The sequence below is a fragment of the Janibacter anophelis NBRC 107843 genome (assembly GCF_001570945.1).
GTDB lineage: Bacteria > Actinomycetota > Actinomycetes > Actinomycetales > Dermatophilaceae > Janibacter > Janibacter anophelis.
Genome location: NZ_BCSQ01000029.1, coordinates 1 through 43,265, shown reverse-complemented (window position 1 = coordinate 43,265; position 43,265 = coordinate 1). Strand labels below are relative to the sequence as shown.

42 protein-coding genes, 1 tRNA gene and 1 pseudogene are annotated in these 43,265 nt (G+C 69.8%); 10 read left to right on the top strand and 34 right to left on the bottom strand.

Annotated elements, in window-relative coordinates; translation table 11 throughout:
* Positions 1-146: 146 nt before the first annotated feature.
* Positions 147-1,826 (bottom strand): HNH endonuclease signature motif containing protein, encoded by a 1,680-nt coding sequence (locus JAN01S_RS09430; protein WP_068317103.1) that lies wholly within the window; start codon positions 1,824-1,826, stop codon positions 147-149.
* Positions 1,827-1,941: 115 nt separating this feature from the next.
* On the opposite strand from JAN01S_RS09430, the gene JAN01S_RS09425 reads away from it, so the two are divergent.
* Genes JAN01S_RS09425 through JAN01S_RS09410 form a run of 4 tightly spaced genes read left to right on the top strand, consistent with a single transcriptional unit; the run spans position 1,942 to position 5,617 of the window.
* The gene (locus JAN01S_RS09425; protein ID WP_068317098.1) at positions 1,942-2,169 is read left to right on the top strand and encodes a hypothetical protein; all 228 of its coding nucleotides are present in this window, start codon (positions 1,942-1,944) and stop codon (positions 2,167-2,169) included.
* Positions 2,162-4,045: a hypothetical protein gene (locus JAN01S_RS09420; protein ID WP_068317095.1), complete on the top strand. Its 1,884-nt coding sequence runs from the start codon at positions 2,162-2,164 to the stop codon at positions 4,043-4,045. The genes JAN01S_RS09425 and JAN01S_RS09420 overlap by 8 nt, the downstream gene beginning before the upstream one ends.
* 29 nt (positions 4,046-4,074) lie before the next feature.
* Complete coding sequence (locus tag JAN01S_RS09415; RefSeq protein ID WP_068317092.1) at positions 4,075-4,890, top strand: hypothetical protein; 816 nt, start codon at positions 4,075-4,077, stop codon at positions 4,888-4,890.
* Positions 4,883-5,617, top strand: a complete 735-nt coding sequence (locus JAN01S_RS09410) for a DUF6339 family protein (RefSeq protein WP_068317089.1) — start codon at positions 4,883-4,885, stop codon at positions 5,615-5,617. The genes JAN01S_RS09415 and JAN01S_RS09410 overlap by 8 nt, the downstream gene beginning before the upstream one ends.
* Here the strand turns inward: JAN01S_RS09410 and JAN01S_RS09405 are convergent.
* The 6 genes from JAN01S_RS09405 to JAN01S_RS09380 all read right to left on the bottom strand — a co-directional run bounded on the left by JAN01S_RS09405 (position 5,598) and on the right by JAN01S_RS09380 (position 12,666).
* Positions 5,598-6,053 carry a very short patch repair endonuclease gene (locus tag JAN01S_RS09405; protein WP_068317085.1) on the bottom strand — a complete coding sequence of 152 codons (456 nt, stop codon included), beginning with the start codon at positions 6,051-6,053 and terminating at the stop codon, positions 5,598-5,600. The two genes, JAN01S_RS09410 and JAN01S_RS09405, sit on opposite strands and share 20 nt — an antisense overlap.
* Positions 6,046-7,215 carry a type II restriction endonuclease gene (locus JAN01S_RS09400; protein ID WP_068317082.1) on the bottom strand — a complete coding sequence of 390 codons (1,170 nt, stop codon included), beginning with the start codon at positions 7,213-7,215 and terminating at the stop codon, positions 6,046-6,048. The genes JAN01S_RS09405 and JAN01S_RS09400 overlap by 8 nt, the downstream gene beginning before the upstream one ends.
* Positions 7,196-8,251, bottom strand: coding sequence for a DNA (cytosine-5-)-methyltransferase (gene dcm / locus JAN01S_RS09395; protein WP_068317079.1), 1,056 nt, complete (start codon positions 8,249-8,251; stop codon positions 7,196-7,198). The genes JAN01S_RS09400 and dcm overlap by 20 nt, the downstream gene beginning before the upstream one ends.
* Positions 8,252-8,454: 203 nt before the next feature.
* Positions 8,455-11,361, bottom strand: a complete 2,907-nt coding sequence (locus JAN01S_RS09390) for a vitamin B12-dependent ribonucleotide reductase (RefSeq protein ID WP_068317076.1) — start codon at positions 11,359-11,361, stop codon at positions 8,455-8,457.
* A 138-nt stretch (positions 11,362-11,499) separates the two neighbouring features.
* A complete protein-coding gene (gene nrdR / locus JAN01S_RS09385; protein WP_068317073.1) occupies positions 11,500-11,961 on the bottom strand; it encodes a transcriptional regulator NrdR in 462 nt (153 codons plus the stop codon).
* A gap of 330 nt (positions 11,962-12,291) precedes the next feature.
* Positions 12,292-12,666 (bottom strand): LysM peptidoglycan-binding domain-containing protein, encoded by a 375-nt coding sequence (locus tag JAN01S_RS09380; protein ID WP_068317070.1) that lies wholly within the window; start codon positions 12,664-12,666, stop codon positions 12,292-12,294.
* A 208-nt stretch (positions 12,667-12,874) separates the two neighbouring features.
* On the opposite strand from JAN01S_RS09380, the gene lexA reads away from it, so the two are divergent.
* Positions 12,875-13,648, top strand: a complete 774-nt coding sequence (gene lexA, locus JAN01S_RS09375) for a transcriptional repressor LexA (RefSeq protein WP_068317067.1) — start codon at positions 12,875-12,877, stop codon at positions 13,646-13,648.
* A 44-nt stretch (positions 13,649-13,692) separates the two neighbouring features.
* Positions 13,693-14,112 carry a glutaredoxin family protein gene (locus tag JAN01S_RS16645; protein ID WP_084360139.1) on the top strand — a complete coding sequence of 140 codons (420 nt, stop codon included), beginning with the start codon at positions 13,693-13,695 and terminating at the stop codon, positions 14,110-14,112.
* Here JAN01S_RS16645 and JAN01S_RS09365 read toward each other — a convergent pair.
* Positions 14,093-14,929 carry an NAD-dependent protein deacetylase gene (locus JAN01S_RS09365; protein WP_068317064.1) on the bottom strand — a complete coding sequence of 279 codons (837 nt, stop codon included), beginning with the start codon at positions 14,927-14,929 and terminating at the stop codon, positions 14,093-14,095. The two genes, JAN01S_RS16645 and JAN01S_RS09365, sit on opposite strands and share 20 nt — an antisense overlap.
* A gap of 47 nt (positions 14,930-14,976) precedes the next feature.
* Between JAN01S_RS09365 and JAN01S_RS09360 the strand changes: the two genes are divergently transcribed.
* Positions 14,977-15,900, top strand: a complete 924-nt coding sequence (locus JAN01S_RS09360; protein WP_068317120.1) for a LysR family transcriptional regulator — start codon at positions 14,977-14,979, stop codon at positions 15,898-15,900.
* Here the strand turns inward: JAN01S_RS09360 and JAN01S_RS09355 are convergent.
* The 5 genes from JAN01S_RS09355 to JAN01S_RS09335 all read right to left on the bottom strand — a co-directional run bounded on the left by JAN01S_RS09355 (position 15,893) and on the right by JAN01S_RS09335 (position 23,140).
* A complete protein-coding gene (locus JAN01S_RS09355; RefSeq protein ID WP_068317061.1) occupies positions 15,893-17,572 on the bottom strand; it encodes an ABC transporter transmembrane domain-containing protein in 1,680 nt (559 codons plus the stop codon). The genes JAN01S_RS09360 and JAN01S_RS09355 overlap by 8 nt on opposite strands.
* Positions 17,569-18,804 (bottom strand): P-loop NTPase family protein, encoded by a 1,236-nt coding sequence (locus JAN01S_RS09350; RefSeq protein ID WP_244884798.1) that lies wholly within the window; start codon positions 18,802-18,804, stop codon positions 17,569-17,571. The genes JAN01S_RS09355 and JAN01S_RS09350 overlap by 4 nt, the downstream gene beginning before the upstream one ends.
* Before the next feature lie 94 nt (positions 18,805-18,898).
* Complete coding sequence (locus JAN01S_RS09345) at positions 18,899-21,301, bottom strand: ComEC/Rec2 family competence protein (RefSeq protein WP_068317059.1); 2,403 nt, start codon at positions 21,299-21,301, stop codon at positions 18,899-18,901.
* Entirely contained in the window at positions 21,298-22,167 is an 870-nt protein-coding gene (locus tag JAN01S_RS17685; RefSeq protein WP_280513183.1) for a ComEA family DNA-binding protein, read from the bottom strand. The genes JAN01S_RS09345 and JAN01S_RS17685 overlap by 4 nt, the downstream gene beginning before the upstream one ends.
* Positions 22,168-22,285: 118 nt before the next feature.
* On the bottom strand, positions 22,286-23,140 hold the full coding sequence (locus JAN01S_RS09335) for a DegV family protein (protein ID WP_068317057.1): 855 nt from the start codon (positions 23,138-23,140) through the stop codon (positions 22,286-22,288).
* Positions 23,141-23,190: 50 nt separating this feature from the next.
* Between JAN01S_RS09335 and JAN01S_RS09330 the strand changes: the two genes are divergently transcribed.
* Positions 23,191-23,658, top strand: a complete 468-nt coding sequence (locus JAN01S_RS09330; protein WP_068317054.1) for a carboxymuconolactone decarboxylase family protein — start codon at positions 23,191-23,193, stop codon at positions 23,656-23,658.
* Positions 23,659-23,676: 18 nt separating this feature from the next.
* On the opposite strand, the gene leuS is transcribed toward JAN01S_RS09330, so the two are convergent.
* A complete protein-coding gene (leuS, locus tag JAN01S_RS09325; protein WP_068317050.1) occupies positions 23,677-26,580 on the bottom strand; it encodes a leucine--tRNA ligase in 2,904 nt (967 codons plus the stop codon).
* Positions 26,581-26,653: 73 nt separating this feature from the next.
* On the opposite strand from leuS, the gene JAN01S_RS09320 reads away from it, so the two are divergent.
* Positions 26,654-27,514 (top strand): amidohydrolase family protein, encoded by an 861-nt coding sequence (locus JAN01S_RS09320; protein WP_068317047.1) that lies wholly within the window; start codon positions 26,654-26,656, stop codon positions 27,512-27,514.
* Here the strand turns inward: JAN01S_RS09320 and JAN01S_RS09315 are convergent.
* From JAN01S_RS09315 to JAN01S_RS09275, 9 genes are all read right to left on the bottom strand, one after another.
* Entirely contained in the window at positions 27,489-27,941 is a 453-nt protein-coding gene (locus tag JAN01S_RS09315; protein WP_068317043.1) for a hypothetical protein, read from the bottom strand. The two genes, JAN01S_RS09320 and JAN01S_RS09315, sit on opposite strands and share 26 nt — an antisense overlap.
* Position 27,942: 1 nt before the next feature.
* Complete coding sequence (locus tag JAN01S_RS09310) at positions 27,943-28,275, bottom strand: cupin domain-containing protein (RefSeq protein WP_068317040.1); 333 nt, start codon at positions 28,273-28,275, stop codon at positions 27,943-27,945.
* A gap of 63 nt (positions 28,276-28,338) precedes the next feature.
* On the bottom strand, positions 28,339-28,878 hold the full coding sequence (locus JAN01S_RS09305) for a DUF488 domain-containing protein (protein WP_068317035.1): 540 nt from the start codon (positions 28,876-28,878) through the stop codon (positions 28,339-28,341).
* A 68-nt stretch (positions 28,879-28,946) separates the two neighbouring features.
* Positions 28,947-29,022, bottom strand: a tRNA-Ala gene (locus JAN01S_RS09300).
* A gap of 80 nt (positions 29,023-29,102) precedes the next feature.
* Positions 29,103-29,792: a histidine phosphatase family protein gene (locus tag JAN01S_RS09295; RefSeq protein WP_068317031.1), complete on the bottom strand. Its 690-nt coding sequence runs from the start codon at positions 29,790-29,792 to the stop codon at positions 29,103-29,105.
* A complete protein-coding gene (rsfS, locus tag JAN01S_RS09290) occupies positions 29,789-30,190 on the bottom strand; it encodes a ribosome silencing factor (protein WP_244884797.1) in 402 nt (133 codons plus the stop codon). The genes JAN01S_RS09295 and rsfS overlap by 4 nt, the downstream gene beginning before the upstream one ends.
* The gene (gene nadD, locus JAN01S_RS09285; protein ID WP_280513182.1) at positions 30,187-30,762 is read right to left on the bottom strand and encodes a nicotinate-nucleotide adenylyltransferase; all 576 of its coding nucleotides are present in this window, start codon (positions 30,760-30,762) and stop codon (positions 30,187-30,189) included. The genes rsfS and nadD overlap by 4 nt, the downstream gene beginning before the upstream one ends.
* Positions 30,763-30,776: 14 nt before the next feature.
* Positions 30,777-30,989, bottom strand: a complete 213-nt coding sequence (locus tag JAN01S_RS09280; protein ID WP_068317024.1) for a hypothetical protein — start codon at positions 30,987-30,989, stop codon at positions 30,777-30,779.
* A 613-nt stretch (positions 30,990-31,602) separates the two neighbouring features.
* Positions 31,603-32,880, bottom strand: a complete 1,278-nt coding sequence (locus JAN01S_RS09275) for a glutamate-5-semialdehyde dehydrogenase (protein WP_068317111.1) — start codon at positions 32,878-32,880, stop codon at positions 31,603-31,605.
* Between the two features lie 37 nt (positions 32,881-32,917).
* Between JAN01S_RS09275 and pdxY the strand changes: the two genes are divergently transcribed.
* Positions 32,918-33,772, top strand: coding sequence for a pyridoxal kinase PdxY (pdxY, locus tag JAN01S_RS09270; RefSeq protein ID WP_068317021.1), 855 nt, complete (start codon positions 32,918-32,920; stop codon positions 33,770-33,772).
* A gap of 78 nt (positions 33,773-33,850) precedes the next feature.
* On the opposite strand, the gene JAN01S_RS17140 is transcribed toward pdxY, so the two are convergent.
* The 11 genes and pseudogenes from JAN01S_RS17140 to JAN01S_RS17130 form a co-directional block, all read right to left on the bottom strand.
* Positions 33,851-34,684: a CHAP domain-containing protein gene (locus JAN01S_RS17140; protein ID WP_169797201.1), complete on the bottom strand. Its 834-nt coding sequence runs from the start codon at positions 34,682-34,684 to the stop codon at positions 33,851-33,853.
* A 113-nt stretch (positions 34,685-34,797) separates the two neighbouring features.
* Positions 34,798-35,979: a glutamate 5-kinase gene (gene proB, locus JAN01S_RS09260; RefSeq protein ID WP_084360137.1), complete on the bottom strand. Its 1,182-nt coding sequence runs from the start codon at positions 35,977-35,979 to the stop codon at positions 34,798-34,800.
* A complete protein-coding gene (gene obgE, locus JAN01S_RS09255) occupies positions 35,979-37,487 on the bottom strand; it encodes a GTPase ObgE (RefSeq protein WP_068317018.1) in 1,509 nt (502 codons plus the stop codon). Before obgE ends, proB begins: the two co-directional genes overlap by 1 nt.
* A 90-nt stretch (positions 37,488-37,577) precedes the next feature.
* Positions 37,578-37,841 (bottom strand): 50S ribosomal protein L27, encoded by a 264-nt coding sequence (gene rpmA / locus JAN01S_RS09250; protein ID WP_068317015.1) that lies wholly within the window; start codon positions 37,839-37,841, stop codon positions 37,578-37,580.
* A 34-nt stretch (positions 37,842-37,875) separates the two neighbouring features.
* A complete protein-coding gene (rplU, locus tag JAN01S_RS09245) occupies positions 37,876-38,184 on the bottom strand; it encodes a 50S ribosomal protein L21 (protein ID WP_068317011.1) in 309 nt (102 codons plus the stop codon).
* A 153-nt stretch (positions 38,185-38,337) separates the two neighbouring features.
* A complete protein-coding gene (locus JAN01S_RS09240; RefSeq protein ID WP_068317008.1) occupies positions 38,338-39,507 on the bottom strand; it encodes an ABC transporter permease in 1,170 nt (389 codons plus the stop codon).
* Positions 39,504-40,178 (bottom strand): ABC transporter ATP-binding protein, encoded by a 675-nt coding sequence (locus JAN01S_RS09235; protein ID WP_068317006.1) that lies wholly within the window; start codon positions 40,176-40,178, stop codon positions 39,504-39,506. The genes JAN01S_RS09240 and JAN01S_RS09235 overlap by 4 nt, the downstream gene beginning before the upstream one ends.
* Positions 40,175-41,344, bottom strand: a complete 1,170-nt coding sequence (locus tag JAN01S_RS09230) for an efflux RND transporter periplasmic adaptor subunit (RefSeq protein ID WP_068317004.1) — start codon at positions 41,342-41,344, stop codon at positions 40,175-40,177. The genes JAN01S_RS09235 and JAN01S_RS09230 overlap by 4 nt, the downstream gene beginning before the upstream one ends.
* A complete protein-coding gene (locus tag JAN01S_RS09225) occupies positions 41,341-42,135 on the bottom strand; it encodes a hypothetical protein (protein ID WP_157075682.1) in 795 nt (264 codons plus the stop codon). Before JAN01S_RS09225 ends, JAN01S_RS09230 begins: the two co-directional genes overlap by 4 nt.
* 92 nt (positions 42,136-42,227) lie before the next feature.
* Positions 42,228-42,611, bottom strand: a complete 384-nt coding sequence (locus tag JAN01S_RS17135; RefSeq protein ID WP_169797200.1) for a peptidase inhibitor family I36 protein — start codon at positions 42,609-42,611, stop codon at positions 42,228-42,230.
* A 387-nt stretch (positions 42,612-42,998) separates the two neighbouring features.
* A pseudogene (locus JAN01S_RS17130) lies at positions 42,999-43,265 on the bottom strand (hypothetical protein); the annotation flags it as partial.

Below are 43,265 nucleotides of genomic sequence, written 5' to 3'. Positions count from 1 at the left end.
GGCTTGTCGAGCAGCTCGACGAGCCGGTCGTGGATCGTGCGGTTGCGGACACCGGCGGAGGTCAGGAGCAGGCGCACGGCAGTCTCCCTCCGTCGCGCATTTGGTGATTTGAAGTGAGCCTAGGACCGGCTGAGGACAGCCATGGGTCAGAAGGGCGGCGCAAACAACTCCACCTCCTGCTCCTCCACCCCCTCTTCGACCTCCCGCTCCTCGACCTCTGCCGTTAGGTCGCTTGCCCCCTCCACGGGGGGCGAGGCGGGAGCGGTCTCGGGCGTCTCCTGATCTTCGTCGTCCGTGTGGACCCACTGCTCGGGGTAGCTGGTCTTGATGATCCCGTCCGGGCTGGTCCATTCGCTGACGCCCTCTGGGGTCAGGGTGTGCTTCCAGCCAGGGGTCTGCTTCATCCGGTGGTGGTGACGACACAGCCCCGACAGGTTGCCCGGCGTGGTCTCCCCCGCGGGCCACGCGGTGGCGTGGTCGATGTCGATGTTGGTCTCACTGGGACCCGCGCGCATCGTCCTGCGGGTACAGCCCCACATCCGGCACGTCCCGTCCCGGGTGGCGATGAACTCCCGCATCGAGTCAGGCACCACGTACCGCGGGTTGCTCGTCTCGACCAGCACCCCGGTGCGCGCGTCCAACAGGGCGCGAGAGACACGGGTGTTGACGTTCGAGACCAGCGCCGAGACCACGTCTGCGGGGATGAACCCGACTCCGGGGACCTCGCACCCGCTGGTCCACGTCGCCTGACCACCCGGCCCGCAGGTAGCCGGGACCTGGGAGGTGATCGCGCCCCCGGCCCACTCCTCCGGGATCACGTCCACCGCGTCGGCGCCCTCGCCCGTGACGAACCGGCCCTCCCGCGACGTCGGTCCGTGCAGATCCTCGCCCAGGGTCGAGTCGCCCGGGCTTCGGGCGGGGTGCGATGCGGGACCGCCTGACTTGCCCCCTTCGAAGGGGGCAAAGGTCAACCGGGAGGCGGCGGAGACGATGATCGGCACACCGAGGCGCACGCTGGCGCTGACCTCCACCCCCCGCAGCGCCAGATCCGCGAGAGCGTGCGCGCGAGAGACGCCCGTGGTCATCTCCGGATCGTCCTGACGCAGCAGCAGCGCGGCAGCCTCGATCGCTTCCTTCAGTGCGGCCGCGGCTTCGCTCGGCAACGTCGCGTACATGTCGCTACACCCGACCGGACCGGACGCGAAGCGCACATCCAGCTGTTCCTCACGGTTGCGAGCGGCTTTGTCCGCCAACAACTCCGGCTCCACGCGCTCGATGATCCGTCGGGTGGCCTTGCGCAGCTCCCGGTCCTCGAAGTCAGCGATCCGGATGCTGCCCGGCTTGCCACGCACCTGCGCGAGCAGGTGCTCCAGCACTGCCGCGACCGCCGCTGGACTGGCCTTGCGGGTCTCCTTCGCGATCAGCTTCACCGTGCGCACCGGGATGCGGCCCTCCGCAACCAGATCAGCCAACGGCTTCAGGTCCGTGACCGCGCGAGCAGCCAACTCGCACCGGTCCCCCGCCGCCCACGTGCCCATGTGCGTCGCCGCGGCCACCGCCTCCGGCGCGAACTCCGCCACCTGCCCCCTCGGCAGCTGCACCGGCCGGTAGAGCCCATCCGGACCGCGCTCCTCACCCCACCTCGAGGCTTCACCGACCACGGCCAACTCGAGCGCATCAGCCACCCGCCGCAGGCGCTCGGTCGCCAGCAGGACCTCGGTCACTTCCTCGCTGTCAGCGCGGCCCCCACGCACACTCACCCCTTCCCGTGCCCGCCCCAGTCCCCGGAAGGACTCCTCCACCACGGCCAGCTCTTCTTCGAACATGCGTCCATGATTGCAGTCGGGTGCGACAAGCGAGCCCGACGCTCCTTCGGCCACAATGCTGCTTGACGCGGCCAAGATATCCGCTATATTTCGGATATCTAGCCATGGAGGCGTCGTGAACGAGTCCAAGCATCAGCGATTTCGCCGACTGGCGCAGGCGCGCGGCGATCGACTCATCAAGGAGATCAACCTTCTCGGCAACCTCTCGAACCGCAAGAACTACGACTTCGAATCAGAAGACGTGGAGCGCCTCTTCGCACCAATCGAGGATGAACTGCGAGAGTGTCGTGCCAAGTTCGACCCTGACACGCAGTCGCGACGAAAGGTCTCGTTCGATGAGTGACTTCGGCTTTCACTTCGAGCTCGCAGGTCGAGCCGGATATCAAGGCCCCCACAACGCATCCGAGGAGTTCTTCACTGGGCGCGACTACAGCGACGCGGTTGCTCGGGAGTGCATCCAGAACTCGCTCGACGCCAAGCACAGAGACGCAGATTCGGTCCATGTCACGTTTCAACTCACCCATGTGGAGACAAAAGAGATCCCTGACCTTGAGGGGCTGCGTTCTTCCCTGAAAGCCTCGGTTGAGGCCGCAGGAGACCTCCAGGGGTCGTCACGTCTGAAGGAATCTCTGGAAGCCACACATGAACCTCGGCAGTGGGTTCTGTCCATCAGCGACTTCGGCACTGTTGGGTTGGGCGGTACCGAGAAGATCGAGGACCAGCAGTCACCGCTCAGCATCCTCACGCGCGGCTCCGGTGCATCGTCGAGCGAGAGCGGCCGCGGAGGCTCCTTCGGCATCGGCTCTGCCGTCGGCCCAATGGCATCGAATCTGTCCACCGTCTTCTACCGAACTCGAAGGGTGGATGATCCCGACGTCATCCTTGCCGGCCTCGCGCGGCTTGCCTCTCACAAGGACGGCGACGACAAGTGGAGAGTGGGCTCGGGCTACTTCACCGATCGTTCCATCGCGGACGACTTCAGTTATCCAAGGAATCACCCAGCGCTACCCAGCCTGCCGGCGCGAACCGAGCCCGGCACCGACGTGCTCATCATGGGGTACAGCGACGCCACCAACGACCCGATGCTCAATCGCATCAAGGAAGCCGTCGCGGCGAACTTCTTTGCAGCGATCGCGGCCGGCCGCCTCACCGTCAGCGGTGAGACCCCTACCTCCTCGTGGACTCTCAACGCGGAGACTCTGCGCGACGTCTTGGTGTCCTCCCCCGAACTGCGGGACAAGACGCTGCCCTTCTTCCGGGCAATGGAATCTGAACCGGTCGAGACGACCTTTCCGGATCTCGGGCTGGTGCGGTTGTACATCTACGAGGACGACACCTTGGACCATGCGCTCGGAACCGTGACGATGCGCAAGCCCCTGATGACGATCGATCACTTTCGCCACCAGATCCCCGCGCCTTACGCTGCCGTTCTGGTCGTCCCCGATGAACCGGGCAACTCCAGACTCAGGGACATCGAGCCCCCCGAGCACAACAAGTGGAACTCCCATGGTCGCCGATCCGACGCAGGGCTGGTCAACAAGCTCAAGGGCTTCGTTCGCGACGAACTGCGAAAGCGATTTGCCAACGACATGGCCTCGGCCACAAAGGTCAAGGGGCTCGAGAGATTCCTACCCGCCAACGGCGCGCCCATGAGCGACGTGCGAGCGGATGGACGAAGCAGGCCGAGTGGTGACCCCACTGAAGTCGAGTCGGCCAGCCGTGTTGGCAGTCCGTCCGCGGAGTACGGCGTCCAGGTGAGCGACCAAGGGCCTCGACGATTGACCGTCAGTCGCCCAGCCGTCTCGGGCGGACCTGACGATGCCACGAAGGGACGCGACTCCGGAGGGGATGCGGAGCGCAAGTCAGCCGGCGGCGACCTCGAGGGTCAGGGCAAGCCGGGTGACGGGACCGGCAAGATTCGCGCCGGCGACGTTGAATTCAGGAGCTTTGCGCCCGCAGGTTCAAAGGTCTCGAAGCTGATCTTGGTACCGAAGGAGAACACCGCTGGTTCCGTGACCTTGGCTCCGCTGGGCGCCGGGGGAAGTCCGGAGACACATGACCTGACCATCGTGGCGGCCAGGATTCGTGATGGTGAGCAGTGGCAGGACTTGAAGTTCTCCGGCATGACGATCAAGGATCTGACACTCATCGCTGGCGTCCCGAATCACATCGAGTTGGAGTTCAACACAGGACGCCACTACCGATTGGGGGTCAAGTGATGGCGAGCCGAGGTTCATACCCGCACCCTGTGCTCGACGGGAGCGATGACGTCTCATCGGAGTTCTTGGTCCTCAATCCGACGATCGATGTCGGAGTCGACCATGTGAGCATCATGTTCGACGTCCGCTGCGACGACCCCGACCTGCGATGGCTGCTCGAGAACGGTGGCGCCGACATTGCTGCCCGGTGGAAGTGCTCTGCAACGATGCGCAACGGGCAACTCCAGCTGGAGTCAACTCCGCTCACCCCGGACGTCGTCAGATACTCAGCCGTCCTAGACCACCAGCAACTCGACGGATTGGTCACTGTCTTCGTCACTTCGCTGGCCACCGAGGTCATGCCCGCATTCAGCTTCTCCCGCCAGCACCATGACTACGGGCAGGCCGTCTTCGAGATCGGCAAGGGCGACCTCTTGGCCAACGGTGGAACCTTCTCCTTTGATGCCAAGAAGAAGTACGACCCCATGAGCCCTCCCTTGGAATCGTGTTTCCGCTTCGTCAGGAGAAGCGACAACAAGCGTTTCGTCAAGGTCAACACAAGCGGTGACGAGTTCGTCGAGGTCTCCTTCCCACCGAAGGTGTACGACGACTTTGCCAGCGGATTTGCACCGACGATTCAGATGTCCACAGTCGTGGTCCCGGCACTCATGCATGCACTCGAAGAGCTGAAGCGCTCAGATGGCCCCGCACCCACTCCCGGGGGGTGGCGCACGACCATCTCCCAGATCATCGAGGACAAGAAGTTGGGCGGTCGGGACTCCATCGAGATCGCGCAGGCCATTCTCGAAGACCCGATCGCGGCCGCCTTCAAGCAACTCACTTCGATGGGAGCTTTCGATGACTGAAGTCGCCGAACCGCGGTGCTTCACTTGGGATGCCCTTGCCGAGCTTGGCGTCCTGGCGGAGGAGGCCGCCGATGTCCCCACGTTCTTCCTGGAAGCCGACCGCCTGATGGCTCTTCCGGAAACCACGATGGCCCTGCCTTTCGAGACAGGTGGTTTGCCGCGCCTCGCGGTCAGCGGCGAAAGAGCTCAGTCAGAGTTCAAGAACGCCCAGGCCCTGTACCTGTCTCTCGGGGCGATGCCTCTCGTCGCTGGTTCAGACGCGCGCCTGTGGACGTGGCTGGCGCTCGGTCCCTTCCGTGGCTACCTGTCCGACCGGTGGCCATTGGAAGGGAGCCGCAATTGGCGTGGACGGTTGACTGACCGTTGGCTCCTGAAGGCGGGCACTGCAACCAGCGGACGTCTGATCAGGCACGGCATCGCCAGGCTGTGGTGGTTGGCAGAACTGACCCACGGGTCGCCCTCTGAAGAAGGGAGCGACGATGAGTGGCACCACCTCAGAGTGGCCTTGAGCAATGAAGACATCGTCCTGCATGTCTTCGACCGTGATGCCGGCGCGGTGCCCGCGTTGCGGGTTGCCGTCCTGGATCAAGTGGCTGCGTGGGGGCCGGGGGCCGCAGAGAAGGCGAAGAGCCTGATGATGGAGATGACCCTGTCCTTTGGCTACAAGGACCTGAGTTACCTGTCCGTGGAAGATGCGCGAGAGCTCGTCAAGAGTCTGACTGGGTAGGAAGGACCTTGGGGCCGGCGCGACGTCCAGCAACCACCTCCATCACCCTGTCCGCCGCGTCCGTCGCCGACTCATGCTCCCAGCACCGGAGCACCTCCCAGCCCTGATCGTCCAGCTGTGCGTCCGTCTCACGATCGCGGGCCACGTTCCTCTTGATCTTGTCGTCCCACCAAGCAGCGTTCGAACTCGGCGGGACGTAGTGATCCGGACAGGCATGCCAGAAGCACCCGTCGACCAGCACCGCGATTTTGGCGCTGGGAAAGGCGATGTCGATGGATCGCCGAGGCAGGCCCGGGACGGGATAGCCCACGCGATACCGCAGCCCGCGACGATGGAGTTCCCGCCTCAGTTCCATCTCGGGACGCGTGTCGGCACGCTTCTGACGCGAAAATCGGCGTCGGACGGACTCACTGGAGACCGGAGGCTGCTCAGGCATGGGCCAAGAAGTCACCAACCGTCAGGAGGTACCGGCGGTCGTCGGGGGCGAAGTGCTCGTGCAACGGTTGCGGAACCACCAGCCTCAGATCGTGACCACGCATCTCGCGCATCTGCTGGCTCGAGACGCCCTTCTGCAGTGTCAGGATGAAGCGGGGCAGACCCCGCCGCCTCCCTTCGCTCAGCACTTGACGCCAGCGGTCCTTGCACGTGGTCTTGACACCCACCAAGCGAAGCCCATTCACATCGAAGGTGGTGTCGTAGTACTCCTTGGCGCCGGGGATGAGGATGTCGGGTTTGGTTTCGTCGATGATCGGCTGGGACTCGAACGGAATCCCGCTCTGCTCGAGAATGTGCTCGAAGTGGTTCTCCAGGGCATGGCCAGCCCGGGACTTCCTCCGGTTCGTGATGGTCCCAGCCGTCCGGACGAATTCATCGACTGAGTCGAACCCATGAGCGATCTCGGACATCACCAGACGTCGCTCCACAGCCTTGAACAGGTCGTACTCGGCTCGGACGAGGTGCAGCAACAGATCATCCGCCGACTCCGGCGAACCACGCCAGCAGCTGGCCACGATCTCTTGGGCCGTGCGCGACATGACTCGCGTCGGCGGGAAGGCCGCGAGTCGATCTGCCTCGGCGTCGAATGCGGTGCGCTCGCACTCGTCTGTGGACTCACTGCTGCGGGCATCCCGACCCGCCGCCGAGAACAGAGCCCATGACGAATCATCAAGGCTGACGCCCAGTGCTGCCGTCACATGCTCGACATCGACATCGCTCTCAAAGATGTCGGCGTACCAAGGAGCGCCCGAACGCGCGACCAGGACGAGGACGCCCCCCAGCCGTTCCGGCGACAGGTAGGGAAAGTTCCGGATTCGGTTGAAGGACGTCATGCGGTACTCGGACCGAGTGCCCGTGCCGTACCACTTGATGATCGAGTTGGTGACCGTCCCGTTGGCCCACTCGACCTGGATCGGGTGGTTGTGGTTGATCCCTCTCTCGGGCTCCTGAGGGGTGAAGTAGGACCACACCCGCTTGCTGAGGTGAAAGCCCTTCTGATGACCGCCAGTGACCCCGACGTCGTTCGGCTGCACCACCTTCAGGAACGCTCCGCCGGCATCCAGCGCGGCTGCAACGATCCGTTCAGCTCGCGGCGAGCTCATCCTCGTCCGCCCCCATCGTGGACTTCCAGTCGGTTCCGGCGTCGGCCGCCAGTTCGTTGACGATCTCGATCTGACGAGCGACAGCACTGGCCACCTTGGGGACCACGGCATTACCGAACTGGCGGTATGCCTGCGTGTCTGACACGACGATCCCGTACTTCGGATCGTCCACCGGGAACCCCATCAACCGCCCCGCCTCCAAGGGCGTGAGGCGACGAGGGTTCCGCCCATCTCCCTGACGAATCAAGATCTCCGACCCGTCCTTGTGATAGCGCGCCGACAACGTACGACTGATCCCGTCGAGTGCAGGAAGACCGAAGCCGAAGCCATTCCCCTTGGCCTTGTGCTTCAGCGCATAGTTCTGCAGGTACGCCCACAGCTTGTTGCTGAGTGTGTACTTCGAATCGACATCCTCCTCGAGGATCTCCTGCAGCTGGTGGCCACCCTCACCCGTCGGGAACTCGAACGGGACGCCCTCCGGGAACACATCGCTGAAGATGTCGCGGCGGAATCCGACGATGAAGATCCGCTCGCGGTGCTGAGGCACCCAACCGGCAGCGTCGATGATCTGGGCGTGGACCTCATAACCGAGCTTGTCCAGCGTCTCCTGGATGACCTCCCAGGTCTTGCCGCGGTCGTGAGAGCGAAGGTTCTTCACGTTCTCCAGCAGGAGAACGGACGGCTTCTTGGCTCGGACGACGTCCGCGAGAGCGAAGAAGAGGTTGCCCTGCTTGACGTCCGCGAAGCCGTGGGCCCGCCCCAACGAAATCTTCTTCGAGACTCCGGCGATGGAAAAGGGCTGGCACGGGAATCCCGCCGCGAGGATGTCGTGGTCAGGGACCGAGTGGGGATCGATCTGGGTGATGTCTCCGGCCGGACGTTCCCCGTGCCACGCCTCGTAGGTCTGCTGCGCGAACTTGTCCCACTCGGACGAGAACACACACTCACCACCGATGGACTCGAGGCCGATTCGCAGCCCACCGATGCCCGCGAACAGGTCGATGAACTCGAAGGCGGGAGGGTGTTGCTCAGTCATCTCGGGGTTCCTGTCTCACCGATCCGGGTGCCACCGGCAAAGGAGTGGCTGTGGTCATCAAACTTGGCAGGGCGGTTGGTGCAAGGCCAGGACCCACTCCGACATCAGGCCGAAATGTGGATATCCCTGACCGCACGGTTGGTGATGTGGAGGGAGGGGCCGACCGGATCGGCCAGCCCCTCCCCCTTCGTCACCTACTCAGATCAGCTGCACCCGCTGGTCGAGCCGCAGCCCTCGCAGACGTAGCAGGAGCCGGCGGGGCGCATCTTGGTCCCGCAGGTCATGCACATGGGGGCATCGGCGGTCTTGCCCTGGAACTTCTCGAGCAGCTCAGCCGAGGAGTGGACGGTGGCGTCGGCCTCACGGGCCGACGCGGCACCGGCACCGGACTGGTCGGTGACGACGCTCTCCTCCTTGGCGGCCGGCTTGGCCTCCTTGGCCTCCGTGGTGGGGACGCCCTGGGAGTAGTTGTCGTCGTCGTAGTCCTCGTCGTCGTCCGAGGACGTTGCCTCGTACGACCCGGTCTCGAGCTGACGGGCCCGCTCCTCCGCGGTGTGGATCCCCATGAAGGACCGCGTGTCGAAGTCCAGGTAGTCCAGCGCCAGGCGACGGAAGACGTAGTCCATGATCGACTGCGCCATCCGCACGTCCGGGTCGTCCGTCATACCGGCCGGCTCGAAGCGCAGGTTGGTGAACTTCTCGACGTAGGTCTCCAGCGGCACACCGTGCTGCAGCGCGATCGAGATCGCGATGGAGAACGCGTCCATCAGACCGGCCAGGGTCGAGCCCTGCTTGCCGAACTTCAGGAAGATCTCGCCCAGCTCGCCGTCCTCGTAGGTACCGGCGGTCAGGTAACCCTCGGCCCCACCGACGGCGAAGCTCGTGGTCTGCGAGGTGCGACGCTTCGGCAGGCGACGACGCAACGGGCGGTACTCGACGACCTTCTCCGCGGTCGCGGCCGCAGCAGCCTCGGCACCGGCCTTGGCGTCCTTGGCGGTGGACCCACCATCGGACAGCGGCTGGCCGACCTTGCAGTTGTCGCGGTAGACCGCGAGCGCCTTCAGGCCGAGCTTCCAGCCCTGCATGTAGACGTCCTCGATCTCCTCGACCGTGGCCGACTCCGGCAGGTTGACCGTCTTGGAGATGGCACCGGAGAGGAAGGGCTGCACCGCGGCCATCATCCGCACGTGACCCATCGGGGCGATCGCGCGCGCACCCATGGCGGTGTCGAAGACCTCGTAATGCTCCGGCTTCAGGCCCGGGGCGTCGATGACGTGACCCTTGTCGGCGATGAACTCGACGATCGCCTCGATGGTCTCCTCGGTGTAGCCGAGCTTCTTCAGCGCACGCGGGATCGTCAGGTTGACGATCTGCATGGAGCCGCCGCCGACGAGCTTCTTGAACTTCACGAGCGAGAAGTCCGGCTCGATGCCCGTGGTGTCGCAGTCCATCATGAAGCCGATGGTGCCGGTGGGGGCGAGCACCGACGCCTGCGCGTTGCGGTAGCCGTTCTTCTCCCCGACCTTGACGACCGCGTCCCACGCCTTGGTGGCGTAGGCGTGGATGTCCTTGTCCATCGTGTGCATCGTGCGGATCTGGTCGTTGGCCGCCTGGTGCTTGCGCATGACGCGCTTGTGGGCATCCGCGTTGCGGGCGTAGCCGTTGTACGCCCCGACGATCCCGGCCAGCTCGGCGGAGCGCTTGTACGACGCACCGGTCAGGAGCGAGGTGATCGACGCGGCCAGCGCACGGCCACCGTCGGAGTCGTAGCCGTGCCCGGTCGCCATGAGCAGCGCGCCGAGGTTGGCGTAGCCGATGCCCAGCTGGCGGTAGTCACGGGTGGTCGCACCGATCGACTCGGTCGGGAAGTCCGCGAAGCAGATGGAGATGTCCATCGCCGTGATGACGAGCTCGGCGACCGCCTGGAAACGCGCGGCGTCGAAGGTGTCGTCGTCCCCGAGGAACTTCAGCAGGTTGAGCGAGGCGAGGTTGCACGAGGAGTTGTCGAGCGACATGTACTCGCTGCACGGGTTGGACGCGGTGATCCGACCGGTCTCCGGGTTGGTGTGCCAGTCGTTGATCGTGCCGTCGTACTGGATGCCCGGGTCGGCGCACTCCCACGCGGCCTTGGCGATCTTGCCCATGAGCTCGCGGGCGTCGACGGTCTCGATGACCGACCCGTCCTTGCGGGAGGTCAGTCCGAACTCGGTGCCCTCGTCGACCGCACGCATGAACTCGTCGGTGACGCGCACCGAGTTGTTCGCGTTCTGGTACTGGACCGAGGTGATGTCTGCACCGCCGAGGTCCATGTCGAAGCCGGCGTCACGCAGCGCGCGGATCTTGTCCTCCTCGCGCGCCTTGGTCTCGACGAACTCCTCGATGTCGGGGTGGTCGACGTCCAGGACGACCATCTTCGCCGCGCGGCGGGTCGCGCCACCGGACTTGATGGTGCCCGCGGAGGCGTCGGCACCACGCATGAAGGAGACCGGGCCGGAGGCCGTGCCGCCGGAGGAGAGCAGCTCCTTGGAGGAGCGGATGCGGGAGAGGTTCAGGCCGGCGCCGGAGCCGCCCTTGAAGATGAAGCCCTCCTCCTTGTACCAGTTGAGGATCGAGTCCATCGAGTCGTCGACCGAGAGGATGAAGCAGGCGCTGACCTGCTGCGGGCTGGCCGTGCCGACGTTGAACCACACCGGGGAGTTGAAGCTGAAGATCTGGTGGAGCAGGGCGTAGGTCAGCTCGTGCTCGAAGACCTCAGCATCGGTGTCCGTCGCGAAGTAGCCGTGCTCCTTGCCCGCCTTGACGTAGGTGAGCACGACACGGTCGATGAGCTGCTTCAGACCCGCCTCACGCTCGGGGGACCCCACGGCACCGCGGAAGTACTTCGTCGTGACGATCGTCGAGGCGTTGACCGACCAGAAGTCGGGGAACTCGACACCACGCTGCTCGAAGATCGTCTCGCCGGTCTTCCAGTTCTGCTGGACGACGTCACGCTTCTCCCAGGTGACCTCGTCGTAGGGGTGGACGCCCTCGGTGGTGTGGATCCGCTCGATCGTCAGGCCCTTGGTGCGGGACCCGCGACGCGTGCTCGGCTTGCCGGCGGTCTCGGTCATGCTCTTCTCCTCGATCCGTGATGACGGGTGGTGCGGTGTGTGCTCGATGTGCTGTGGTGCTCGACGTCAGCGGTGGGGCTGGTGGTTCCAAGGTGTCACCGGGTACCGACAGCCCACTCGCGTGCCGGCACCCGGGGTCTAGGTGGTGGTCTCGGCGTGCTCGCGACGCAGGGTCGCGATCGCCGACTCGAAGTCCTCCAGGGAGTCGAAGGACTGGTAGACGGAGGCGAAGCGCAGGTACGCCACCTCGTCGAGGTCACGCAGCGGCGGCAGGATCGCCATGCCCACCTCGTGGGCGTCGATCTCCGCACTCCCCTGCGCTCGGATGCTCTCCTCCACGCGCTGGGCGAGGAGGGCGAGCTGGTCCTCGGTGACCGGACGGCCCTGGCAGGCCTTGCGGACACCGGCGAGCACCTTGGCCCGGCTGAACGGCTCGGCAGCACCGGAGCGCTTGGTCACCGTCAGGCTCGCGCTCTCGAGCGTCGTGAACCGACGGCTGCACTCCGGGCACTGGCGGCGACGCCGGATGGCGCTGCCGTCGTCGGTGGTGCGGCTGTCGATGACTCGGGAGTCGGTGTGACGGCAGAACGGGCAGTGCACGGCCTCTCCCTTCGCTCTCTACGGCTCGAACCGGTGCTGCTTGTGGACCATCCGGTGGACGAAACTGGGGATGAACCCCCTTCGCCTGTGGACAACTGCCGTCAGCCTGTGCACTAGATGTGGACGAATGACAACCGTGTAACCACTAGATGTAGTGACCATTAGACGCCTCTGTGGCGCCCGACGCAAGTCCCGAAATGAAACGCTCGGTGAACGGCACATCGGCCGCCTCCACACGGGGTGGAGACGGCCGATGGCCGGCCCGAGCCGGGTCGATGGCTCGGGAGGTCAGGTGCGCCCGACACCTTGGGAGGCGCCGGACGAAGGGGGTCAGGGCGCCGGGATCGTCAGCGTCTGGCCCGCGTGCACGTGGGTCGTCGACAGCCCGTTTTCCAGCTGGATCCGGGTGATGGCCTCCTGCGTCGGGACGCCGGGCAGCTCGTTGGCCGCGATCGAGGTGAGCGTCTGGCCGCTCTGCACGGTGACCTCCTGCGGGGAGACGGCGGTGCCGCCGAAGGCGAAGGTCGCACCGGCGACGCTCGCCGCCGCGACGACGGAGGTCGTGATGGCCAGGCGGCCGCGCCGGGTCAGGCGGGTGCGGGCCAACGGGCGCGCGACGACTGCGTCACCGGTCGGCACGGAGACGAGGTGGCGCGAGCGCGCCGGTGCGTCGATGCGGATCGGGGTGGCGGTGAGAGCGGTCATGCGGTCCTCCTCGGTGGCGATTCCGTCGAACCGGTGTTCGATAGAACGTCTGTACGATGTCTAGCACGGGTGTTCGAAAGAAATCAAGGACACGCTCGAACAGATGTTTGAAATGCCTGTTCGATCGGCCTACTGTCGGTCACACCGAGAAGTTGACCAGCGACCACCGACAACGGTGCCTCGCGGACACGGACGAAGGGGTCGAGAGATGAGCGGCAAGGGTCGGGACGACGGCGCAGCGGGCGCGCAGGACAACATCCACCAGCTGCCCGAGCGCGACACCGGTGACGGCCTGACGGTTCGCCAGCGCAAGGTCCTCGAGGTCATCCGCAACGCCGTCGCGACCCGCGGCTACCCGCCGAGCCTGCGCGAGATCGGTGAGCTCGTCGGCCTCACCTCCCCCAGTTCCGTCGCCCACCAGCTCTCCTCCCTCGAGCGCAAGGGCTACCTGCGCCGCGACCCCAACCGGCCGCGCGCCATCGAGGTCATCTCCCCCGACGGCGATGCCACCCCGACCGCCGAGGTCGCCGACCTGCACGGCATGCGCGGCGGCGCCAGCGCCGACGACCAGGACGTCGACCCCACCGGCTCCGGGGACGCCCGCCCCGAGGCCAGCTACGTGCCCGTCCTCGGTGAGGTCGCCGCCGGTGTGCCGATCACCGCCGAGGAGATCGTCGACGACGTCTTCCCCCTGCCGAAGCAGATCGTCGGCGAGGGCTCGCTCTTCCTGCTCAAGGTCGTCGGCGACTCGATGATCGACGCGGCCATCTGCGACGGCGACTGGGTCGTCGTGCGCCAGCAGCCCAATGCCGACAACGGCGACATCGTCGCGGCGATGCTCGACAACGAGGCGACGGTCAAGACCTTCAAGCGCAAGGACGGCCACGTGTGGCTGCTCCCCCACAACCCCGCCTTCGAGCCGATCGACGGTGACCACGCGACGATCCTCGGCAAGGTCACCGCGGTCCTGCGTCGCCTCTGAGAGGCAGCGGGCGCCGCGGCCGCGCGCTCTGGGAGGATGACGGCATGAGCCGCTGGTGGTCCGCCCTCGCCTTCTTCGCCGCTGCGCTGGTCCTGCTCGTGCAGCTGGTGCTCGGCGCGGACCTGTGGACCCTCGTCCTCACCGTGGCGCTGCTCGTCGCCGCCTGGTGGGTCTCACCGCTCAACGGCGCGCGCGGCCCCCGGCACGTCGACGTGGAGGCGCGGCGCGAGGACCACCCCGTCGTCGTCCACTGGCGTCCCGGCTGCGTCTACTGCCTGCGCCTGCGCGGTGCGCTCGGGCGCGACAAGGACAAGGCGACGTGGATCAGCATCTGGGCCGACGAGGACTCGGCGGCCTTCGTCCGCTCGGTCAACCACGGCAACGAGACGGTGCCGACGGTGCGCATCGGCGAGCAGGTGCACACCAACCCCGATCCCGAGGTGGTCAAGGCCGCGCTGCGGTGACCCCGGCCGTCACGGCCTCCACGAGCGAGCGAAGGGAGTCCCCCAGCTCCCCGTCGACGCGGTGGTCGACGAGGTCGTCGCCCCGGGTGGGGCCACGGGTGATCAGGGCGACGGGGATGCCCCGCTTGGCGGCGTGGCGCACGAAGCGCAGCCCCGACATCACCTGCAGCGAACTGCCGAGCACGAGCAGGCTCGGGGCGGCGTCGACGAGGTCGTAGCAGTGCTGCACGAGCGGCTTGGCGACCGATCCCCCGAAGAAGACGACGTCGGGCTTGAGAGTGTCGGCCCCGCACGTGCGGCAGATCGGGGCGCGGAAGCGCTCGACGTCCACGCTGTCCAGGCGCACGTCACCATCGGGACGGATCTCGTCGCTGTCGACGTCGAATCCCGGGTTGTCCGCGGCCATCCGTGCGTCGAGCGTCGGCCGGTCGACCCGCGCGTCGCAGGTCAGGCACACGACCTCGACGAGGTTGCCGTGCAGCTCGACGACGTCACGGGTGCCCGCGGCCTGGTGCAGGCCGTCGACGTTCTGCGTGATGACCGGGCCCACGGCTCCGAGCTCCTGCAGCCGGGTCACGTGGTGGTGGGCGGCGTTGGGCCGCGCTGCGGAGAATCGGCGCCACCCGACGAAGCTGCGCGCCCAGTAGCGCTGCCGTGCCCCGCTGCTGCCGACGAACTCGGAGTAGTCCATCGGCTGCACCCGCCGCGTGCCGTCGGGCCCGCGGTAGTCGGGGATGCCGGACGCGGTCGACATCCCGGCACCGGTGAGCACCAGGGCCGGTCCGACACTGAGCACGCGCGCGATGTCCTCGATCACCCGACCAGTATGGGCACCCGGATGGGCGCCGACCTACCATGGGCCCCATGATCGACGCCGCAGGGCTGCGCGTGATGCGGGCCATCGCCGAGGAGGGCAGCTTCACCGCTGCTGCCCTGGCCCTCGGCTACTCCCAGCCCGCCGTCTCCCAGATGGTCAAGCGCCTCGAGCAGCGCACCGGGACCGTCCTTGTCGAAAAGGTCGGCCGCTCCGTCCGGCTCACCGAGGCCGGCGCCGTCCTGGCCCGCCACGCCGCCCCCGTCCTCGCGGCCCTCGACGCCGCCGAGGAGGAGGTCGCGGCCATCGCCGGGCTGCGCTCGGGTCGGGTACGCCTCATGGCCTTCCCCTCGTCCTCGGTCACGCTCGTGCCCCGCGCCCTCGCGGCCGTGCGCGCCGAGCACCCCGACCTGTCGGTGCAGTTCGCCGAGGCGGAGCCGCCCGAGTCGCTCGCCGCGCTGCGCGCCGGCGACGTGGACCTGGCGGTCGCCTTCAGCTACGACGGCAGCGACCTGGGTCGCGGCGAGGACCTCGAGGGCTTCGCCGTCCACCCCCTCCTCGAGGAGGAGGTGCGCGTCGCGCTCCCCCGCGACCACCGCCTCGCCGGCGAGGAGACGGTCTCGATGACCGACCTGACCGACGACGAGTGGATCGCCGGCTGCGCGCGTTGTCGCGGCCACCTGCTCAAGATCGCGCACGACGCGGGCTTCGCGCCCAAGGTCGCCTTCGAGACCGAGGACTACGTCGCGGTCCAGGGCTTCGTCGCGGCCGGGCTGGGCGTCGCCCTCATCCCCGACCTCATCCGGGCGGCCACGTCCAACCCCGACGTCGTCATCCGCCCGCTCGACCCGCAGAGCCGCCGGCGCATCCACGCCGTGACGACCGACGACCTGCTCAAGGTGCCGGCAGTGCGCACCACGCTCGACGCGCTGGTCGCCTCGGCCGCACTCGCCACTCCCGCCGAGGTCAGCTGATCGCAGCCACCGGAGCCGGCTTCGTCCGTGGCGTCGGCTCCGCGGTGGGCACGGCCCACTCCTGCCACTCGTCGAGCAGCTCCTCCGGGCGGTCCGAGGCCATGACGACCACGCCCGGGTAGTCGGCGAGGACACGGCGCAGCATCTCCCGGCCGGCGGGACCCAGGTCGTCGTCGACGTGCTCCAGCAGCAGGAGCGCAGGTTCGCCGATGGTCGCGCGGGCGACCCAGAGCCGGGCGACCTCCTGCCGCGTCAGCGGCTCCCCGCCACGACGAAGGGAGGTCCGCTCCCCTTCGTCCATGCGCGCCACCCGCTCGGCCAGGCCGACGGCGGCCAGGGCCGCGGTACCGTCCGCCTCGCTGAGGTCCGGCCGGCGGTAGCGGACCGCTCGGGCGATGGTGCCGCGCTCGATGCGAGCGCCCACAGGGGCGTACCCGACGCGACGGCGACGGTTCTTGGGCCCCGTGTGGGCCAGGTCCTTGCCGTCGACGCAGACGCTGGCGAAGCCCTCTCGTCCCGGGATGGCCAGCGTGGTGAAGACCTCGCGGGCGTGCTGCGGCGCGGCCCCGCGGAAGAGGATGCGGTCGCCGGGCTCGGCGAGCAGTCCGGGCATCTCGTGACCGTCGACGCCCAGGCCGCGCACGACGACCCGTCCGCCACGGGAGACGCCGGGGTCGAAGAGCGGCTCGCTGCGTGCCTCGACGCGCTCGGCAAGCAGGGGCGCGATGATCCGGCGCGCGGCCTTGTGGTTCTGGCGGTACTCGACGATGCGGCCGGCGTCGCCGACGGGACCGGCGATGATGCCGACGATCGTCAGGGCGACGGCGACGGAGGCGGCGGGCACGATGCCGAAGGCGCCCAGGGTCGCGGCACCGGCGGATCCGGCGACCGGGGCGACGAGGGCAACGGCTCGCAGCAGTCCGGCCGTGCGGGCGCGGTGGACGGCGGCGTCCACGACGCGGGAGCTCGAGGTGTCCAGGGCGCGCAGCTCGCGCTCGACGCCACCCGCGGCGGCGATCCCCGGGGCCGCGGTGACGGTGTCGGCGACCCGGGCAGCGAGGGACCCGCGACGGCGGCGCAGGTCGCGCGCCCGCTCGAAGGCCGGACCGGAAACGACACCGAGGACGATCGCGAGGACGAGGAGGGGCGCGGCCACGACGGCCGCCAGCTGCCAGCCGAGCGTCGCCAGGGCGGCGACGGAGCCGATGACCAGCGGGCCGAGCGCCACGAGCGGGGCGATCCCGAGGGAGACCCAGTTGCGCACGCTCGCGAGGTCATTGGTGGAGCGGGCGATCGTGATGCCGAGGGAGGGCGCCTTGGCCGAGGTCATCGCGTGCGAGACCAGCCCGCGGCGCAGCTGCTGGACGTAGTCCTGACCCAGGCGCTCGGCGACGACCCGCTCGACGTAACGGGTGACGCCCAAGCCCGCGACGGTGAGCGCGAGGACGCCCAGGTCGGCGAGGACCTCGCTCGCGGGTTGGCCGACGTCGTCGAGGAGCACCCCGACGAGCAGGCCTGCACCGACGGCACACGCCGCGTGGGCGAAGGCCGTGGCGACGAGCAGGGCCATGAGGACCCTCCGGTGCCCGCGCAGCAGCGCGGGCATCGGCGGGACGTCGGCGGCCTCGTGCTGCTCGGCGTCGTCGGACCGGTCCGAGAGGGTCTGGCTCATGACGCCTGCGAGCGGAAGACGTCGCTCGGGAGGAGGCCGAGCGCGACCTCGGGCTCGCGCAGCTCGAAGGTGTCGATGACCGGGACCCCGAGGACCTGGCCGGCCTCGCGGGTCGCCAGGGGCGAGGAGGTGACGACACCGGAGACTGCGGAGGTGGTGACGCCGGCCTCGTCGAGGACCTGCATGCCGGCGACGGCACCCAGGGCGTCCTGCGAGGCGAAGACGACCCGCTCGACCCGGGCGTGGAACTCGGGGTCCTCGAGCAGGCGGCGGGTCTCCTCCTGGTAGACGCCGTCGGCGACCTCGATGATGACGACGTCCGGCCCCGAGGCGGTGAGCTCGTCGACCATGTCGACGAAGATCTCCCGGATGCGCTCGTGGCCGAGACGGTAGGTCGTCGCGTGACCGAAGTCGGTGAAGTCCAGGACCGTCGAGGCGCCTGCGTCGCGGAAGTGGTGGGGGTCGTTGCCGGCGCCGGTGCCGGTGGACTTGCCGGCAGCGACCTGCAGGCCGGCGTTGGTGAAGCCGTTGACGATCGAGCCCAGGACCGTGGACTTGCCGGAGTTCATCGACGAGCCGAAGACGGCGACGACCGGGACCTTGCCGGCGGCCGGCTTGGCGATCGTGGCGGTCGAGCCGAGCGGGGCGAAGCGGTCCAGGGTCACGCGACCGGCGCGGTCGGCGAGCAGACCGATCGGCTCGATCTGGGTCGCGCCGTCGATCTTGGCGTGCATCTCGATGACGCTGGACGCCAGGCCGCCACCGGCGACGAGGTCAGCCGGCTCGAGGGAGGTGGGCACGTGGGCGAGGAACTGGTCGGGCGCGTAGCGGTCGCCGTAGGCGACGAGGATCTCGCGGCCGGGGAAGAGCAGCTGGCGCCGGGAGACGGGGCTCTCGAGGCGGGTGTGCTTGCCGATCTCGGTGACGCGGGCGAGGACGACGTCGCCGGCGCGGGGCACGATGTCCGCTCCGTACTCGAGGTGGTAGCCGTCGGCCGAGGACTCGATGGCCGCGGCGACGAAGCGCGTCGTGTACGCCTTGAGCGCACGGCGCAGGCGGACCGGGTCGATGGCCTCGGTGTGGCTGCCGGCGACCATGGCCGCGGTGGTCGTGGTGGTCTCGTCGGTGTCGAGGGCGAAGCTGTCGGGGGTGAAGGTCGTCATCGTCATCGTGCGCTCCTGTGTCTGCTCGCCCTGGGGGCTGATGTCGTGCGACGGGGTCCCGCCGGCCACGTCATGAATGACACCAAGCCAGCGTGAGCCCATCATGAGATCCGGATGAAGGTCCTTTCATCGTCACGAAACGCGTCGTTCACTGGCCGGGGCGCTATTGGGCGGTGACAACCGCAGGACCGTCGAGCACGGCGACATCGCCGTGCTCGTCGGTGCGCAGGACCCGGGCGCCGTGCTCCCGCGCCCACCGCAGGGCGCTCGGCGTGGGGTGGCCGTAGGTGTTGTCGGCACCCACGCTGATGACCGCGACCGGCGCGGCGACCTCGTCCATGAAGCCCTCGTCGAGGTTGCTCGAGCCGTGGTGCGGCATCTTGACGACGTCGAGGTCGGCGGCTGCTGCCGCCATCGACGGGTCGCGGCGCAGCGCCAGGAGCATCGCGTGCGCGGCCTCGCGCTCGACGTCGCCGAGGAGCAGTGCCGTGACCCCGGCGACCTGCACGTGGAGCACGACGCTCGCGTTGTTGGCCGCCGACCCTCCCGCCACGACGCGCGCGGGCCACCACGCCGTCGCCTGCACCTCCCCCAGCGCGAAGACCTGCCCTGCCACCACCGGCATCACCGGGATCGAGCGCTCCCGCGCGAGCTCGCGCACCTGACGCTCCGCCCACGGCGGGTCAGCGACCGGCGTGACGAGGATGCGGCCGACGGACCGCTCGCCGATCGCGGCGGCGAGATCGCCCACGTGGTCGTCGTGGAAGTGCGTGAGCACCACCGCGTCGAGCGTGCGCACACCGAGCCGTCGCAGGCAGCCGTCGATGCCTCCGCCCTCGGGTCCGACGTCGACGAGGACCGCACGACCGGGACCGGAGGCAAGCACGAGACCGTCCCCCTGCCCGACGTCACAGGCAACGAAACGCCACCCGGGCGGCGGCCACACGAGGGTCCGACCCGGCACGGCGCCGACGGCCACCACGACGACCAGAGCGATCGCGACGAGCGGGCTGGCCCGGGAGCGGCGTGCGGCCCATGGCCATCCGAGGACGCCCACCGTCGTGACGATCGCGAGCAGCACCGCACCCGGCGGGCCGTCGGGCCAGGGCAGCGCCCCTCCGGGCACGTCGGCGGCCACCCGCGCGGTCCAGGCGATGGCCAAGGCCAAGGGGGCTCCGCACCACCCCACGAGCGTCGCCAAGGTGGGGCTGAGCACGGCGACGAGGGCCGTGCTCACGCCGAGGACGGTCGCGGGGGCGACGAAGGGGGCGGCCACGAGATTGGCGACGACGGCGATGAGGCTGACCTCGCCCTGGAGCAGGACCACGACCGGACCGCAGACGAGCTGGGCGGCGAGCGGGATCGCCACGGCGGGGCCGATGAGGTGCAACCGTCGTGGCAGGTGGGCATTGATCGCGGCGGACCAGGGGCGCACGAGGAGCAGCAGTCCGAGCGTCGCGAGCGCGGACAGCACGAAGCCGTAGGAGCGCGCCAGCCACGGGTCATACGTGAGCAGCGCGAGGATCGCCGCGCAGAGTGCCGGGGTGCCCGCCCCGCGGCGGGAGGCGCTCAGGCCCAGCAGGCCGATGGCGCCCATCGTCGCTGCCCGGATGACGCTCGGCTCGGGCCGGGCGAGCACGACGAAGAAGGCCAGCCCCGCCCCCGCGACCCACGGTCGCCAGCGCCGCGGCACACCCCCGAGCCGACAGGCCCCGACGAGGGCGGCGAGCACGACCGCGACGTTGGAGCCGCTCACCGCCGACAGGTGCGACATCCCGGTGACGAGCATGTCGTCGGTCAGCTCCTGCGGGGTGAGCGAGGTGTCACCGATGACGAGGGCGGGCAGCAGGCCACGGGCGTCGGCGGGCAGCGGCTGGACGGCGTCGCGCATCCCGCTGCGCAGGTGCTCGGCCGCCGACCGTACGAGGGAGCGCTCCCCCACCAGCTCCGGCGGCCCACGCGGGCTGAGCACGGCGACCTCGGGGTCGGCGGCCTCGGCGGGGGCGAGCTTGCCCGTCAGCCGGATGCGGTCGTGCCAGCCGACGTCCGCCCACGACTGCTTGCCGCGGACGAAGACCGGCGCCCGGACCGCGGTCGTCTCCCCACGTGCGGTGACGGACTCGATCCGCACCCGGAGAAGCACCTGCTGCGGCGCCTCGCTCCCCGAGTCGCTGCGCGCCCGACCGGCCCGCACGATCGGTTCGGTGAGCACGACGCCCTCGGCCCGCACCATCGCTCCCTCTCGGGCCAGCTCGTCCACGGGCCCCACGCGTCGAGTGGCCTCGTGGGCCGCGGAGGCACCGAGCACGAGCGCCGTCGCGACGAGGGCCAGGGCGAGCACGCCCGGCCCGTCGCGCAGCAGGCCGGCCCGTCCGTGCCGGCCCCGGTACCGACGGCCGAGCACGAGGACCGCGACGAGGAGGAGCCCGGCCGCGACCGCGACCCACGTCCGTAGCTGCCCCGACCAGGACAGCGCCCACGCGCCCAACGCCCACGCGGACAGGCAGGGCACGAGGAGCCGCAGGTCGAGCACCGGCCGTGTGCTGACCGTGTCGTCGGCGCTCACACGGTGACCTCCGGCGCGAGTGTGGCGTAGGTCTTGTCACCGACGCCGCTCACCTCGCCGAGCTCCTCGACGCTGGTGAAGCCGCCGTGCTCGGTGCGCCAGTCGATGATCCGCTGGGCGAGCACCGGCCCCACTCCTGGCAGCGTCTCGAGGGTCGCCAGGTCCGCGGTGTTGAGGTTGACGAGCGCGTCGGGTGTCCCCGGAGCACCCGGTGTCCCGGCCCCCGGCGCCGCCCCTCCGGGCGCAGCCCCTCCCGGCGCCACCCCTGCAGGTGCTGGCCCTCCCGGCCCCGCTCCTCCCGGCGCGGGTGCTGCCGTCTCCCCCGGTCCGGGCACGACGACCTGCTCCCCGTCGACGAGCGGACGGGCGAGGTTGACCCCCGACAGCTCGGCCTCGTCCGTCGCGCCACCGGCCTCCTCGAGCGCATCGTCCACACGCGCGCCGGAGGCCAGGGTCACCACCCCCGGTGACTCGACCTCGCCGACGACGTGGACGGTGACCCGGGCCGCCGCGGTCGCCCTCGCCCCGGGCGTCCCGGCGCCGGTCGCACCCGCCCCCTTCGCGCCTGCCCCCTCGGGCGCGGCTCCGGGGAGCGGGCTGCCTCCCTTCGTCGATCCGGGTGTCGGCGCCCCGGGCTCCTCCCCCATCGCCACCGGCTGCGGTGCCGCGTCCTGCCGAGCGAGGACGTAGCGCCCGCCGAGCATCACCACCGCGAGGGTGACGACGAGTGCGAGGCCGATGATCGCCTGTCGGCTCACGCCGTAGCGACCCGTCGCGAGCGTCGACGGCAGCTCCAGCGGCCGGGGATCGCGGCTCTCGTCGAGGATCTCGGCGACGCGCGTGGAGGGTTCGCTGGGGCGGCTCATGTCAGCGACGCTAGGCAGGGCCTCGCCTCGCCGGGCCCTCATGCGTGCGGCTGTGGATCCTCACTCCCGGCTGGGCGCGGTTGTGGACTCCGGGGTAGGGGCCGGCGGCTTGGGAGTGTCAGTCCCGGATGTGCGGGAGCACCGCGACACCGATGGTGCCGAGCCCGACGTGCGAGGCGACGGTCGCGCTCAGCCGGGTCGTCTCCACCCGCGTGCTCACGGCGTCGGCGAGGGCGCGGGCCAGGCCCTGCGCCCGGTCATCGGCCTCGATGTGCTGCACCGCGATGTCGACGCCGTCGGCCCACTCGGGCAGCGACTGGCTGTCCTGCACCGTCAGCTCCTGCAGACGCGCGATGGCCTTGGCCGCAGTGCGCACCCGCTCCAGTGGCTCGACCTGGCCGTCGTGCACGTGCAGCACCGGCTTGACCGCCAGCGCCGACCCGAGCAGCGCGGCCGCACCACCGATCCGCCCCCCACGGCGCAGCCGGTCGAGGCTGTGCACCAGCCAGCGCGCCGACGAGGCGCCCAGACGCCGCTCCAGCCGCTCGACGACGTCGTCGACGTCGCGCCCGGCTGCCGCGTCCCGGCTCGCCGCGACGGCGGCGAAGCCGACGCCCATCCCGATCGTGCGGGAGTCGAGGACGTGCACGGGGACCGGGGACTCGAGCGCGGCGGAGCGGGCCGAGTCGACGGTGCCCGACAGGTCGGAGCTCAGGTGCACCGAGACGATGGACTCGGCGCCCCCCTTCGCCGCGGCCTCGTAGGCCCGGAGGAAGCTGATCGGGGCCGGCCGCGAGGTGGAGATGTCGGCCTTGCGCTGCAGGGCGTCGACGACCCAGTCGTTGATGGAGTCGTCATCGACGCGCTCCTGGCTGTCGACGACGACGTGCAACGGCACGACCGTGATGCCGTGCTCGCAGCGCAGCTCGGGCGGCAGCGAGGCGGTCGAGTCGGTGACGACGGCGATGCTCACCGTCCGAGGGTATCGAGCCTGACCGGTCGTCCACGGCTGGCCTGAGCGCCATGTCCACCACCGACCGGCTGCCCTACCTCGACTCGACCGTGCCGGAGGCGTGGAAGGCGCTCAACGCCCTCGCCCTCAAGGTCGGCGCCGCCGCCGAGGCCGCGGGCCTGGAGCGCGAGACGGTCGAGCTGATGAACGTGCGCATCTCGCAGATCAACGGCTGCGCGTTCTGCCTCGACATGCACACCCGGATGGCGGTCGAGGCCGGTGCCACGCTGCAGCGCATCGCGCAGCTGCCGGCGTGGGCGGAGTCGACGCTCTTCGACGCCGTGGAGTGCGCGGTCCTGCACGTCGCGGAGGTCACGACGACCCTGCCCGACGCCACGGAGCGAAGGGCGGCGCTCGCCTCCGCGCGCGACCTCCTGGGCGAGGAGGCCTTCGCCGCCGCTGAGTGGGCGGCCGTGACGATGAATGCCTTCAACCGGGTCTCGATCCTCTCCGAGCACCCGGTGCGGCCACGGGCCTGAGCCCGCGACCGCCGAGGGTCAGGCCGGGACGACGTTGACCAGCTTGGGCGCCCGCACGATGACGGTGCGGATGCCCCCTTCGGTCACGGCCTTGATCTTGTCGCGGCCGAGCGCCAGCTCACGCAGCTCGTCCTCGCCGATGTCGGCGGGGACCTCGACGCGGTCGCGCACCTTGCCCTTGACCTGGATGACGCAGGTGACGCTCGACTCGACCATCTTGCTCTCGTCGGCGACGGGGAAGGGCTCGGCACTCAGCGACGCGGAGTGACCCAGGCGCGACCACAGCTCCTCCGCCAGGTGCGGCGCGACCGGGGCGACCATGAGCACGAGCGGCTCGATCGCCGCGCGGGGCACCTGACCGAGCTTGGTCAGCGCGTTGTTGAGCTCGATGAGCCGGGCGATCGCGGTGTTGAACCCCAGGGTCGCGTAGTCCTCGCTCACGGCGGCGATCGTCTGGTGCAGCAGCCGCTCGGTGTCGGCGTCGAGGGCGGTGTCGACGACGCCCACCTCGCCGCTCTCCTCGTCGACGACGTTGCGCCACAAGCGCTGCAGGAACCGCTGGCTGCCGACGACGGCGCGCGTCTCCCACGGCTTGGACTGCTCCAGGGGGCCGAGCGACATCTCGTAGACGCGGAAGGTGTCGGCGCCGAACTGCTCGTACATCTCGTCGGGGCTGACCGCGTTCTTCAGCGACTTGCCGATCTTGCCGTACTCCTGGGTGACCGGCTGGCCCTGCCAGGTGAACCCGGTCTCGACCGCATCGTCCTCGACGACCTCGGCGGCCGGCACCGGCTGGCCGCGGTGGTCGCGGTAGGCGTGGGCCTGGATGTAGCCCTGCGAGAAGTACTTGCGGAAGGGCTCCTCACTGCTCACGTGGCCCAGGTCGAAGAGCACCTTGTGCCAGAAGCGGGCGTAGAGCAGGTGCAGCACCGCGTGCTCGACGCCGCCGATGTACAGGTCGACACCGCCGGGGTCGCGCGTGCCGGCCGGCGCACCGGCGACCGGCTCGTCGCGCGGGCCGACCCAGTAGGCCTCGTTGGCCGGGTCGACGAGCGCCTCGGAGTTGGCCGGGTCGAGGTAGCGCAGGTAGTACCAGCAGGAGCCGGCCCAGTTGGGCATCGTGTTGGTCTCGCGGCGGTAGCGCTTCGGCCCGTCGCCCAGGTCCAGCTCGACCTCGACCCACTCGGTGGCCCGGCCCAGCGGCGGCTCGGGCTCGCTGCTCGCGTCCTCGGGGTCGAAGGTGCGCGGGCTGTAGTCGTCGACCTCGGGCAGCTCGATCGGCAGCATCGACTCGGGCACCGCGTGCGCGACACCGTCCTCGTCGAAGACGATCGGGAAGGGCTCGCCCCAGTAGCGCTGACGGGAGAAGAGCCAGTCGCGCAGCTTGTAGTTGACCGTGCCGCGGCCCAGGCCCCGCTCCTCCAGCCAGGCGGTGATCGCCGGCTTGGCCTCGGCGACGGCCATGCCGTCGAGGGAGATCGAGTCATTGCTGGAGGCCGTGGCGACACCGTCCCCGACGAAGGGGGCGGACTCGTCGATCTCGCCGTCCAGCGGGGCGACGACGTGGCGGATCGGCAGGTCGAAGGCCGTGGCGTAGTCGAAGTCGCGGCCGTCGTGCGCGGGCACGGCCATGATCGCGCCGGTGCCGTAGCCCATGAGGACGTAGTCGGCGACGAAGACCGGGATGCGGGCGCCGTTGACCGGGTTGGTCGCCCAGCCTCCGGTGAAGACTCCGGTCTTGTCCTTGGTCTCGATCTGGCGCTCGACGTCGCTCTTGCGGCCCGCGGCGTCGCGGTAGGCGGACACGGCGGCGAAGGGGGTGTCCGCCCCGCCGGTCCACGCGTCCTTGGTCCCCTCGGGCCAGCCGCCCTGCGGCACGAGCGCGTCGACGAGCGGGTGCTCCGGCGCCAGGACCATGAAGGTCGCGCCGAAGAGGGTGTCGGGACGCGTGGTGAAGACCTCGATCTCGTGGTCGGCGCCGTCGGCGCCCTGCGCGGTGAAGGTCACCGCGGCGCCCTCGCTGCGGCCGATCCAGTTGCGCTGCATGGCCTTGACCTTGTCCGGCCAGTCGACCCGGTCCAGGTCGTCGGCCAGCCGGTCGGCGTAGGAGGTGATGCGCATCATCCACTGGCGCAGGTCGGCCTTGAAGACCGGGTAGTTGCCGCGCTCGGAGCGGCCGTCGGCCGTGACCTCCTCGTTGGCCAGGACGGTGCCCAGACCGGGCGCCCAGTTGACCGGGGCGTGGCTCGTGTACGCGAGGCGGTACTCGTCGAGGATCGCGGAGCGCTCGACACCGGACAGCTCCTGCCAGGTGCGGGTCTCCCCCTTCGGCAGGGGTCGCTCACCGGAGGCGAAGGACTCGATGAGCTCGTCGATCGGCCGGGCGCGACCGCGCCCACCGTCGGGCCGCTCGGCGTCCTCGTCGTACCAGGCGTTGAAGATCTGCAGGAAGATCCACTGCGTCCAGCGGTAGTAGTCCGGGTCGATCGTCGCGAAGGCGCGCCGGTCGTCGTGGCCCAGGCCGAGGCGCCGCAGCTGGCGCTTCATCGTGTCCATGTTGGCCTCGGTCGTCACCCGCGGGTGCTGACCGGTCTGGACGGCGAACTGCTCCGCCGGGAGGCCGAAGGCGTCGTAGCCGAGGCAGTGCAGCACGTTCTTGCCGAGCATGCGCTGGTAGCGCGCGTAGACATCGGTCGCGATGTAGCCCAGCGGGTGGCCGACGTGCAGCCCCGCGCCCGAGGGGTAGGGGAACATGTCGAGGATGAGCATGTGGCCCTCGTGCTCGCGCACGCGCTCCGGCTCGGCCCACGGTCCGGCGGGGTTGGGCGCACGGAAGGTCCCGAGCTCCTCCCAACGGTCCTGCCAGCCGGTCTCGATCCGACCGGCCATCTCCGCGGTGTAGCGGTAGGGCGTCTCGCTCATCAGTGCTGGTTCTCCCGGGCTCGAAGGTCGGGGATCAGACTACTTGGCCGCCCTCCTCCCTAGGGTGTGGCCCATGGACGCGCTCGGCCCGGGGATCATCGACATCCACACCCACTTCATGCCCCAGCGGGTGCTCGACAAGGTGTGGGCGTACTTCGACTCGGCGGGTCCGCTCATCGGCCGTGCGTGGCCGATCACCTACCGCACGGACGAAGGGGAGCGCCTGGCCACGCTGCGCGGCCTGGGTGTGCGGGCCTTCACCTCGCTCAACTACGCGCACCGGCCGGGCATGGCGGCCTGGCTCAACGACTGGTCGACCGGGTTCGCCGCGGAGCACACCGACGTGCTGCACTCGGCGACCTTCTACCCCGAGCCGGGGACCGCCGAGTACACGGCCGCGGCGCTCGACGCGGGCGCCCGGGTGCTCAAGGTCCATGTCCAGGTCGGTGACTACTCGCTCGCGGACCCGCTGCTCGACGACGTCTGGGCCCTCCTCGAGCGCCGTCGGACCCCGATCGTCATGCACGCCGGGGACGGTCCGGCCCCGGGGCGCTTCACCGGGCCCGACGCGGTGCGCGACCTGCTCGAGCGCCACCCGGGGCTCGTGCTCGTCATCGCCCACATGGGCATGCCCGACTACGGCGACTTCCTCGACCTCGCCGCCGCCCACCCCGACGTCCACCTCGACACGACGATGGCCTTCACGGACTTCACCGAGGCGGTCACCCCCTTCCCCCGGGAGCGGCTGGAGGACCTGCACGCCCTCGGCGACAAGGTGCTCTTCGGCAGCGACTTCCCCAACATCCCCTACCCGTACGAGCACGCCGTCGAGGCCGTGCGGCGCCTGGGGCTCGGCGAGGAGTGGGAGCGAAAGGTCCTGCACGACAACGCCGCCCGGCTCCTGCGCGTCAGTTCCGCAGGTGCGACAGGGTGATGCCGATCGGGATGCTCACGAGCATCACGAGCAGGAGCAGCCGGTAGCCGACGACCATCGCGCGGGGGCGGGCGGCAGGACGTGGGCGCAGGTCGGCCCGCAGTGCCAGCGCGAGCGCGACGACGAGCAGCAGTGAGCCGAGGTCGACGAGCAGCGGGGTCGCGACGAGCGTGCCGAGGACGACCAGGGCACCGCCGAGGTTCCACCCCGCGACCTGCACCCAGCCGGAGCGGTCGTCCGCGACGTCCGCGCGCATCCAGCCCATGGCGTACTGGGCCACGCCGACGACGAGGACGAGGAAGGCCGCCGCCCAACTCCCCTTCGTCCATCCGAAGGGTCCGGTGACGGCCGCGACGAGTCCGCCGAGGACGACGGCCAGAGCGCCGAGGACGAGCAGGACACGCGCCTGCCGGGGCGTGGACGGCACCTCAGCCGGCCGTGCCGACGCTCAACAGCACGACGGAGTCCTCGAGGGCCCGCAGGTCGTGGCGCTCGGGCGGGATGACGAGCAGCTCCCCCGCCGCTCCCTCCCAGAAGTCCTCGCCCGCCGTCACGCGCACCCGCCCCTGCAGGACCTGCAGCGTCGCCTCCGGCGGGCTCTCGTGCTCGGCCAGCGCCTGCCCCTCCACGAGGGCGATGAGCGTCTGGCGCAGCACGAAGTCGTGCCGGCCGTGGACCGTGACGGCGCTGCGGCCGGCAGACCCGACGCGGGCGGCGGCCAGGTGCTCCTCGGCCAAGGTGGTCAGTGACATCGACTCCATGACGACTCCTCCTGCGCGGTGGGGACCCCGACTCCCCATACTCCTCCACCCCACGTGCCAGAGTCATCCCCCTTCGCCCGCCTCGTCCTCGCCCGGGTAGGTGACGCTCTCGCCGTCGACGACCGCGAAGGAGGTCAACGTGTGCGGCTTCGGCGCGCTGTCGCCGATGACGTCCAGGACCGTGACGCCGCGCACGAGCAGCGCGTCACCGACGAGCGACCGGTGGCAGCGCCACGGCACCGCCTCCGCGCACATGATGACGGGGGACTCGGCCTCGGCGATCTCCATCAGCTGCGCCAGGCCCCGACCGAACTCCTCCGAACCCATGTGGTCGGCGTAGCCCTGGAAGGAGGCATTGCGCCACGCCGTGTTGACCGAGTCGGGGCGCCGCTTGCGCAGGCCGCCGAGCTCGGGGACGTGCGTGTAGCCCAGTCCTGCCCCGGCGAGGGACTCCGCGAGGGCGTCGTGCCAGTACTGCGGGTTGCGCCGTGACTTGGGCACGGTGCGGATGTCCACGACGCGGGTGATGTCGAGACCACGCAGCAGCGCGATGAAGTCCTCGACGGGCCGCGTCGAGTGGCCGATCGTGTGGACGGTGCTCATCCGATCATCATGCCCCCCGGCAACGCCGAAGGCCCGGACCGTGACGGTCCGGGCCTTCGATGTACCACTGGTGGAGCTGAGGGGATTCGAACCCCTGACCCCCTCCATGCCATGGAGGTGCGCTACCAACTGCGCTACAGCCCCGAGTGGGATTCCCCCGAAGGGGACTGCGAGAGTTTACCCATACGGACCCCCGGTTCTCCAAATCGAGCCGTCCGACCCGGTCAGAGGCCCTCCGCGGAGGCATTCCACTGGGTGATCCGCCAGCCGCGACGGCCGCTCATCGACGTCGCCCCGTCCTCGAGGACCGCCCAGTGGCAGTTGCCGAAGCCGCCGAGGATCCGCCAGGCGGTCGTCTGGTCGAGCCCGACGAGCTCGGCGACGAGGGTGCGCCCGGTGACGCCGTGCGTGGCGATGACGACGCACTCCCCCGGGTCCATGGACGTCACGAGCTCGTCGAGGGCGGGGCGCACCCGCGCGGCGAGCTCGGCGAGCGACTCACCGTGGCCACCGCGCTTGAAGTCCTCACCGCTGATGAGCTTGTCCGCGTCCTCCGGGTACTGCGAGTACACCTGCGCCGCGGTCATGCCCTGCCAGCCGCCGGCGTGGATCTCGCGCCAGCGCGCGTCGACGGACAGGTCGATGCCGCTCGCCGTCGCGACCTCCTCGGCGGTCACCCGGGCGCGCACGAGGTCGGAGGTGACCACCCGCGAGGGACGAAGGGAGGAGATCGCCGCCGCGGCGGCACGGGCCTGCTCGTGGCCGAGCTCGGTCAGCTCATGGTCGAGCTGGCCCTGCCAGATGCCCTTGAGGTTGGACGTGGTCTGGCCGTGGCGCAGGACGACGAGGCGACGGGGCTCCCCCTTCGCCCCGCCGGCGGCCTCCGCGGAGACCCGCCGGGTCGCCTCGGTCACTGGTCGCCGATGGTCTGCTGCGAGCCCACGACCCCGAGGTCGAGGTGCGGGCAGTCGCGCCACAGGCGCTCGAGGTCGTAGAAGTCGCGCTCCTCGTCGTGCTGGGCGTGCACGACGACGTCGCCGAAGTCGATGAGCACCCAGCGCCCGGGGCCGTTGCCCTCGCGGCGCAGGGGCTTGGTGTCGGCCTGCTCGCGCATGGCCTCCTCGACGGCGTCGACGATCGCCTGGACCTGGCGCTCGTTGTCGGCGGAGACGATGAGGAAGATGTCGGTCAGGGGCATCTGGCCGGACACGTCGAGTCCGGTGATGGTCGTTGCGAGCTTGTCGGCCGCGGCGCGCGCGGCGATGGTCGCGAGGTCGATGGCCTGCTGGGTGGCTGCCACGTGCTGGGTCACTCCCGGTCGTCGGTGTAGAGCTCGTACTTGTTGATGTACTGCACGACGCCGTCCGGCACGAGGTACCAGACCGGTTCGCCGTCGCTGACGCGCTGGCGGCAGTCGGTGGAGGAGATCGCCATGGCCGGCACCTCCTGCAGCGTCACCTTGTCCTCCGGCAGGCCGGACTCGCTCAGGTGGTAGCCGGGACGCGTGACGCCGATGAAGTGGGCGAGGTCCCACAGCTGGTCGACGTCCTTCCACGACAGGATCTGCGCGAGGGCGTCGGCTCCGGTGATGAAGAACAGCTCGTCATCGGGGCGCTGCGCGCGCAGGTCGCGAAGGGTGTCGCTCGTGTAGGTCGGGCCGTCACGGTCGATGTCGACCCGGCTGACGGTGAAGCGGGGGTTGGACGCCGTCGCGACCACCGTCATGAGGTAGCGGTGCTCGGCCGGACTGACCTGCTTGTCCGCCTTTTGCCAGGGCTCGCCCGTGGGGACGAAGACGACCTCGTCGAGGTCGAAGAGGGACTGCACCTCGCTCGCTGCGACGAGGTGCCCGTGGTGGATGGGGTCGAAGGTCCCACCCATCACGCCCAGGCGCTTGCTCAGTGGTGGTCCCCGACGTCGTGACCGTGGTCGTCGTGCGCCACGGTGTTGTGCGGGGCCGGGATCTTGGTCGCGGCCTGGCGGAAGGCGAAGAGGACGCCCAACATCATCGCGAAGACGAGCAGCGCGAACAGGCCGTAGACCCACGGCGGGACGGGCAGCTCGTTGTGGTGAACGGCCTCGGCGGCGATGGAGGCAAAGGAGCTCAGCATGCGGCCATGCTACCCGGCCGCGATGGCCGCCGGTTGTCCACCACCGTGGTCCACAGCCCTGTGGGTAGCCACGAGGACTGCACCATGTGCCTGTGGACACACCTGTGGGTGGTGTCCGCTCAGCGATGGGCCGGCCCCGCTGTTGCCGTTCGGCCACGAAGGCGCGTAGAACAGTTCCCACACCGCGGCCGTGCGGGGAGGCGCAAGACCTCGTCGAGCGGCCGGCAGGACCACAGGGATAACGACTTCGCACGCTCGTGCACGGGCCCACACCCGTGCCGGGCACCGGCGACTCGAGCGATGTCGGCGCCTCCTGGTCCACGTGTCACCGCGACGTCGCGGCCGGTGCCCGACGTCGTGCTGCAGTCGCCGCAGGGCCCACGCGCGGGTCGTGCCACGGACAGCGGTCGAGGGTCCTCCCGGGGGCGGGAGGACCCTCGACCTGTCTCTGTGTCCGTGCTTCAGCCTCGGTCTCTGAACCGCATTGCCCTACGGCAATGCAGAGTCTTGACGTCGAGACTTTGCATTTCCCCGGGGAGATGCAACGTCTTGATGTCGAACGTTTGCATTTGCCCGGGGAAATGCAACGTCTTGACGTCGAGAGAGCGGTCGGTCAGGGGCGGACCTGGCCGTCGCCCTCGACGACCCACTTCGTCGTCGTCAGCTCGGGCAGGGCCATCGGGCCGCGGGCGTGCAGCTTTTGCGTCGAGATGCCGATCTCCGCGCCGAAGCCGAACTCGCCGCCGTCGGTGAAGCGCGTGGACGCGTTGACCATGACGGCGGCGGCGTCGACCTCGGCGGTCCACCGGCGAGCCGCAGCCCGGTCCTCGGTGACGATGGCCTCGGTGTGTCCGGTGCCGAAGCGGCGCACGTGCTCCAGCGCTGCCTCGACGTCCTCGACGACCGCGACCGACATCTCGAGGCCGTGGAACTCGGCGGCGTAGTCGTCATCGCTCACCGGGAGGACCTCGATCCCCGCGGGGGCGAGCTCGACGGTCGTCGCGTCACCGTGGAGGACCACACCTGCGCCGGCGAGGTCGGCCAAGGCCTTGGGCAGGAAGTCGTCGGCGACCCCACGGTGCACGAGCAGCGACTCGGCCGCATTGCACACGCTGGGACGGTGCGTCTTGGAGTTGACCGTGATGGCCAGCGCCTTGCCCAGATCGGCGGCGGCGTCGACGTAGACGTGGCAGTTGCCGATGCCGGTCTCGATGACGGGCACCGTCGACTCGGTGACGACGGTCTGGATCAGGCCCGCTCCCCCACGCGGGATGAGCAGGTCGACCAGGCCGCGGGCGGTCATCAGCTCCTTGACCGCGTCGTGGCCGCCCTCGAGCAGCTGCACGGCGTCCTCCGGCAGCCCCTGCTCGGCGAGCGAGGCACGCAGCGTGTCGACGAGGGCTCGGTTGGTGCTCGCCGCGGCCGAGCCGCCGCGCAGGATCATCGCGTTGCCGGACTTCAGCCCCAGGCCGGCGGCATCGACCGTGACATTGGGGCGCGCCTCGTAGATCATCCCGATCACGCCCATGGGCACGCGCACCTGGCGGATCTGCAGGCCGTTGGCCAGGGTCGAGCCGCGCACGACCTCACCGACAGGGTCGGGCAGCGCGGCGACGTCCCGCAGCGCCTGCGCCACGGCGGCCACGCGGGCCGCGTCGAGGGTCAGGCGGTCGAGGAGGCCGGTGGCCATCCCCCCTTCGCGTCCCCGCTGGAGGTCCTCGGCGTTGGCGGCGACGACCTGCTCGGTTGCGGCGTTGACGGCGTCGGCGAGCGCGAGGAGCGCGGCGTCCTTGTCGGCGCGGGTGAGCAGGGCGAGGTGCCGCGAGGCCGTCCGGGCACGCCCGGCGAGCTCCGGCACGGAGGCGGTGGCGGGGACGGTGCTCTCACTCATGGCCACAGGGTAGGCCGCGCGGTGAGAGGATGCCGAGGTGACCACGATCCTCTCCATCCAGTCCCACGTCGCCTACGGCCACGTCGGCAACTCCGCCTCCGTCTTCCCGATGCAGCGTCTCGGGGTCGAGGTGTGGCCGGTGCACACGGTGAACTTCTCCAACCACACCGGCTACGGCGCCTGGCGCGGTCCGCTCATGGACCCGGGCGACGTCGCGGACGTCGTCACCGGCATCGGCGAGCGCGGCGCCTTCGAGGAGATCGACGCGATCCTCTCCGGCTACCAGGGCGGCGAAGGGATCGGCGCGACCATCCTCGAGGCCGTCGCCGCGGTCAAGGCGGCCAACCCGGACGCGATCTACGCCTGCGACCCGGTCATGGGCAATGCCAAGTCCGGCTGCTTCGTCCACGAGTCGATCCCGGTCCTGCTGCGGGAAAAGGTCGTCCCCCACGCCGACCTCATCACGCCCAACCAGTTCGAGCTGGGATTCCTCACCGAGACCGAGCCGGAGACGATCGAGGAGACCCTCGCCTCCGTCGACGCCGCCCGGCAGATGGGCCCGAGCACCGTGCTCGTCACCTCGGTGCTGCGTCCGGACCGACCCGAGGGCACGATCGAGATGCTCGCCTGCCACGAGGACGAGGCCTGGGTCGTGCGCACTCCCCACCTGCCCCTCAAGGCCAACGGCTCCGGGGACGTGACCGCCGCCCTCTTCACCAGCCACTGGCTGCGCACCCGCTCGCTGCAGGAGTCGCTGGGCCGGACGGTCTCCTCCGTCTTCGACCTGCTGCAGCTGACCCTTGACTCCGGCAAGCGTGAGCTGCAGCTCGTGCAGGCGCAGGAGACCTACGCCAACCCGCGGATGCAGTTCGAGGTCACGCAGGTGCGGTGACCGTCGCACGAGCTCGCCACCGACGGGCATGACGAAGGGGGACGTGCCGGTACGTCCCCCTTCGTCATGTCCTCGTGGTCAGCGCTTGAAACGGATGAAGCGGTCGAACTGGTGCGATCCGGTCCCGCGGGTCGCACGCCGGTGGCTGTACGTGTCGGCGCGCACGTGGTTGTACTCGTCGACCTGGAAGCTGCCGTCCGCGTTGACCTTGGTGACGAAGGCGACGTGCCCGTAGGTGCCGGAGTTGCGCACGGCGATGTCACCGGCCCGCGGGGTGGAGTAGACGGGGATGCCGACGGCGCGGGCGTTGTTGTCCCAGTTGATCGCATTGCCGAAGCGGCCGCCGCCGTACTGGTTGCTGAAGTCCTTGATCCCCAGTCGTGACACCACCGTCCACGCGGCGAAGGAGGTGCACTGGCCCTTGTAGAAGTTCCACGGGTCGATGCCGCTCGTCGCGCCGCGGTATGGGTAGTCGTCGCGCGGGGTGTAGCTGCCGGTGCTGGTCCCACCGACGAGGTGCGAGGCGTTGTTGTTCTTCAGCGTCGCGTTGAGGTTGACCTTGCCGCCCGCGGCGATCGTCTGCTTGGTGCCGCCGTAGTTGGAGTTGTAGTGGACCGCGACCTTCTGCCCGGTGCGGTTCCACACCGACGCGGCGCGGTTCTTGATGCACAGGCCGCGCCCGTTGCCCGCGCTCTTGAACGTGTAGCAGCTCGGGGTGGTCGTCCCGTAGTTGGCGAGCGAGCCCTTGTGGTCGCTGACCGAGCCCTGGTGGTTGCTGTTGTAGTAGTAGCAGAACTCCCCCGCCTCGCAGAAACCGTTGCGGGCGGTCGCCGACTGCGCCATGGGCGCGGTCGCCAGGACCGTGCCCGAGACGAGCACGAGCGTGGCGAGAGTGGACTTCACAGCCTTCATGCGGATCCCCGTGTTCCCTGACGGGGACGGCCCCTGCCGTCCCTCCGCGACGAAGGTATTGGCTGCGGGGCGATCGCGCAGCGCGAGCCGTGTCCGGCCGGACGAAGGGGGGATCAGAGCAGCGCGAGGTGGTCCCGGTGGATGACCTCACGCTCGTACTGCGGGCCGATCGCCTCGGCGAGCTCCTTGGTGCTGCGGCCCATGAGGTGGGGCAGCTCGCCGGAGGTGTAGTTGACCAGGCCGCGCGCGATGACCGTGCCGTCGGGCCCGACGACGTCGACCGGGTCGCCGTCGACGAAGGACCCGGTGCAGCCGGTGATCCCGGCGGGCAGCAGCGAGCGGCCGCGCTCGCGCAGCGCGGTGACCGCACCCGCGTCGATCTGGATCGAGCCGCGCGGGCTCGTCGCGTGGGCCAGCCAGAGGGCCCGCGAGCCGCGACTGCGCGGCTGCGCCTCGAAGGCGGTGCCGACGTCCTCACCGGCGAGGGCCGGCACGATCCGGTCGGCGGAGGTGAGCACGGTCGGGATCCCGGCCGCACCGGCGATCGTCGCCGCCTCGACCTTCGTCGTCATGCCACCGGAGCCGACGGCCGAGCCGGTGCCCCCGATGGAGATGCCCTCGAGGTCGGCGGAGTTGCGCACGACGGCCACCCGCTCGGCGCCCGGGGTGCCGGGCGCGGCGGTGTGCAGGGCGTCGACGTCGGTGAGCAGCACGAGGGCGTCGGCGTCGACGAGGTGGGCGACGAGCGAGGCGAGCCGGTCGTTGTCGCCGAAGCGGATCTCGTCGGTGGCGACCGTGTCGTTCTCGTTGACGATCGGCACGATGCCCAGGCCGAGCAGCGACTCGAAGGTGCGCTTGGCGTTGGTGTAGTGGCTGCGCCGGGTCACGTCGTCGACGGTGAGCAGCACCTGCCCGATGGTGTGCCCGTGCGAGCCGAAGGCGCGGTCGTAGGCGGACAGCAGCACGCCCTGACCCACGCTGGCCGCCGCCTGCTGGCGGGCGAGGTCACGGGGGCGGGTGCTCATGCCCAGCGGGCCGATGCCCGCGGCGATGGCGCCCGAGGAGACGAGCACGAGCTGGGTGCCGGCGCTGCGACGCCCCGACAGCGCGTTGACCAGGGCGGTGAGGCGGGCGACGTCGAGCTCTCCCCCGACGGCACTCGTCAGTGACGAGGAGCCGACCTTGACCACGAGGCGCTGGGCATCGGCGACCGCCCGGCGGGCGTCGACGGGCTGCGCGCCGTTGCTCCGCGCGCCGTTGCTCCGCGCGTCGTTGCTCCGCGCCTCGACGGCCATCAGTCGTCCTCGGTCCAGTGACCGGCCTCGCGCTCGGTCCGCAGGTCATCGCGGGCAGCGGTCTGGGCGTCCTTGCGGGCGTGGAACTCCTCGCGGCGCTCGCGCGTGGTCCGCCGGGTGTTCTCCTCGAGGCGCAGGTCGGTGCCGCGGCCACCGAGCAGCTCGGCACCGCCGACCATCGTCGGCTCCCAGTCGAAGACGACGGCGTCCTCGACGGGGCCGATGAGCACCGTCGAGCCGGCGACGGCCCCCGCCTTGGTCAGCTCGTCCTCGACGCCCGCCCGGTTGAGCCGGTCGGCGAGGTAGCCGATCGCCTCGTCGTTGGCGAAGTCGGTCTGGCGCACCCAGCGGGTCACCTTGTCGCCGAGGACGCGGAAGACCTCGCCCTCGGGCGTCATCTCCCGGCGCACGACGAAGCCCGCGTCGTCGACGGCCTTGGGCCGCAGCACGACTCGCTGCGGCACGACCTCGACGTCGGCCTCCGCGCGGGCGGCCTGGACGTGCCGGGCCATGGCGAAGGTCAGCTCCTTGAGTCCCGTGTGCGCGACGGCGGAGACGATGAAGACCTCCAGCCCGCGCTCCTCGAGGTCGGCCTTGACCATCTCGGCCAGGTCGAGGGCGTCGGGGACATCGGCCTTGTTGAGCACGACGATGCGGGTGCGCTCCGACAGCGGCTTGCCGCCGAGCGTCTCGTCGGCGACATAGGCCGACAGCTCGGCCTCGATGACGTCGAGGTCGCTCATCGGGTCGCGGCCGGGCTCGAGCGTCGCGCAGTCGATGACGTGGACGAGGACCGAGCAGCGCTCGACGTGGCGGAGGAACTCCAGGCCCAGGCCACGCCCTTCGCTCGCGCCGGGGATGAGGCCGGGCACGTCGGCGACCGTGTAGCGCACGTCGCCGGCCGTCACGACGCCGAGGTTGGGCACGAGGGTGGTGAAGGGGTAGTCGGCGATCTTGGGTCGCGCCGCCGACAGGACGGACACGAGCGAGGACTTGCCGGCGCTGGGGAAGCCGATGAGCGCGACGTCGGCGAGCGACTTCAACTCCAGGACGACGTCGGTGGCCTCACCGGGCTCGCCGAGCAGCGCGAAGCCGGGCGCCTTGCGGCGCTGGCTCGACAGCGCCTTGTTGCCGAGGCCACCGCGGCCGCCCTTCGCCGCGACGAAGGTCGTGCCGGGCGTCACGAGGTCGGCGAGCACGTCGCCGTGGGCGTTGGTGACGACCGTGCCGGCGGGGACGGGCAGGACGAGGTCGGCGCCGTTGGCACCGTTCTTCTCATCACCGGCGCCGGGAGCGCCGTTGGTCGCGCGGCGGTGCGGGCTGCGGTGGTAGTCGAGGAGGGTCGTCACCTGCGGGTCGACGAGCAGCACGACGTCACCGCCGTGACCGCCGTTGCCGCCGTCCGGGCCGCCGAGCGGCTTGAACTTCTCGCGGTGCACGGAGGCCACACCGTGACCGCCCTTGCCGGCCTCGACGTGCAGGGTGACGCGATCGACGAAGGTCGTCACGACCTCACCTCTCCTCGGTTGTGGTGCAGGTACGGCGAAGGGGGCGGGTCAGCCGACCCGCCCCCTTCGCCCAACGCAGTGTGTGCGTCGTCAGCCGGCGGCGCCGGCCGGGACGACGTTGACGACCTTGCGGCCGCGCTTGGTGCCGAACTGCACCGCGCCGTCCGCGAGGGCGAACAGCGTGTCGTCGCCACCGCGGCCGACGTTGTCGCCCGGGTGGAAGTGGGTGCCGCGCTGGCGGACGATGATCTGGCCGGTACCGACGATCTCGCCGCCGTACCGCTTCACGCCGAGGCGCTGGGCATTGGAGTCGCGACCGTTCTTGGTCGAGGACACACCCTTCTTGGATGCCATGTCAGTAGTTCCTCACTGCTCGAAAGTGGAAGGCTCAGGCCTTGATGTCGGTGATCTTGAGCTGGGTCAGCGGCTGGCGGTGACCCTGGCGCTTGCGGTAGCCCGTCTTGTTCTTGTACTTCATGATCGTGATCTTCGGACCCTTGGCGGACCCGACGACCTCGGCCGTGACGCTGACCTTGGCAAGCTTGTCGGCGTCGCTGGTCACCGTGGACCCGTCGACGAGGAGGATCGGCTGCAGGTCGACGCTGTCGCCGGCCTGACCCTTGATCGAGTTGATGAGGATGGTGTCGCCGACGGAGACCTTCTCCTGGCGGCCACCCGCGCGAACGATCGCGTACATCAGTGGAACTCACTTTCGGTGTCAGGTGCACTCGCTCTGTCTGACCGGCCAACAGTCCTCGTGCCGAGGCACGAAGCGTCCGCTCGGTGGGCGCACCGAGGGACAAGACTACCGGGCAGGTGGCCCGGCGGGCAAAACACGGGCGAAGGGGGGTCAGCCCGAAGTCAGAGCGATGGCGGGATCCACTCGGCTGGCGCGGACTGCCGGGATGACCCCTCCGACCGCACCGGAGAGGATCCCGGCGAGCAACGCCGCGCCGAGCCACGGCCAGGGCAGATCACCACGCACCTCGAGGGTGATGGAGTGGTTCAGGGTCACGATGCTCCCGATGAGCACCCCGTGGATCGCGCCGATGAGGCCGAGCACGGTCGACTCGGCCATGATCTGGCGCACGATGTCACCCCGGCTGGCGCCGATGGCGCGCCTCAGGCCCAGCTCCGTGCGGCGCTCGGCGATCGACGCCCACAGCGTCACGGCGATGATGACGACACTGATGGCCAGCGCCAGCGCGGCCAGAGCGATCATCAACCGCTGGCTCTCACCCAGCACCAGGGTGCGCAGGCCCCGCGGTTCGAGCTCGGTACGGGCCGTGATGCTCTGAGCCAGCACCGGGGAGAGTGCGAGCGGAGCAGCCTCGGCGACCGCGTGGGCCGCGCCCGGAGCGGCGCTCACCCTGACTGCAGTTGGGCCCACCTCCATACCGAGCGACTCGCACTCCGCGCCCCGTGGGATCACGACCTGCGACGAGATGGCCGGCTCCGTGATCGGAGACGTGGCGATGCCCAACAGGGCGTACGGGTGTCCGTCCAGCCACACGGTCGAGCCGACCGATCGAGTCCCCAGCCCCATGCGGGCGGCCACTTCGTCGCCGATGACGACGACGTCGTCGCACCGATCCAGGTGGCCCGGGTCCCACCATCTGCCGGCGGTCACGCGTGCCTGCACGGCGATCTGGCTGCTCGGGCCATCCATCACGACGGCTTCGACGGGTTGCTCCGCGGCGCGTGGATGGAGGGCCAAGGTCGGGGCGTCGGTCACGGGTGCGAATCTGGCGGCGCCGTCGACTCCGGGCAGCGCGTCCAGCCGCTGCAAGCCGTTCGGCTCCGGCACGGCGGTCTGGTCCCACCCTTCGAGGATCACCGAGCGCGCTGCGAGCTCGTCGAAGCGGACACTGACGGCCCGGGCGCCGTTGCCGGCCACGCCGAGGGTGGCCACGAAGGCGATCACTCCCACGGAGACGCTGAGCGCGGTCAGGACGGAGCGACCCGGACGCCGGACGATGGCCTCAAGGCCCTCGACCAGCGCAACCCCCCAACCCCTCACGTCAGGACTCCGTCGCGCATCTCGAGGGTGCGATCACACCGTGCCGCGACGTCCGGGTCGTGCGTGACGAGGACGATGGCGGCTCCCCGCTCCTTGCCCAGTCCGAGCAGGACGTCGAGGACCAGGTCGCTCGACGCGGCGTCGAGGTTGCCGGTCGGTTCGTCACACAGCAGCACGGACGGGTCGTGCACGGCTGCGCGGGCCACGGCCACGCGCTGACGTTCGCCACCCGAGAGGGTCAGCGGTGCGCTCGTCGCCATGGAACCCATGCCGACGAGCTCGAGAGTCGCCCGCGCCCGCTGCGCATGCTGCGCCATGGGCACTCCCGCGTACAGCAGCGGCAGGGACACGTTGTGGACGACGTCCTTGTGGGCGATCAGGTGGAAGGACTGGAAGACGAACCCCAAGTGCTGCGAGCGGCGCCGCGAACGCTGCCTTTCACTCATGGCCTCGGTCGACTCGCCGGCCAGCGAGAGGTGCCCTGCGGTGGGTGTGTCCAGCAGTCCGAGGAGCTGAAGCAAGGTCGACTTCCCCGAGCCCGACGGCCCGACGATGGCAACCGACTCTCCCGCATCCACGTCGAGGGTTGCTTCCCTCACGGCGTGCACCCGCCCCCACGGCGCGTCGATCGTGCGGGCCAGTCCTTCGGCCGCGATGGCGGGGACGGTCATGACGACGGGTCGGTCGGCGCATCGGACGGCTGAGTCAGTCCCACGATCACGGCATCCTGCGTCGACAACCGGGCACCGTCCACAGGCGTCACCTCGGTCATGCCGCCAGTGGAGAATCCGGTGGTGACCACGACATCTCGCGGATCGGAGCCACCGACGCGAACCATGCTCCTCCCCTGGGCATCGGTCCACAATGCCGTCACCGGCACGACGAGGTGTGCCGTCTTGGCACTCCTGAGTTCCACGGACACGACGACGGACGACGCCTCGTGCAGCTCGAGATCAGGGGCGGTGAAGGTCACTGACCTGTTGCCCGCGTCCACGTCGCCACCGCCAGCGAGGTCACCTGCCGAGGCGTCCTGGCCCTCGGGAGGAGCGCCATCCCCGGAGGGAGTGCCTGCGCCAGCCGTCGAGGCGGGCGCATCGCCCTCGACGACCAACTTCTGGTCCGGATGCCCCTCCAGGCTCACCCGCGTGGAGGAGGTGATGTCCGAGACGCCCTTGGCCACTGGACAGGTGACCGAGCGAGTCCGTGATTTCAGCTGGACCCTGTCCGTTTCGGTGCTGCCCAGGACGTTGTCCGGCCACGCCGGCACGGCCGGCAATGACCGCGCGACGAGCACATTGGCCTTGCTGACGACCTGCTTGTCAAGGTCCGGGTAGCCCAACGACGTCAGGTGCTGACGCCATGCCTGCTGCTCGCCCTTCTCCCACGGGCTACCGGAGCTCTTCGAACTCACTCGACCCAGCAGTGCCAAGGTGGCGCGTACGGAATTGACGTCGTGGCCACGGTCGCCGACGGTGATGTCGCGAAACATCGGCACCCTGCCCTCCACGACGACGACCGGCGTCCCGTCCACCTCGGCCACGAGCTGACCGGCCCCGATGGCCGGGACCTGCGCCGTGGTGTCGGCGATCTTGGAGATGACTCCGCGCCCGCGGGACTGCGCCAAGGTGGCGACCGTGGGCCTGGTGACGGTGCAGGCAAGCTGAGCGCTGTCAACCAATCGCACCCGTTCGACTGGTGCGGTGACCTCGATGGGTCCGGGCGTCGCAGGAGGCTCGGTCCCGACTGACCCGGACAGCCACCCGAGGTAGGCGGCAGCGCCCACAAGGAGCACGGTGAAGGAGAGCCACGCCGAGACGACCCGACGCTGCGGACTCACCCTGAGCTCAGCTCACGCTTGGCCTTGCTGATGGCCGCGGTGAAGGTCTCTCGTGCACCGGTGATCTGGGCTTCCTTGGCGTCCATCACCCCCGTGAGGTACCTGTCCTCCACCGCCGTCCGCTGGGCGGCATAGTCGCTGGCCGACTCACAGGCCACGTCATCCTTGGCGAGGCGGACGCTCGTGGCCGTGCTCTCACCCGTGGCTCGCGCCGCGGCGATGGCTTCCTCCGGCGAGGTGAGGTCGTCGTGCCCCTTGTCCGACATGCAGTCCGACCACTCCTTGTTGAGCGTGACCATGTCTGCGTCGAGCGACGCAGCCTTGACCGCCGTCGCAGGAAGGTTTGTCGCGAGGCTCACGACCTCGAGACCTTGTGTGGAAGAACCGAACATCACGTCTCGGGCGTGGGCGATACAGCCCTCGCCCGGCCCGCTGAGCTCTCCCGACCCGTCCGACAACGTCTGGGTCTCACGCGCATCCTCCGCGCCGAACAGGGCCTCATTCCACGCATCACGATCCGCCTGGGAACCCTTGAGTGAAGAGCGGGCATTGGGGTCGGGCGGAAGGGCTGGCAGCGGCGGATAGCCATCGCTCACGTCCGCTGTGGTGTGCCCATAGGTCTTCTCGAACGCCGGAGGTGCGGCTTCGGGCGGAACGACGTACGTCAATCCCTGATCGGACATGCACTGGGAGATCAATCGCAACTCGAACCGGTCGAGTGATCGCGCCAACTCAACCAAGGCACTGACGTCGGCCCGGACCCCTGCCCGGGCAGTGGCCGCGGGCTCCACGTCCGGATTAGGGCTCGCCGCCCGACCCTGTGAACACGCCCCGAGGAGGAGCGCGGACACAGCGATCAGGGCGGCGAACGGGGTGGTCCGGCTCAGCAAGATGAACCAGCCGCCCGGTGACTCGAACCCTGGTCGTCCTCACTCGTGTAGGACTTCATCGCCACGCCACGAGACAGACAGTGGATGTAGCCGCTGTAGCTGTCGTGGCGATACCACGTGACCGGATACGTTCCCCAATAGTTCACGACCGAGCTGTCGCGGTCATTGAGGTAACGCATGGCCCAGATGTTGCCAGGCCAGTCCCAGTTGCTGCTCGCGATCGAGGTCTCGAAGTGGGTGCCGCCGTAGTACGTGTTCTGGTAGAAGCACGCCATGCCGGAGTCACACCCCGATGCAACCTGAGATCCCTGTGCCGACGCTGCATTCACCATCAGCAATGCCACCCCGCCCAAAGCTGCCCCGAGCTTCGTGGTCACACGTCCTGTCATGATGTTCCCCCTGTTCGTCACGCCCCCCCCCATGGGGCATGCTGCGGCAAAGATAGCAGGGCCTACCATCGGCCGCTCGGCGAGCGAACCGAACGGCTGGTGGTGCGCTCTTGGGCCGGGTCGAGAACGGGGACCGGCGAGAGAAAGTACCGTCGGAGTCCCGCTGCGCCCGCTCGTCCCGATGCCCTCAGCGCCCTCCCAGTCCCCCTCATCGCCGGGAGACGGCGCCGGACCTCGTCGACCTGCGCGTCGCGGATGCCCTCGGTCGCCCCATGAGGCAACCATCAGCCAGGGCGTGACTCGGGACGGCCACGTCGGGTACAGCGGAGGCCCACGGGAACGCGTCCCAGTGGGCCTCCGGTATGTGCTCAGTGCTCAGGCCTGCGGCGGGCCCGCCTGGGTGGTGACCCGCTTGCGCTTGCGGCGAGCGGGGGCGGGCTGCTCCGGGTCGGCGACCGGAGTGGTCGGGGCCTCTCCGCTCTCCCCCGCGACCTTGGTCAGCGGGCCGCTGGTCTCCTCGGCCGGGGCCGTGAGGTCCACCGGCTGCAGGGCGACCGGCGCACCGGCGCTCGAGGCGGCCCGGCGGCCACCACGGCGGCGCGGGGCCGGCTCGGGCTCCGGGTCCGCTTCGACGGCCTCGGG

Coding starts and splice junctions, on each gene's coding strand:
- JAN01S_RS09430 (WP_068317103.1), bottom strand. CDS start 1,826: ATGTTCGAAGAAGAGCTGGCCGTGGTGGAGGAGTCCTTCCGGGGACTG.
- JAN01S_RS09420 (WP_068317095.1), top strand. CDS start 2,162: ATGAGTGACTTCGGCTTTCACTTCGAGCTCGCAGGTCGAGCCGGATAT.
- JAN01S_RS09410 (WP_068317089.1), top strand. CDS start 4,883: ATGACTGAAGTCGCCGAACCGCGGTGCTTCACTTGGGATGCCCTTGCC.
- JAN01S_RS09405 (WP_068317085.1), bottom strand. CDS start 6,053: ATGCCTGAGCAGCCTCCGGTCTCCAGTGAGTCCGTCCGACGCCGATTT.
- JAN01S_RS09400 (WP_068317082.1), bottom strand. CDS start 7,215: ATGAGCTCGCCGCGAGCTGAACGGATCGTTGCAGCCGCGCTGGATGCC.
- dcm (WP_068317079.1), bottom strand. CDS start 8,251: ATGACTGAGCAACACCCTCCCGCCTTCGAGTTCATCGACCTGTTCGCG.
- JAN01S_RS09390 (WP_068317076.1), bottom strand. CDS start 11,361: ATGACCGAGACCGCCGGCAAGCCGAGCACGCGTCGCGGGTCCCGCACC.
- JAN01S_RS09380 (WP_068317070.1), bottom strand. CDS start 12,666: ATGACCGCTCTCACCGCCACCCCGATCCGCATCGACGCACCGGCGCGC.
- lexA (WP_068317067.1), top strand. CDS start 12,875: ATGAGCGGCAAGGGTCGGGACGACGGCGCAGCGGGCGCGCAGGACAAC.
- JAN01S_RS16645 (WP_084360139.1), top strand. CDS start 13,693: ATGAGCCGCTGGTGGTCCGCCCTCGCCTTCTTCGCCGCTGCGCTGGTC.
- JAN01S_RS09360 (WP_068317120.1), top strand. CDS start 14,977: ATGATCGACGCCGCAGGGCTGCGCGTGATGCGGGCCATCGCCGAGGAG.
- JAN01S_RS09355 (WP_068317061.1), bottom strand. CDS start 17,572: ATGAGCCAGACCCTCTCGGACCGGTCCGACGACGCCGAGCAGCACGAG.
- JAN01S_RS17685 (WP_280513183.1), bottom strand. CDS start 22,167: ATGAGCCGCCCCAGCGAACCCTCCACGCGCGTCGCCGAGATCCTCGAC.
- JAN01S_RS09330 (WP_068317054.1), top strand. CDS start 23,191: ATGTCCACCACCGACCGGCTGCCCTACCTCGACTCGACCGTGCCGGAG.
- leuS (WP_068317050.1), bottom strand. CDS start 26,580: ATGAGCGAGACGCCCTACCGCTACACCGCGGAGATGGCCGGTCGGATC.
- JAN01S_RS09320 (WP_068317047.1), top strand. CDS start 26,654: ATGGACGCGCTCGGCCCGGGGATCATCGACATCCACACCCACTTCATG.
- JAN01S_RS09310 (WP_068317040.1), bottom strand. CDS start 28,275: ATGGAGTCGATGTCACTGACCACCTTGGCCGAGGAGCACCTGGCCGCC.
- JAN01S_RS09305 (WP_068317035.1), bottom strand. CDS start 28,878: ATGAGCACCGTCCACACGATCGGCCACTCGACGCGGCCCGTCGAGGAC.
- JAN01S_RS09280 (WP_068317024.1), bottom strand. CDS start 30,989: ATGCTGAGCTCCTTTGCCTCCATCGCCGCCGAGGCCGTTCACCACAAC.
- JAN01S_RS09275 (WP_068317111.1), bottom strand. CDS start 32,880: ATGAGTGAGAGCACCGTCCCCGCCACCGCCTCCGTGCCGGAGCTCGCC.
- JAN01S_RS17140 (WP_169797201.1), bottom strand. CDS start 34,684: ATGAAGGCTGTGAAGTCCACTCTCGCCACGCTCGTGCTCGTCTCGGGC.
- proB (WP_084360137.1), bottom strand. CDS start 35,979: ATGGCCGTCGAGGCGCGGAGCAACGACGCGCGGAGCAACGGCGCGCGG.
- rpmA (WP_068317015.1), bottom strand. CDS start 37,841: ATGGCATCCAAGAAGGGTGTGTCCTCGACCAAGAACGGTCGCGACTCC.
- rplU (WP_068317011.1), bottom strand. CDS start 38,184: ATGTACGCGATCGTTCGCGCGGGTGGCCGCCAGGAGAAGGTCTCCGTC.
- JAN01S_RS09235 (WP_068317006.1), bottom strand. CDS start 40,178: ATGACCGTCCCCGCCATCGCGGCCGAAGGACTGGCCCGCACGATCGAC.